Raw genomic sequence first — 57,671 nt, 5'->3', positions numbered from 1 at the left:
TTGAAACGAGGGGATCAGTACGCCGAGCGTATAGCTTTGCGCATTCAACAGCATCGCGGGTGCACGGTTGGGGATGTAATTAATCTCCTCCATAATTTGCGCGATGCGTTCACCGGTTTCCTTTGCGACCTTTTTCGGTGAACGGATGTAGCGACTCACTGTCATTTTGGTCACACCCGCCAGCGTGGCGATGTCTTGCAAAGAAATTCTGTGGTTCCTCATTTTCTCTCCTGAGCCGGGGAGCGCGGACTGATGCTCCCCGGTAATACCGTATTAATGCAGGATGGCGTTCAGCGCCAGAACCCCCAACAGACCCATAATGGAAATCAGTGTTTCCATCACCGTCCAGGTACGCAACGTTTCGCCCACGCTGAGATTAAAATAGCCTTTAAACAGCCAGAATCCCGGATCGTTAACGTGTGAGGCAATCACGCTACCCGCACCGGTTGCCAGCACCATCAGCGCCGGGTCAGCATGGGTGACGTTAATAATCGGCAGTACCACGCCTGCAGTGGTGATCGCCGCGACAGTCGCAGAACCGAGCGCGATGCGCAACAACGCGGCGACCGTCCAGCACATCAGCAACGGAGAGAGCGACGTACCGGTCATCAGGTGCGAGATATATTGCCCCACGCCGCTGTCGACCAGAACCTGCTTAAATGCACCGCCCCCGGCGATGATAAACACAATCATTGCAATCGCGCCGATAGAGTCGCCAATGATATCCATAATTTGCTCGATCGTCCGTCCGTTGCGCCGTCCAAGGGTAAAAATGGCGAGAACGATAGCGATAAACAACGCGACCGCAGGGTTACCGATAAACTCAAAGAACACCCGCACGCTGTTAGTCTTCGGTAGCGTAATCTCACACACCGCGGCGACCGCCATCAGTATGACCGGGATAACCGCCGCAAAGATACTGTTCCAGAACGACGGCATCTCTTCCTCGGTAAACAGATGCGGGTTGAATAACCCTTCCGGCGGTGCTTTCTCAAAGCGGGTCAGCAGCTTAGAAAACAGCGGCCCGGCGACAATCACCGTCGGGATCGTAATAATAAATCCGTACAGCAGGGTGGTACCGAGATTGGCCTCGAAAATGGTGGCAATCGCGGTAGGCCCCGGATGCGGCGGCAGGAAGCAGTGGGTCACGGACAGTGCGGCGACCATCGGCACGCCGACATACAGCAGCGGCAGACCGGAAGAGGCCACCACCGTAAACACCAGCGGCAGCAGCAGAACAAAACCGACTTCGAAGAACATCGCCAGACCGACAACCAGACCGGTGATCACCAGCGCCCATTGCACACGTTTCTTACCGAACGTGCCAATCAGCGTGGTGGCAATGCGCTGGGCCGCGCCGGTATCGGAAATCAGCTTACCGAGCATCGCGCCGAACCCGAGGATCATCGCCAGCCCGCCGAGCGTCCCGCCGATCCCATTTTGTATAGAGTGTAAAACGGCCTGTGCATCCATCCCTTCGGCAAAACCGACGACCGCCGCAACCAGTACCAGGGCAATAAAGCCGTTAACTTTAAAGCCAATCATCAGGACCAGAAGCAGCGCGACGCCTGCCGCAATTATTATTAATGGCATAATCTTTTCTCTTTTATCCCCGTCATCCTGCAACTCGAATGATTTAGGGGGGGTGCCAAAAATGCAGCGCCGGAGCGCTGCGCGGTGTCGCTAAACGTCAGACGGCGACCAGCATGCCGCCATCGACAAACAGCAGGTGCCCGTTAACAAAATCGGATGCTTTGGACGAGAGGAATACCGCTGCGCCAATCAGCTCCTGCGGATCGCCCCAGCGTGCAGCTGGCGTACGTTTGCACAGCCAGGAGGTGAAGGCTTCATCTTCGACCAGCGCTTTGGTCATTTCGGTTTTGAAGTAGCCCGGCGCGATACCGTTGACCTGGATATTGTGGCGTGCCAGTTCTACGCACATCCCACGGGTGAGCATTTTCACTGCGCCTTTTGAGGCGGCATACGGCGTGATGGTATCGCGGCCCAGTTCGCTCTGCATGGAGCAGATGTTGATGACCTTCCCGGCCTGACGTTCCACCATGCGACGCGTGACTGCCTGCGAGACCAGGAACACCGCCGTCTGGTTAACAGCAATTACATCGTTCCAGTCCTGTTCCGGGAACTCGGTAAACGGATGGCGGCGCTGAATACCCGCGTTATTCACCAGCACATCAATTTGGCCGATGTCTTTTTCGATATGGTCAATGGCGGCATCGATGTCTTGTTTATGCGTAACATTAAAAGGTGCAGCAACGGCACGAATCCCTTCCTGCTGCAGTTTGGCGACGGCGGCTTCAGCACGCTCTGGCGTAATATCATTGACGATAATCTGAGCGCCATATTTACCCAACCCAGTCGCCAGTAAATAACCAATACCCTGAGCCGAACCGGTGATCAGAATGTTTTTGCCGTCCAGTGAAAAAAGATCGTTCATCATGTTATTCCTTATTTTGTTTCTGCAAAAACGAGCTGGACTTTCGCCGCCTGGGTTTTATCCCCGGCGAAGATCAGCGCCTGTTCAAGCTCGGTAAACGGATATTCGGCGCTGAGTAACGGCAGCGGATCGATAACGTTATTCGCCAGCCACGACACTGCGGTGTTGAACTCGGTGGTAAAGCGGAATGAGCCTTTGAGCGCGATCTCTTTGCCGATCAGCATCATCATCGGGAAGTCCGGTACTGCGCCGCCCATGCCGACCTGCACCATCACGCCTTTCGCGCGGGTGACTTCCAGGCAGGTGGTGATTGAGGACGGATGACCGGAGACTTCGAAGCTGACGTCGAAGTAGCCTTTTTCTTTTTTCCACTCATCGAGTGAGTCCTGCTGCGGGTTAATCAGCGTATCGGCATCTGCTGGGCAAGCGACAGCGAACGCGGGCTGATATCAGCACAGACAATCTCTGCCGCACCGAGCGTTTTCACCGCGCTGACAATCAGGCAGCCGATAGGCCCAACGCCGGAGATAAACACGCGCTTGCCCTGCAGGTCGCCCGCTTCATGCGCGGCGTGGATCGCGACCGCCAGCGGTTCGGCAAAAGCCATCACTTTTTCATCGGCCTCTTGCGGGTACGGGATACACTGCGCGGTATCGACGTTTTTAAACCGGGTAAAGCCGCCGTCGACATGGGGAAAATACATGGCGCTGCCAAAAAAGCGCATTTCCGTGCACTGGTTTTCTTCGTGCTGCAAACAGTATTTACAGTGGCCACACGGCTTCGACGGATTAATCGCCACCGACTGACCTTCCTGTAATTCTTTTGAATCGCTATGCACCACTTTACCAATAACTTCATGGCCTAAAATCATCGGTGCTTTAACGGTAAAATTACCGACTTTCCCTTCCTGATAATAATGTAAATCGGAACCGCAAATTCCCCCACGGGTAATTTGTACCAGTGTTCCTTTATTATTCCATTCAATATTTTGGTCGGTAATGGCAACAGTTTTCTTACCCGCGACAACGCAGGATTGGGTTTTGACTTGCATAAATGCCTCACTGGTCAGGTAGTAACCTCGGCAGCATTTAAACGGTTTTGAGTGTTATTATTTGTGACACAGGTCACGCTGGAAAATTGTTACACTACAATGTTACGCATAACGTGATGCGCCTTGTAATTCTCATCAGCAGCGCTGAAAAAGCGTGAAGTCCTCAATGTGGAAAGCGTAGTATCGCGCCATGGAATATGAATCTGGAGTTTTTTCGATGGCCGGGGAAAGTTATATTTTGATGGGTGTTTCAGGTAGCGGTAAATCTTTAATTGGCAGTAAAATTGCCGCAGTATTATCGGCAAAATTCATTGATGGTGACGATCTCCATCCCGCTAAAAATATTGATAAAATGTCTGAAGGCATTCCATTAACTGATGAAGACCGACTGCCGTGGTTAGCACGATTAAATGACGCCTCATACAGTTTATATAAAAAGAATGAGACCGGGTTTATTGTCTGTTCGTCATTAAAAAAACAGTACCGCGATATATTGCGTCAGGGCAGTCCGAATGTGCATTTTCTGTGGCTGGACGGCGACTACGAGACCATTCTGGCGCGTATGCAGCGTCGGGCAGGGCATTTTATGCCGGTGGGCTTGTTAAAAAGTCAATTTGACGCGCTGGAGTGTCCGCAGGAGGATGAACGCGATATTGCCCGCATCGATGTGAACCACGACATCGAGCATGTGACGGAACAGTGCCGCCAGGCGGTGCTCGCGTTTCGTAACGGGCAATAGGCTCAGCCCCTTGCGGGACTGAGCCTGGCATCAGAAGTCGGCTTTCAGCACCACGCGGTAACGGGCCTTGCCGTCACGCACGTGCTGGATAGCGTCGTTAATTTGCGACATCGGGTACAGCTCGGTGGTAGGCGACACCTTGCTGCGCCCGGCAAACTTCATCAGTTTGCGCAGTTCGAACGGTGTGCCGGTCGCCGAACCGGAGATGCTGCGATCGCCGGCAATTAAGGTGAATGCCGGCACTGGCAGCGGTTTCATCACCGCGCCGACGGTATGGAAGTTACCGCCGTAGGCCAGCGCTTCAAAATAGGGTTGCCAGTCAAGATCGACATTAACCGTATTAATAATGAGATCAAACTGCCCCGCCAGCGCTTTCAGCGCATCCGGATCGCGGCTGTTGACTACCTTATCCGCTCCCATCGCCAGCACTTCCTGCTCTTTTGCCGGGTTGGAACTGAACGCGGTCACTTCGCAACCCATCGCGTGTAACAGCTTAATGGCGATATGCCCCAGGCCGCCGATGCCGATCACCCCAACGCGGCTGGTGGCGGTGATATGGTGCATCAGCAGCGGTTTGAACACCGTGATGCCGCCGCACAGCAAGGGACCGGCTGCCGCCAGATCGATGCTCTCCGGCAATGGGATCACCCACTGCCAGTCGGCCCGCAGCTTCTCGGCAAAGCCGCCGCGATTGAGAATAGTGGGAACAGACCCTTCCAGGCAGTTAATCTGATTACCGCTGATACAGGCATCGCAATGCCCGCAACTGCGTGCCGTCCAGCCAATCCCAACGCGCTGACCAACCTTCAGACCTTTATCCTGCGCCGCGCTGCCGAGCGCTGCCACGCGACCAATCACCTCATGCCCGGCAACCAGCGGATACTGAGAAAATCCCCATTCGTTGTCGATCATCGACAAATCAGAATGGCAGATACCGCAGTAATCGACCTGCACTTCGACATCTTCCGGCTTAAGCTCGCCCGCATCATATTCATAGAGTTCGAGTTCGCTGCCCGCCGCTTTTGCGGCGTAGCTTTTTATCATCGACATCGTGTTTCCCTCAGTGTGGTGTTGAACTGGAAGTGTAGAGCATGGGGAAACGGGACGCTTCGCAGAAGGGGGGGTTAAAAAGGGGGTAAACTGTGATGATGGTTACAGCTAAGAAAGGTAATGCTGAAATTTTCAACACTTAGCGAGCCAGACACACGCTGGTGCTTGCATGGTGGCGCATGACAGGTATAATCCACAACGTTTTCCGCATCCCTTCCGTGCCGGAGTGGCGAAATCGGTAGACGCAGTTGATTCAAAATCAACCGTAGAAATACGTGCCGGTTCGAGTCCGGCCTTCGGCACCATCGGAACATCAATAGACGTCAACGGACGTCTTTTTTTGTGTCTGAAATCCAGTATTTATCTACCTTTCCCGCTATATTAGCTCTCTCAAGGTCAACCGACATCAATGTACATCTACCAACACATGTTGGTACAGATGATGGTATTTCCGGTTCGATAATGCTTGTACCATCAGGGAGGGGACAAGCATGGCTCTAACAGATATCAAAGTCAGAACAGCCAAGCCAACGGATAAGCAATATAAGCTGACCGATGGCAACGGTATGCACCTTCTTGTTCATCCAAATGGCTCTAAGTACTGGCGTCTGCAGTACCGATTTGGCGGAAAGCAAAAGATGCTGGCACTTGGGGTTTATCCTGAAATCACACTGGCGGATGCCAGAGCGCGTCGTGACGAAGCGCGTAAGCTGCTAGCGAATGTCGTCGATCCGGGAGACAAAAAGAAAAATGATAAGGTTGAACAGAGTAAAGCGCGGACCTTCAAAGAGGTGGCGATCGAGTGGCATGGCACCAATCAAAAGTGGTCTGAAGATCATGCCCATCGAGTGCTAAAAAGTCTGGAAGATAATCTCTTTGCAACGCTTGGTGAACGTAATATCGCTGAGTTAAAAACTCGGGATTTATTAGCGCCCATTAAAGCCGTGGAGATGTCTGGACGTCTTGAGGTGGCTGCCCGGCTTCAACAGCGCACTACAGCCATCATGCGTTATGCGGTGCAAAGCGGGTTAATTGATTATAACCCGGCTCAGGAGATGGCAGGAGCGGTTGCTTCTGGCAATCGACAGCACCGTCCTGCGCTGGCATTAAAGCGTATCCCAGACCTGCTTCAGAAAATAGATGGCTATACCGGAAGACCATTAACCCGTTGGGCAGCCGAACTTACCCTGCTTATCTTTATTCGATCCAGTGAACTACGTTTTGCTCGTTGGTCGGAGATTGATTTTGAAACGTCAATGTGGACAATCCCGCCGGAACGAGAGCCTATTCCTGGAGTGAAACATTCTCATCGCGGTTCAAAAATGCGCACACCGCATCTGGTTCCGCTTTCTAAGCAGGCATTGGCGATCCTGAAACAGATAAAACAGTTTTGTGGGGAGCACGAGCTGATTTTCATTGGCGATCACGACCCGCGTAAACCCATGAGTGAAAACACGGTTAACAGTGCCCTACGGGTTATGGGTTACGACACTAAAGCTGAGGTTTGCGGTCACGGCTTTCGTACAATGGCCTGTAGTTCGTTAATTGAGTCAGGGCTATGGTCGAAGGATGCGGTTGAAAGGCAGATGAGCCATATGGAACGCAATTCGGTGCGGGCGGCGTATATCCATAAAGCGGAACATCTGGATGAGAGCAAGTTGATGTTGCAGTGGTGGGCTGATTTTCTGGATGCGAACCGGGAGAAAGGGATTACGCCGTTTTACTATGCGAAGATCAACCGGGGTAATGGTGACCTACCCCCAGTATTAGATACAACCTTCAGTTAGTAATGTCGGTTGATTTTTCTTCATGCTTCCCGTTTCGCCAGCCTGCTGCAAATTCAGATGGCGTCTGGTAATTCAGCGATGAATGAGGTCGACACTCGTTATAATCCTGCCGCCAGTCATTAATGATTTTCCGGGCATGAAGAACATCGCTGAACCAGTGCTCATTCAGGCATTCATCCCGAAAGCGACCGTTGAAACTCTCAATAAATCCGTTCTGAGTTGGCTTGCCCGGCTGGATTAAGCGCAACTCAACACTATGTTCAAAGGCCCATTGATCCAGCGCGCGGCAGGTAAATTCCGGGCCCTGATCGGTTCTTATCGTCTCAGGATATCCACGAAACAGCGCAATGCTGTCCAGAATACGCGCGACCTGAATACCTGAAATCCCGAAAGCGGCGGTGATCGTCAGACACTCTTTCGTGAAATCATCCACACAGGTCAGGCACTTAATCCGGCGGCCGCTGGCAAGTGCATCCATGACAAAATCCATCGACCATGTCAGGTTCGGCGCATCCGGGCGAAGAAGCGGAAGCCGTTCAGTCGCCAGACCCTTACGGCGGCGCCTGCGTTTTACACCCAGACCGTTAAGGTGATAGATGCGGTAAACGCGCTTGTGGTTGACGTGAAGGCCCTCCCGGCGCAATAACTGCCAGATGCGCCGGTAACCAAACCGGCGGCGTTCAAGTGCCAGCTTTGTGATGCGTAGAGACAGTTGTGCGTCAGCAGCCGGACGCTGAGCCGAATAACGGCAGGTTGAAAGTGACAGACCAGCCAGCCTGCAGGCACGGCGTTGCGACAGACCCGTTGTCTCACACATGACTTCCACGGCTTCCCGCTTCTGGTCTGTCGTCAAAACTTTCGGCCCAGGGCCACCTGAAGCGCCTCCTTATCCAGCATGGCTTCAGCGAGTAGCTTCTTGAGACGAGCGTTCTCCTCTTCAAGTGACTTGAGCCGCTTCACTTCGGGGACTTCCATGCCACCGAACTTCTTACGCCAGGTGTAGAAGGTGGCGTCTGAAATGGCATGCTTGCGGCAGAGTTCCCGGGCCGAAACCCCGGCTTCTGCCTCGCGGAGAATACTGATGATCTGTTCGTCGGAAAATCGCTTCTTCATGGGGATGTCCTCATGTGGCTTATGAAGACATTACTAACATCGCGGTGTATTAATCAACGGGGAGCAGGTCACAGGAGGAACATATCAAAAACAGGCAGATACACAATTTAAATTACAGTCTCTTTCATCGATTTTTGTCCATTATGATGACACTCTATATTCGTATTGAAATCACAGTAATACAGTGCATTTTTTAGTAATATTTAACCTATTGATTATTTCAAGGAATAATGACCGTTGAAATTTGCACAAGCTCTCAGCATTCTCTCAAAGTCTTCACCGTATGCGGTCAGTACCGAGAGAGAGCACTATCAAGATCACCTCGTTGGATTCAAGAGATACATATACATCACGACAGATATAGAAGCGGATTTTAAAAAAGCACTCCTATCTGCTAAGTCCAATCAAGTCATCTTCCTATGCGGAAGTAGTGGTGATGGCAAGTCTGAGATCTTGACGCAGTACAGCCAAAAGCACAAAGTGACTCATGACTTCCATTTGGATGCGACTCACAGCTTCAATCCAAGCCAGACAGCCATTCAAGCTCTTGATCAAAGATTCACTCAGTTCAAGCAAAGTCATAAACCACTTGTTGTGGGTATTAACGTTGGTATGCTCGGCAATTATGCAGAAGAAGGTTCCAAAGAGCATAGCGACATCAAAAAGGTGCTCAGAGACTTTCTCTCTCGTAAGCGATCAGCAATTCCAAAGCAGTACGTATTCTTGGATTTTGAAGACTATCCAAAATTCACCTTCAATGCTGAGGGCTGTGCATCAGACTTTGCAGAAAAATTTCTAAAAAGATTGACAGCACAAACGCTTGAGAATCCTTTCTATGCGCTTTATGACAAAGAGCTCAAATCTCTAGGTCATACTCGCCTGACGGCAAACTATGCGCTGCTGAGTCGCCCTTCAGTTCAGGAATCTCTGATCGGCTTATTACTCAAAGCCCGTCTTATCAAAGATCAGTTCCTCACGGCCCGAGCGTTACTGGATTTCATTTTCCAGTTGCTCGCGGCGGATGGCTACTTGTTCGACAACTTGTTTGCAGGCAGTGATAACGAGCTGTTATCCCGTATACAGGGTTTTGACCCAAGTAATCTGCACACGCGCACCGTCGATGAGTTTGTGCTTCAGCATGAGCTGGGCATTGAAGATGAGCGTTTCAATGCGTTTAGATCTAAAATTAACGAGCTTGGTTTTTACGAGGTAACCAAAGCAACGTCTTTTCTTCGCCTTTTCTATTTGCTTCGGGGTGACAAAGAGCTCAGCAATGAGTTTGTAACGCCTATCCAAAACGAGTTCACAAACAATCTGGTAGAAACCTATGCATCTGTCTGGATGCGACATCGTGATTTCGATGGTTCAGGAAAGATGCGCAAACTGCTTGGCAGTTTCTACAAAGAAACGCTGATCGCAGCGCTTCACCGCTATTGTAATCGTCATGCCCCAACACTCGACAAAGACGAGTATTTAGTTTCTGAGCTTAATGGCTACAAAACGGCGGTGTCTCTTGAAGTTAAGGCCGATTTTTCAGCAATACAAAACAGTACACTCGAAAAAATAGGCACCTTCAATGTGTATCTGAAAGTCGATGAACAATCGCTTAAGCCAATGCCAATTAGCGTCAAACTACTTGAGCTTTTGGTCAAGATTGGGCAGGGGTATCGCCCTAACAAGCACGACAAAAATGCTGTTTTGTTACTTGATGAAGCATTGGAACAGATGCTGACAGTAGCTAAGCAAAAAGAGACCTTTTTTATTCTCAAGGGTGATAAGCGCTACAAAATCGTGAAAGAAGAAAGTGACTATTTTGAAGTGAGTGGTATGCACTAATGACGACCGATAATTTCACATTACCGATAAAGGCCGGTTTGCCACAAACGGTAGCTGATAAGTTCCAAAATAAGAATACGTTGAGCAGTTACATTCCCATTCGTACGCAAGGCAATGATTTTGACTGGTCATCAGTCGTGGGCTTAGTCCTGCGTGGATTACTTTGTAAAAAAATAGAAAAGTACAATTACCAAGATTTTACTGCGGATTGCAAAAACAACTTACAAAACAAATTGGGTGAAGAGGAATTTTGGAGTGTACTTGAAGATATGTATTTCACTAATGAAAATATATTCTCGGTAACCCCTGAGTTTCTGTTGTTTAAGAGCCAGAAGAGTCAAGATAACAAGTACACGCGCGACATGCGAATGGCATCCTTGTTTATTAACTTACTTCAAGGACAGCAAATTGAACGATTTGAATCTAACTTGAACTTCCTCGAAGAGGAGTTTCTTAAAACGCTTTTAGACAAAACAAAGTCAGATCGTGACAAGGACTTCCAAGTGACCGAGTCACCATATTTGCCCTATATAGCAGAGGCGTTTAAACGTGACCTCGAGTTTTTAACTGGTTATCCGAAATACCTGTTGGATGAGTTCGAGCGTTTCTTGGCATTCTATGGCTTTGCTTACACGGCTCAATTAAGCCTATCGTTGTCGGATTGGAAAACAGGTGAAGCCCCAACCGCGAAACCGCTGTATTTCATCATGGATCATGAGCGCGCCAGCAGTGAACGTATCCATATCAAAAAGCACGGTTACAAGCTTTTTAGCGAATCGTCTTTCAAGCTGTTTCCCTTCCTCTCTATGCTGGAAAATCTTCAACCAAACCCAGAAAAATTAAAAAAACCTTTGTGGCAATTGGCAAAGGATATTAAGAGTTCAGAGCGGAGTGATCTAGCTGGGTATATTGAAAATTACGCAAAAATGTTTCGCCACAACAGAAAACTTGAAACAGCAATACCTGAAAAAGCAGAAACCGCAATTGATTGGTTGGAATATGCTTTGAAGCTTGCTGAAGAACAGTTCAGAGACCCTAAAACCGACCGTCCGGGGACTATCAAAAAATATATTAAAGCGGTTGAAGAAAACATGGCTACTGGCTTCGTGCAAGCTCGTGGTCGCTCTGGTCGGGTGTTAGTACTCACTCAAGACCACATTATTTTGCTTACTAACCTGGTGGTGGGTAAGGAAGAAAAGCTTCGCTTCCATGAGCTGATAATTGGCTTACAGCAAAGGGGGATTTTTGTTGATAAGCAGACAGAACAAGAGCTTATTAAGTTCTATGAGCGAATTGGCAACGTTGAACGCATGAGTGATAGTGGAGATGCAGTGTATGTGCGCAAAACAATTTGAATCGTTTCTGGTTGAGCAGTTTTTACTGCACGCGAAAGGAAACATCCGCGCAGGCTATCGCTACCAGTTTAACTCTCCTGACCATGCTAATAGTCAGCGACTTTTCGATGCGCTCTTAGCGCGAAAAGGAGGAGAGAGCGAAGCTCGCAATGGTGTAGCGCTGAGCTATTTAGACCTAGAAGACTGCAAAGTGGTGCCAGTGCTTCATAGCGAAGATGCGTGTGAAACGGGCTTTACCGAAAACTACATCTCTAATTTGCGTGACGAAATAGCAAGCCAGGAAGGTCCGTTGAAGGGCTGTGCACTGGTGGTGATTCACAATAGTCGCCTAGATACTCTCATCAACTCGGCGGAAGATCTTGGCCAGTCTGGCCAGGTGTGGAGTCCAGGGAAAATCAAATTCGCTCTTAGTGGCTTTATTGAGCAATCTGACAAATCTCGAGACGTTTCGCTTTGCCTTTTGGACGACCAATTTGACGCGATTTTGGAAGATGGTGCGACCATGTTCGGTTTCGAGTCTTTATACAAGGCAGTTGAGGATGGCGAGCTGTGTTTCAGCGAGCTAGGCATGTTTGAGGATCCTTTTGTTGCTGAGTTATCGGGCAATAAAAAACAGATCAAACAGCGCCTAGAAGAAAACCGTACGCTTTACCAAGAGTTGTCGTTTGAAGTAGAGCATTTTGGTCAGCAACTCGAAGAAAGGCTTAAAGGCTTTAGTAGTAGGTTTATCAAAGAACATTTTTCTGACGATGGTTGGAAAGATGTGGAGTTTGAAACTTATCGAGAAGAGATCAAAAGGAATAAGATTCAGAACCTTAAGCATGAAGGTGAAGACGAGACCAATAATGCGCAAGTGATTGGTCGCTACCCAAAAGAAACTAAAGCAGGATTGCGTGACCGTCACTTGATTATTGCACTGGAAGAAGGGCAAAGTGAGTTTGAACTTAAACTGAGCTTTTCTGGCATCAGCGATTTAAGAAAAGAGCAGTTTAAAGTCTCGCCAGCGAATGCACTTGGCAAACAAGAAGTCATCAGCACGCGCCTAACTAGTAAAGGGGCAAACGCTACTCTAGCAGCTAGTTATGCCAATGAGCCTTTGTTTTTCACGCTAGCATTGAAGCGTGACAATACCTCTGAACACCATAACTTCCGTTGCTTGGTTGTCAGAAAAGGCGAGTTTCACCTCGAGGCATTCAAAAACATTTTCGCCGTTGAGCCTTCAAAAAAACGCCTTACCTTGAAAACGGTAGACAACAGCTTGGTTATTAACCCGGCGCTAACTGCAAACCGAAGCCTAGATGATGTCGGTGAAGTGGTTGACCGCGCAGAATTTGGTGTTGTCGATTTTGAATCTTTGGCCAACGAGTCAGAAGAAATCAGCTTTGTGGTGAAATCAGGTGATAATTCCCTGACATTTTATATTGAGGGTGAACAGGTAGAAAGCAGCCTGTCCTTCCCATTGCTGCTTAACCAATCTCGCTTCCACAAATTGTTTGACGATCACGTGTTTGGCGAGCTTTATCCGAGTAAAGACGTTGTCGCGATCGATCATAGTGAATTTCGCGTCATGGAGCCGCGCATTAGCCTACTTCGTTGGGAAGAGTGTTTCGTTCAGCAAAAGCAAGTCTACCTAGCGGAATCCAACAGCATGGCGTTGGAACAGTTAAGGTCTATTGATGACGGTCTTCACTCAGCATACCAAGCACTGTTTGACTATCTAGCGAGCCGACGAACAACTATTTCGTTGGTTTCGTGGGGGCCTATATTTACGGCACTCGTGAAAGCGACCGTGGATGCATTCCTTGATTATTTCAACGCGATCCCAACTGGTGGCATGCTTACCAAAGAGCAAAAGCTTGTGATGCAAATCGGTTTGGTTCGCGAGAATGGTGAAGAATATTACTCGCCATTCCACCCAATGGTGTTGGCTTACTACTTAAATCTTTGTAATGAAATGCAAAAAGATGACAGCTTTGCTGACTTGCCAACTGTCACGTTCAATCGCTTGGGGCCAAGTGGACTGCTTCCGTATGTCTATCATCCCAAGCATGGGTTTGCCTACAACCAGCAAGTAACAGAAAACGGGTTTTGGGTTAAAAGTGTCCCTCACCAGAAAAGTTGTCTGAAGTTCGTTCGCAAGCTGGTTAAAGAAAAGATCAACGAGTTCCAAAAAGCGTTTCGCCACTTGTTTACCGGCTCAGAGAAGAGTGTGTTGGTGAATGCCGTGAATCAAGATCGTGCAGAAGAGTTATTCCTCGGTTTGGTTGACTATGTAAAAGATAACCTCGATAAAGCGGCATCAATTCATGTCAACCTCTACGATGATGAGCTGGTTTTCAATGCATTTGACCAGTTTGCAGAAACGTTCAATTACGAAGAATTAAAGTCTTGGTTGGAATTGGACCGAGAGAAAGTGCGAGAAAATGCCGACACCATTATCGATATTCTGCGAACCCGGCTAACTTACAGCAAGTTTACCAATGCTCAAAGTGAACGCGAAGGGCAAGCCTACTCGCACCTGTCTTTTTTCAGAAACAACGACAACGTGAAGTTAACGACCTTGAGCATTGACGACATGCCTAGTGGTATTGCGTGTGATGGTCTGCTGACGGGCGACGCTTCTAAAAGTGATGAAGGCTCATACTTCACTGCATTTGGTTTGCAAAACGTTCAATATAGTAACCAACCACACTTGGAAATAGCGAAGTATGTTGGCTCGTTAATAGAACCAGCATTTAAGCCCAGCACACAATACACGGGGGCCAATGCTCCTGCTCTTGCGGTTAGTGAAGATTTTAAATCTCTGCTAGCGCGCTCTTATGACAGCTCGATTTGGACCACCATCATCGACCCGAAAGTGACGCTAGACTTCTTCCACGCCAATCAATGTATCGTGCTTATTCATTATTCTGATCAGTACACCAGCTCAGCCAGCTACGATGCGATAACCGTGACGGCACAGCGTGGTTTGTTCGAAAGGGTGGTTGCACAAAGTGGCGGCAAGCAGATTAACGAGTTCAATGCCTTCAATGGTGATTGGCTACTGAAGATGTTGACTTGCAACGACACCATTCGCAAAGAGCGAACTGGCATTATCGGCGCCTATAAATTTGCGACGTGTCTGGTGCACCAATCTGATATCACCTGGGTTCCGCTCTCAGTTGGTGAAATGATCCGCGTGTCGGGTAACATCGGCCTGAAAATGACCGACAGTGACTTCTCACGCAATGTGCAGAGATATAAAAAAGGCGCGATTTCAGATGATATACTGCTGGTGGGCTTTAAAGAGGGTAACCTTTATTTGCTTCCTGTCGAAGTGAAAGCAGGCTCCACGCCAGACTACAAAAAAGCAGTACAGCAAGCGAATGAGCTTCGCCGCTATCTAACAGAGCTTTTGAGCGACGAGACACTGGCGTCGAAGCTATACCGAGGCTTGTTTATCCGCCAAGTGTTGATGCAAATCGACAAATACCGTCTGTACAACGTATTCAGCAATGACTATTTCGAAGCCCTGCTGGCAGAGAAAGAAGAGTGGCTACGCGGTAACTACGCGATTGCGGAGCTTGAGAACTATCCAGCAGGTCTAGTGGTTAGCCACCTTGAAAGCGGAAGCTGTTTCGAACCTGGCTATAACATGCAGGATGGCGTGTTGAAGGTTGACCTTCCTATGTCTTTGCTGCCTTCACTGGTGCAACACCCGCTTCAAGTATTAATGAACGAAAAGGACATCGCACAGATCTGCCATGTGCCGGCGGAGTATATGTTGGTGGGGCAGACAGCTTTGAAAAAAAGAGAGTCGCTCGTTCCATTAGACGTTGTGGTCGATAAGCCAGAGGATTTAAAACCGAACCTCCAAACAGAGGAGCCGTCAAAGTTAGCTGCAGAGCCAACCCCAGATTATGCGAGTGAATGCCGAGTTGAAATTGGTCAGAATACGCTTACCGGCGAAAAAGTTTTCTGGGAGTACGGGCACAAGGATTTAGCAAACCGTCACCTGATCATTTTTGGTAGCTCAGGGCAGGGTAAGACCTACTGTATACAAGGTTTGTTGATGAGCTTGGCCGATGCTCAAATTCGGTCGCTGGTGATTGATTATACAAACGGATTCTTGCCGAATCACCTTGAGCCGGAGTTTATTGAACGAACAAATCCTAAATCCAATATTCTTTGTAATGAGCCATTTGGTATGTCGCCATTTAGAGCTCAAAAGCAAGATTTTGGCGGGATTTTTCTCGAAGAGAAGCCTCATATGGTGGCTGGAAGGGTAGCCTCTGTTTTTAACAAGGTATATTCGACAATTGGCGAGCGCCAGATCGCAGTGCTCAATGAAGTGATTGAATCTGGTGTCCAACGATATGGTAGTGCTTATAGCTTACAGAATATGTTGGATGACCTAAACGAGGAAGAAACTGCAGGACCAGCACTTGCAAGCAAGCTGGCTCCTCTTGTTAAGTCTAACTTGTTTTCATCTGACAGTGATAAAAGTTGGAATGATGTGTTTGAGAGTGAACATCACCGCTCAACAATTATGCAACTTGCGTCGCTTAACCACGATATTTCAATGCTTTGTACTGAGTTTTTACTTTGGGATCTATACTCCTACGCATGTAGTTACGGTAGTAAGGAAAAACCGATTCCTATTGTATTGGATGAAGTGCAGAACCTCGATCATCGCCTGGAGAGCCCATTGGGCAAAATGTTAACGGAAGGACGCAAGTTTGGGGTATCCCTAATTCTGGCGACTCAAACGCTAAGTATGCTGCGTAAAGATGAGCAAGATCGTTTATTCCAGGCGTGTCACAAGCTGATTTTTGCACCAGCAAAAACAGAGACAAAGACGTACGCGAAAATTCTTGAACTGAGCATGCCAGGTACAAAGCAGGCTGAGTGGGAAAAGCAACTAGGAGACCTATCCAAAGGACAGTGTTTATCAGTTGGCTACCATTTGGATAACGGTCAGTTGAAGATGAGTGTTAAGAAAGTGAAGGTTTCCTCCATGTTATCCCGCCTGAACAATTCTAAGGGTTGAGCCTGGTAGGTCTATGGATCTTAGCTTTCTGAAAAATTTAGTTAATTTCGTGCTGGCGGCGAGGGGACTAAAGGGCCCCTCATAATCCTTTGATGTTGTTATATGCACTGGTAATCCCCCCTGCATTCAGGTTAGGAGAAAATTCTACTTATGCCTGCATCGATTTTTCGGGGGGATTACCATATGTCAGATCAAGTCGCGACTAATACAGATTACCGTTGTTAGTGTGCCATTTTCATGCTTTGTTAGCAAAGATGGGGTGAATATCGACTTATTATTTTCCATTATTTGTATACTCCATATACAAAATCTTTTACCGAGCGATAGTTTCTTAACCCCGCAATCCCATCCTCAACATGTGCTGCCCAGGCTTTAATCATATCCTTCTGCGTCATCTGTGGATAAAGCATCTTCAACACCAATTCTGTAGTCTGTAATGTCTCCCCCAGCCACGTAATTTTATCCAGTACCAGCGAGCCATCCAGCTTCTTGGTATCCCGCTCAGGCGAATAACGGAACTCGCTCTCTACCGAACGGAAAAATGCCAGTCGAGCAGCGACATTGGGCGTAATCCCTGTATATCCTTTCAATTTTTTAAGCTGCTCTTCAGTCTGACGACTAAGCACCATTCGATTCGGGAGCATCAGATCGCCTCCTTAGTTAATTCCCAGAAATAGCCAGGTTTCAGTGCAGACGATTTGGTATGTGCATTAAACACAATCTCATAAGCATGAGAGATATCATCACGCAATTGATCAACAAAATAACGCTCATCCACTTCCGTATCAGTAGATAGCAGCACTACCTGATGGCTGGCAAACGGGAAATAGTGGTTAATCAGTTTATCCCGATGCTGAGAATCCAGACGTCCTAATGGCGTATCGATAATCACCGGTAAATCACGTCCTGAGGTTTTTGCTAAAGCCTCAAGAATAGCAATTGCATAAATTTGCTTTTCACCGGCAGAAAGCAGCTTACGTTTTATGACGGATCCTTGTTCATCAATCAGCTCTACGTCAAACGTCTCTGGGTTAATGTGCGCACTAAGTTGTAAATCTTCTTTACGGGCCAGTTTGCGATAGGCTATTTCGAAATTCGCTGACAGTGTTTTCACTCTTGCCTGCGTTAATACATCACTGTATCGATCGAGTAAATTAATCGTTTCTTGAGCGTTTTTAAAGGCGCTACTCAAGCCATGCTGACTTCGGGCAACATCATGCATTTTTTGTACCTGACGAACGCAATCCAGTTGCTGTTGCTTAATTCGTTTAGCATCTTCCAGCAATGAAAGATATTTTTGCCGCTGTTTTTCACGTTGCTTATCCAGTTCGCGTAGCTTCTCAAAGAGCTCCATTAACTGGTCGTCTTCCGGGGCGCGGGCAATATTTGCAGCAGCCTGCTCTAACTGCTGTTCAGTCTCTGATAACTGGGTACGGTAAAGATCGAAGCGTTGCCATGCCTTTTTGCTGTCTTGTTCAATCGACTGTTGGAGCATACCGGCTTCACGTTCAGAGATATCAAACAGCAAATCGCCTTTAGGCTTAGTTGCCATATACTCTTTTAGATTATCGGTAATCGCTTCAGCTGCTATTTTGCCAGTTCCCTCAGAACGAAATGCAATATCATTTCTGAGTTGCGTTAAAAACTGGCTCAGCTCTTTTTCAAAGCTTTTTGCCTGTTTAATCTGCGTTTCATCAGTAATTTGTTGCAGTAAACGAGACAAAATAGTGGGCGCAAGCGCATAAGGTAGCGGCCCATCACATTCCTGACGCAGTGCTTTTTCCAGACGTTCCTTATCTTTCAATAACGCATCAACTTTCTGCTTTTCCTGCGCTTTTGTCTGGGCAAAAGCCCCCCCCTGAGCATTTAGCAAACCTTCATAACGGATGATATCTTTAGAAATAAACTCAATCCGCGATTTGGCAAAATCGGCTCTTTCCAGTATCTCTTCAGTCTGGCAGGCCAATTCTTTACTTTGTTTTTCAAGCTCTGCAATCTGCTGTTGTTGAGAACCCACCAACTGGCTGGATTGCTGGCGCTTAACAAAAATCATTAAGTCATTACGCAGTTTGGATATCAGATCCAGACCTAATAAACGGCGCACTGCGGTACGCAAAATATTGCCGGATTCATCTTCCGCCAGCTCCGCAATTTTCTCGCCATCAAAAAAGAACAGATCGGCAATGCCATGCGGGATTAATTCATTAAGAAACCCCTGGCACTGATCGTAATCCAGCTCACTGAGTGGCTGTCCATCCTGTTGCAGAGATAGGCGATCTTTCTTACCTTTTTTCCAGGTTCGCGTAACGGTAAATTCCGCTTCATGGCCGCCCTTATTATAGGTAAAGGTCAATTCGACAGCGGCTTCCTCAGGTTGTTCAATATCGTACGCACCGTTGTGAATTAACGAACTAAGTTGCTCGACATATTCCTGTTGTTGAGTGGCAAGGCCAAACGCCAGCCGACCATATAGTGCTAGACGGATCGCTGATAGGATCGACGTTTTCCCTGCACCGTTTAAACCACCAAACAGTACAATAGGTCGTGGATTCAAATCGTGTGGGCGCTTTCTGGGGGCCAGATCAATGGCATGAGTACCGTTAAATACCCGAAAATTATGTAACACTAGTTGTTTAATGAGCACGTTCGTTTTCCTCCTCGACTAAAACAGAGGATTCACTGGCATCGACAATTCTTCGCTGTAGAACCTGAAGTTCAGCTTCCAGCCTGGTGACTTCTTCCTGGTGAATATCCCGGTCGTTACGTTTTTGTAGTGCTGCTTGTTGCTGCTGGATCTCTTCGAGACTACCCCAGTCCTGTTTTAGAATGGTACCGAGTTTGTCAAAAATCCCCTGACGACGGCTTAGCCCTTCCATTGACACTTCCAGTTCAATCAGCTTCATGACCATCTCGGGTGCAACGTCAAATCCCTGAGCTATCTGTATCAACAAATCTGCATCGCTGGCGTCGAAACGTGATTGATCGTCTATAACCCAGTCCAGATCCTTGCCATAAACCTCGCGATAAATGCCCGGTAATGTGTCGTACCAGTCAGGCTCGTTGGGATCTTTTAGCCATTGCTGGCGTATGGCATGAAGCTCAGGTTCTGTGATTAATGTAATGGTATGGCCCTGAGCGTTCATATCACGCTCAATCGTCAGCAATTCCTTCAACCATTCCTGGCGATACTTAAGCCAGTAAGGACCTGGTACATGTTTACGCTCAGCTGTAAGTTCCTCGCCATCTTTTGCATACTGGTAGCTCACTTTACCTGTGCGCCGTTTATAGTTGCGGTAGGTATCTTTGTTTACTGGATCGGTTGTGAAAGCCAGCAGGTCGCGGTATTTCAAAAGTGGCGACATCCACTCTTCACCGTTCTGGATTAAGCTTTCCATCGCTTTATCTTTTGTGACGACAGTACATGTCCAGCAACCAAAGCGTGAGTTACCGCAGGAAGGCGTGCTGTCATCAATAACTAGCGGACATTCACCCTGAGCTGAGGAATCCATATAAAGAGTCCAAAGCGGGCGGTTATTGCCACCCCAAGGGCTTTCCCATTCGTCGATATCTTCAGGAGCATAGCGGAACGCGCCGCGCAGCAGCTTCCAGACGTCTTCTACATCCCAGGTATCAATAGGCGTATAGATAAACGCATTTGCCAGCGTGGTATGTCGGGCCAGGCGTGAGCCATCAATTTTGTGTTTTGCGATGACCTGCGCACGGGAAGCACTCTCGCTACTACGTGAGCCGAGGACAACAATCACTTCATCAAACTGGCTAACCTTATCTTTAATAAAGTCGCTCACCGGATTGATTTTCATACGCTCGGTACACCAGCGGAAACTGCGGGTTGGGGCCGGATAGCCTTTCCCCAGCAAATTCACCCAGAACGTTTCGTTGGTTTTAGGCGTCACAGCGTGCTGAGTGATCGGCAGGCCATTACGCTTTGCACCTGCCTCAATCTGCAGCATCGTTTTCTTAATTAAATCTACTACCACTGGTGTTTCCACCAGCGTATCGGATGACACTACAAAAACATCTTTGCTGCGCATTTCTGGGGGCAGGCCAAGCAGGGCCAGATACACCAGCGTGATCACGGCGGAAGAATCTTTCCCGCCGCTATAGCCAATTACCCACGGACGCCTATCCGCACAATAAATTCTTTGAACCTCAGCAACATATTCGGCCAGAGGGCGTCCAGCGAACTGCTCCTGATTAATAAAATCTTCGTATTCGGCCAAATCGTAGGCCTGAACTAATTTACTCATGAGACAACCATTTGAGCTTCAAGCTCCTGTTCTTCAGGAGTGAGGGGAATAGATAGCGCGAGTTTAAGTGCATTGCATGTGAGCTGAATAGCAGTTCCCGTCTTACTCAGCTTGCCATGCTGCATTGCGCGTTTAACCATTTCGGGATTGCTTTTACGCCAGTCGAAGGATTTGAGTTTCAGTATCTTCTGTTGCCACTGTTCTGGCTCTTCAGCGAGAAGTGAACGTCCCAACAACCCCAGTGCTTGCAGGCCGATACCGTGCGCATGCACATAGTCCTGACGCAGCTGAGCAGGGGAAACTTCTTTCCGTGCAGCAAGCTGCCAATCAGGCATTACTTTGTAAATAGCTTGCCAATATTGTGTGGCAATAGCCGTGTTGTCTTCAATACTGCCAACTTTCGGATCTTTACCCAAAAGCGCTCGAGTTGCCTGTTTAATGCTACTCAGCGTAAATAACTTATTGGAAAGCATACTGATGCTGGACTTTTCAAGTTCGGTAAGGCCGATAAATGGCTCTATTGTCATTGCCAGATAACGTGCCAGATTTGAACTTACATCACGGTGATCGTAAAGCGCTGAAAGCGATGGACTAGGGCGAATCGCGTATTTGTTCAAATCAGCAAACATCTGCTGGCTACGTTTTAACCCTTCGTCAACGAAAAACAGCACTGGAATGTTGTCCTGGCCGAGTTCCGGACGCTCGGCTAAAGCGTCCTCAATCGCTTTACGACGATGTTGACCATCATTAATGAGGATCTGGGCATCCATCGGAACTTTAAGTGTTCCTAGATTGTTTGAGTTTTCGTACTCATTAAACTGAACATCAACGGCAATAGAGGCTGTCAATGCAGAGAATACATAATCTTTCGGATTCTCAAGCAGATACCTGACCATCTCAGGTATTCTGGATTTGTTCAGAATGCGTTGAGCACGCAGCTCTGGTGGAACATCGGTTTCATCAAAGCTAAAAATTTTGGGTATGATGCGCATAGGGCAGGTTGCAATATAAAATGGCCTGCCTGCTTGTACTCCGCGTACAGCGGGGAAAGAATAGCAGTAATCAGCGTCGAAGTTCGCCATGGCGGATTCCCTGTTGTTCGGTTAGCGCTCTTACGTGTTATTTTACGTAAAAGCATTCTATTTATAAATGCTTTCTCTTCTTAAAGCATAATCTGACAAAGTGTCTGAACATTTCTTTGAGTTGTATTACGTCTTTTTTTACGTAACTACATCTGTGTACGGAACTTACGTATCAACTCACCGCGATTTATAAACTCTCCTCCCTTGTAGTATCTTTCTGGCCAGATAACCTCTGGTGGGATGCCAATTGCCTTAGCAATGATGATTTCACCTTTAGGCCATGGTCTCTCCAGAGCATTGCCCAGTGTGGACGAACTCAATCCTGCCTCTCTGGACAGTGCTGCCAGTGACATTCCTTTTTTATGCAATGTCGCAATGATGTCGGCCTTGTGCCAATTTGTGTTCATTTCACTTTCATCTCTGTTTAAGTAACATTACGTATGCTACGTAATTCGTAGTATTTTTCGAGTGATAAAATTACGTTTTTCGTAGTTTTGGAAAGAGGATCTAACTTTGATGAAATTGGTATGTAAAATATAACGTAATTTTATGCTACGTATTTCGTAGTATCTGAAAAGCTCAATAGCTACGATTATCGTAGTTATGAATGATTCTACAATGTACAATCGAACCTTCAGTAAGCGTCTTAAAGAAGCACGGCTTGCTAAGGGTTTGTCACAAAAACAGCTTGGTATTCTTGCCGGGATCGATGAATTTGTCGCAAGTCCACGTATCAATAGGTATGAGAAAGGGGTTCATCAGGCAAATATTGAAATAGTTCAACAGCTTGCTGATGTGTTGGAGTTACCTTTAGCCTATTTTTATGCCGATGATGATGATTTGGCCTCAATGATAAGAAATTGGTATAGCGCTGATGCTGTGAGGAGGAAAGGCGCACTTAATCTTCTTCTTTCCACTTCTATTGAATGATTGTGGAAGCATTGTTGCGACAGTGCTGTAGTTTTTTTGGGGTGATTTATTTAAATGGCAACGTATAAAGAGATTACTGCTGATATTCGAGAAAGAACTGGAAAAACAATACATCATCCTTGTTGGATTGCCCATGTAAAGGATATGCATGGACTTACTAAACGACAGCCCCATAATCGTAAAGATCCTAATCAGCGTGTTAAGCCGTGCCCTGAACACTGGATTACAGAGATTGAAATATCATTGATAAAGTTTGGTATGATTCAATCAATTGATAAGAAAAACTAAATACAGAGTAGATACCCATTTGGATAATACTGTGCTTTCTCGGGATTAATCGTCACTCCCAATAAAGGCGCCCGCAGGCGCCTCAATGACAATCACACGCTCACCCCTTCGACCCTTTCCCCGCAATCACCGCGATAAACTCCAGCACCTGCTTTTGTTTGCGTGCGGAGAGCTTTTCTACTTTGCGCAGGGATTTCATCAGTTCTGACTCTTCGGGTTCAGGTGCGCGAGCGGTTAACACGATGCAGCCTTGCATTACGCGTACATCGACGCGGGTGCCGGTGTCGAATCCGGCAGCTTTCAGCCACATCCCCTTCATCACAATGGACGGAAACTGGACGTATTTCACCGGAATACGGCTGTAATCAGGATAACGGCTCGCATAACCCACTTTTAGGCGGCGGTTATCTGCGGCGTGCACTTCTGGAGCAAACGAAACTGCAATACAATGCGTATCAGTCATGGTGACTATTCTCCGATAATAGTTACTGCGATTAGCGATGCGCAGGTGTTGGTGCACCTTCGCATCGCACTAATAAAACTCCTGTAAATAACCCCAGTGAACTGGGGGAAGTCCAGATGTAAATACAATGAAATAAGCGCGAATAGCACGCTTTCGGAATAAATAGAAAACGCCCTCATCCCAATAAATCCGGTATTATTCACCGTATAAATTCATTCCCTTTTGCACGCCTCAATATCGCTACGCTCCAGAAAACAACACCGGTTGGCATCAGACCAAAAATGCGATCTAACTCACTGAAGCAAATAGCAAATTCTGAAACAACACCGTTTTGTACACTTTGCTTTACACTTTTAGTGATGTAAATCACAAATATAACCTCATGAAGTGATCCGACTCTCACAAAATGGGGTGTACTCATTCACCAATACATAATAAGAACAGCCTGGAAAGTTAAGTTTTCAGTATTTCCCCTCTCCAGTGACATGCAACGGTGAAGGGCAAATCAAAACGCAAAAAAAAACTTGTTGAATATGAACGGGTAAAAAAATGACGTGTGATTTGCATCACTCACATTTACAGCTTTTTAAATTATCGCCAATGATTAATGTTGACCGTGCTATTTCCATAATCAATCAAATCTTGCATAGTGCCTGCACATTATTTCTCCCCCTGGTTCAGGAGGTGAATAGTTATATTTCATCAAGGCTTACTGATGAACCCGATATGCTTTACTTCACATTAATACGTACATGACCACTGTTACTGGAGAAACAAAATGAATTATCCGGCAGAACCCTTCCGTATTAAAAGCGTTGAAACTGTATCTATGATCCCGCGTGATGAGCGCCTTAAGAAAATGCAGGAAGCGGGTTACAATACTTTCCTGTTAAACTCGAAAGATATTTATATTGACCTGCTGACCGACAGTGGCACCAACGCGATGAGCGATAAGCAGTGGGCCGGAATGATGATGGGTGATGAAGCCTACGCGGGCAGCGAAAACTTCTATCATCTGGAAAGAACCGTACAGGAACTGTTTGGCTTTAAACATATTGTTCCGACTCACCAGGGCCGCGGTGCAGAAAACCTGTTATCGCAGCTGGCAATTAAACCAGGGCAATATGTTGCCGGGAATATGTATTTCACCACCACCCGTTATCATCAGGAAAAAAATGGTGCGGTATTTGTCGATATCGTTCGTGACGAAGCGCACGATGCCGGTCTGAATATTGCGTTTAAAGGTGATATCGATCTTAAAAAATTACAAAAGCTGATTGATGAAAAAGGCGCTGAGAATATTGCCTATATCTGCCTGGCGGTGACGGTGAACCTCGCGGGCGGACAGCCGGTCTCGATGGCGAACATGCGCGCGGTGCGTGAACTGACGGCAGCACACGGCATTAAAGTGTTCTACGATGCTACCCGCTGCGTGGAAAACGCCTACTTCATCAAAGAGCAAGAGCAGGGCTTTGAGAACAAGAGCATCGCAGAGATCGTCCATGAGATGTTCAGCTATGCCGACGGTTGTACCATGAGTGGTAAAAAAGACTGTCTGGTGAACATCGGCGGTTTCCTGTGCATGAACGATGACGAAATGTTCTCTTCTGCCAAAGAGTTAGTCGTGGTCTACGAAGGGATGCCATCTTACGGCGGCCTGGCTGGACGTGACATGGAAGCCATGGCGATTGGCCTACGCGAAGCTATGCAGTACGAATATATTGAGCATCGTGTGAAGCAGGTTCGCTACCTGGGCGACAAGCTGAAAGCCGCAGGCGTACCGATTGTTGAACCGGTTGGCGGTCACGCGGTATTCCTCGATGCGCGTCGCTTCTGTGAGCATCTGACGCAGGACGAGTTCCCTGCGCAAAGCCTGGCTGCCAGCATCTATGTGGAAACTGGCGTACGCAGTATGGAGCGCGGAATTATCTCTGCGGGTCGTAATAATGTGACCGGCGAACATCACAGACCGAAACTGGAAACCGTGCGTCTGACTATTCCACGCCGCGTTTATACCTACGCGCATATGGATGTGGTGGCTGACGGCATCATTAAACTTTACCAGCATAAAGAAGATATTCGCGGGCTGAAGTTTATTTACGAGCCGAAGCAGCTACGCTTCTTTACTGCACGCTTTGATTATATCTAAATTATTTTTATGGCCCCATCACTGATGGGGCTTTTTTGTTTTCTTTTTCCATGAACAGGAAGCCTTTGCGGTGCCCGTTACCGTGACATAACTAAAAGAAGCAAACCCTGACTCCGACATTTTTATTATCCGCATGATGTACAAATGACAGCTGTAATTATAACGAATAGTCTACAGGAACATTTATCATGGATATTAATGCCATTGAGCGACAGAGTAGTACCCCCGGACTGATTAGCGGAACCATGTTGGTTATTGCAACCGTTGTGGGTGGCGGGATGTTTTCCCTGCCGATTGCGATGGCCGGCGTATGGTTCCCCGGTGCGTCTGTTATTCTTCTGTTTATCGCCATCATGATGTTATTAACCGGTCTGATGCTGGTTGAAGTCAACCTGCATTATGGCGCCGGTGCCAGTTTTAATACCTTTACTCAGGATTTATTAGGCCGTAAATGGAATATCGTTGTCGGTATCGCTTTCGGCTTTGTGCTGTATATTCTGACCTATGCTTATATTTCTGGTTCGTCAGCGGTGATGGCGCAAACCGTGTTCAAATACAGCGGTGTGCGCTTTCCGGCGAATATCTCGGTGGTGATCGTCAGTATGCTGGTCGGGGCAATTGCCTGGTACAGCTCACTGCTGGTTGGGCGCATCACTACCGTGTTGATTATCGGTAAATTTATCGCGTTCTTTGCCACCTTCTCCGGGCTGGTGGGTCATATTGAGGTGGCGAAACTTGTCGACAGCGTGGCGGTAGCGCTGCCGAATTCGCAGTACCTGCCGTATATTCTGATGACGCTGCCGTTCTGCATTATCTCGTTTGGTTTCCATGGTAACGTGCCGAGCCTGGTCAAACTGTATGGCAAGGGGGGTGTCTCACATATTACGCGTTCGATTATCATCGGTACGCTGTTTGCCCTGCTGCTGTATATCTTCTGGCTGGGCGTCACGATGGGCAACATCAGCCGTTCCTCATTCCCGCCGATTATCGCTAAAGGCGGCAATATTGACGTGTTTGTCGAGGCGATCAGTGAACTGTTCACCAGCCGCTATATGGACCTGATCCTGACCTTCTTCGGCAACTTTGCGGTAGCCAGTTCCCTGCTGGCGGCGACACTTGGCCTGTTCGATTACATAGCCGACCTGTTTCATTTCCCGGATAACGGCGTGGGCCGCCTGAAAACCGCGCTGGTGACCTACTTCCCGCCAGCCGCCGTGTGCTTCTTCTTCCCGAATGGTTTTGTGCACGCGATTGGTTACGCCGGTCTGGCCTTTACTATCTGGAGCGTGATCCTGCCGCCGTTCCTGGTGAAAGCCGCGCGAAAGCGTTTTCCGACCGCCAGCTATACCGCGCCGTGTAATAACACCGTGCTCAATCTGGTGATTGTCTGTGGGGCGGTTGTTTATCTGACGGTTGTTCTGGACGTATTTGGTCTGCTGCCAACGTTTCGTTAGACGGAGTCAAAATGAAAAACGTGTTGTCTGTTCAGTCGTCAGTCGTTTATGGCTATGCCGGGAATAAGGCCGCGGTGTTGCCGATGCAGCTCTCGGGTATTGATGTCTGGCCGTTTTACACCGTACAGTTTTCCAACCATACCCAGTACGGGATGTGGCAGGGGATGGCGATGCCGCACGGTGAGTTGAGTGCGATCATCAGCGGGCTGGACGATCTGCAAAAGCTCGCCCAGTGCGATGCCGTGTTGTCGGGTTATCTCGGTGATAAACGTCACTGCGAAGAGGTAAAGCACGCGGTTACCACCATTCGTCAGCGTAACCCACAGGCGCTCTACTTTTGCGATCCGGTGATGGGTGATCCGCAAAAAGGCTGCATTGTCGCGCAGGGTGTGGAGGCCTTTTTTGTCGATGACGCCATTCAACTGGCCGACATAATGGGGCCAAATCTCTATGAACTGGGTGTGCTGACGGGCAGACAACTGCGTAGTTTTGACGAAGTAGTGGAAGCGGCGCAGCAACTGGTGGCGTGGGGCGTGAAGAAGGTGCTGGTGAAACATCTCGGCGACTGCTCGCGTGATAAGCAGGCGTTTGAAATGCTGCTGGTGACACCGGAACAGACGTTACACATTGCCCGGCCGCTGTATACCTTTGCCAAAATGCCGGTGGGTGTTGGGGATCTGATTTGCAGTGTGATGTTGGCTTCGTTGCTGAATGGCTTTGAGGATAAACTGGCGCTGGAGCGAACGACAAGTGTTGTCGATGCGGTAATGCGGCTGACGAAAGAGCGCGATTCGTATGAACTGCGGCTGATAGACGCGCGTCATCAGATTATGGACCCACAGGTTCGCTATCAGGCAACGGTGATCTGACGCCGCAAGGGGGCTCTGTGTTTCTGACATTGCTGCGGCTTCAGCATCCGTTGGTCTACCGTTTTGCGTGGCTTCGTCTGTGGGTGGCGGTGTTAAGAGCATGCGGTCTGCGTAAGAGGAAGGGGTGAGCATTTTACGCTGCTGTCGCTGCCGGATGCGGCTCGCGCCTTATCCGGCCTACAAATGAGCGTGAAACGCAGGCCTACAAATGAGTGTGAAATGTAGGCCTGATAAGCGAAGCGCCATCAGGCATAAGTGCCAGGTATTACACGCGGAAGTAGCGTGGTGGAATCAACGCGGAAAAGGCGTCGAACTTCTTCACCATCTTTTTCCAGAACAACATAACAATAATCCTCGATTTGAAACATCGGCGCTATTTTAGTCAGCGCCGACAAATCGTAAAGTCTGTTGCCTCGTTCCGTTCCCGGGGCGGTGTAAACCTTTTTGGTCACTGTGTCGTCAAATACGATTGCCGCGAATTTGACGGGGTTGACAATGGTTTACGCCATAAACCAGTAATAAAACAGACCGACTTTCAGGCCGAGGATCACAATGTAGGCGCAGCAGTATTTCATGGTGCCAGACATAATCTGGTTGGCCTGACCGTCCATTTTGGTGGCAGAAACCGCGATGGCGATGCTTTGCGGCGAAATCATTTTCCCCCCCGTAGCGCCAGAGGTATTGGCCGCCGCCAGCCAGTTAGGATCGATATGTAACTTGCTGGCGGCAATGGTTTGCAGCTTGCCGAACAGAATGTTCGAGTTGGTATCGCTGCCGGTCACAAACGTGCCCAGCGCGCCGATGACCGGGGCGAGGAATACGTACGAGCTGCCGGTCAGATCGACAATCGACTGGGCCAGCGTGGAGATAATCCCGCTGAGATCCATCACCGTGGCCAGCGCGACGATCGCCATAATTGCGACGATAGAGTTTTTAAGCTGGAAAATCGTTTTGATAAATACTTCCAGCATCCCACGTGCGGACGCTCCCTGAATAAAACCGCCGATAATGGTCGCAAAGATGATCAGCATCCCCGGCGTGGTCACCCATTCCACTTTCAGCGCCATCGTTTTGCCGTCAGCGAGCGTGAAATGCAGCACCGAAGCCAGTTGGGACGCTGCGCCTTTTATTGTCGGGAACAGCGGCGAGCACAGCAGGATAAACACAAAAATAAACAGATAAATAGAGCCAACCCGGAACAACACTTTTGCCGAGCGCGGCGTGGTTTCGCGGGTATGGCTGACCTCAATGCGCCACTCGGGATCGGTTTTCCCTTTGCGCAGGCGACTGACCATCGCCACGGCAAACAGGCTGACCAGGCTACCGGCAAAGGCGGGTAATTCCGCGCCAAGATGGATGGCGACAAAATATTGCGGAACCAGCGTGGTGATGCCGCAAATCAACGTGATCAGAAATACGCCGCGAATGGCTCTCAGGCCGCCGCCAATAATGCAGACAATCACAAACGGCAGCAGGATATTAAACAGCGCGAGCTGCAAAATAATGGTTCCGCCTAAGGTATAAACCGGCAAATTAACCTGTTCTGCCAGAATAGAAACCGGGATCCCGACCGCGCCAAATGCGGTGGGAACGGTATTTGCTACCAGAGAAGCAATCGCCGCCTTCAGCGGGTTGAATCCCAGCGCAATGAGGATGCCGATCGGAATGGCGACCGCCGTGCCATAGCCCGCCGCGGCTTCAAGAAATCCACCAAAACACCATGAAATCAGCAGCACCTGAATACGCTTATCTTCGCTAATGCTGGCGAGAATATCGCGCAGAATATCCAGCGCTTTGGTTGCCTGCATGACGTTATAACTAAAGATAGCGCCGAGGATCACAATCACAATCGGCCATAATCCCTTCAGTGCGCCATAGCCTATTGCGGCTTGCAGATTCTGTACCGGCATCGCCCAGAATATCGCTGATAGCGCGGCGGTGAATACTAAAGAGATCAACACGGAATAATGGATGGGCATTTTCAATTTCAATATTAAAAATACCATCAGTAGTAACGGAGAGAGTGCCAGGGCAAACATAAAATATTCGTTCATTGCAATTCCTGATTGGTTTATTAAACCTGATTTATATTTATGGTGGAAAGGCTACATTGATGCATAAATAAAATATGTAAACTGAATCGCTTCAGTGAATAAAGTAATTATGATTAATAGTTTTGTAACTATTGTAATCTTTTAATTAAAAGCTTCCGCCAGGTAAATATACTTAAGAGTAAGCCTAATACCTATAAGTAGTTATTTAATAACCTTTTTAATAATGGTAGTGACGAGATTAGTAATCACATGAAACTGTTTTTTAGGTTTTAATAACGCGGTGGTTTTCAATATAAAAATGTGAGCAAGGCCGAAAGAAATAAACCAGGGTGTTGCATGTGCGAGTCGATTAGAGGATTATTTAATTTTGTCATACAAATGAAAATACAGACATTTGCGATTGTCCTGATATAAGAAGCGGAGCGTCGCCAGCAACGGGAAACGATCCGAACATCACCATGAATCCAGGCATGAGTAAAACCAAAAAAACGAAAAACTGGGCGTGATATACGGCTGAACCTTTGCTTGATATCGCGATATCAAGCGCAATAAACAGAAATGAAGCAATGGAGTAGTTATTGTGAATGTAAATTTCTTTGTCACCTGTATTGGTGATGCACTGAAATCACGGATGGCACGAGACTCCGTATTGCTGCTGGAAAAACTGGGCTGCCGCGTGAATTTCCCTGAAAAACAGGGGTGCTGTGGTCAGCCAGCCATCAACAGCGGCTATATCAAAGAAGCGATCCCAGGGATGAAAAACCTGATCGCCGCCCTGGAAGACAACGACGACCCGATTATCTCCCCGGCAGGCTCCTGTACCTACGCAGTAAAAAGCTACCCGACCTATCTGGCCGATGAACCGGACTGGGCGCTGCGTGCCGAGAAAGTTGCCGCGCGTATGCAGGATCTCACCTCTTTTATCGTGAACAAACTGGGCGTGGTGGATGTCGGCGCTAGCCTGCAGGGACGGGCGGTGTATCACCCTTCCTGTAGCCTGACCCGCAAGCTGGGTGTAAAGGAAGAGCCGCTCACGCTGCTGAAAAACGTGCGTGGACTGGAGCTGCTGACGTTTGCCGATCAGGACACCTGCTGCGGCTTTGGCGGGACGTTCTCGGTCAAGATGGCCGAGATATCCGGCGAGATGGTGAAAGAGAAAGTTTTACATCTGATGGATGCGAAGCCGGAGTATTTGATTGGCGCGGACGTCAGTTGCCTGCTGAATATTGGCGGTCGACTGCAACGGGAAGGCCAGCCGGTCAAAGTGATGCATATTGCTGAAGTGCTGATGAGCCGCTGAGGGGAATGAGATGTCAATAAAAACCAGCGATGTAGAGTTTAAACTGCGCATCCGTCAGCAGATAGAAGATCCGATCATGCGCAAAGCTGTGGCCAATGCGCAGGAGCGTATCGGCGCGAATCGCCAGAAAATGGTCGATGAATTAGGCCACTGGGAAGACTGGCGCGATCGTGCCAGCCAGATCCGCGATCACGTTCTGAGCAATCTCGACGCTTACCTGTATCAACTCTCCGAGAAAGTGACGGAAAACGGCGGTCACGTCTATTTCGCCAAAACCAAAGAAGAGGCTACCCGCTACATTTTGCAGATCGCGCAGAGTAAAAACGCGAAGAAGGTGGTGAAGTCCAAGTCGATGGTGACCGAAGAGATCGGCGTCAACCATGTGCTGCAGGATGCCGGAATTCAGGTGATCGAAACCGATCTCGGCGAGTACATCCTGCAACTGGATCAGGACCCGCCTTCGCACGTCGTGGTTCCGGCTATTCATAAAGATCGCTATCAGATCCGCCGCGTGCTGAACGAGCGCCTGGGGTACGATGGTCCGGAAACGCCAGAAGCGATGACCTTATTCATTCGCCAGAAGATCCGCGAGGATTTCCTCAGTGCTGAAATTGGCATTACCGGTTGTAACTTTGCCGTCGCGGAAACCGGTTCTGTTTGCCTGGTGACCAACGAAGGCAATGCGCGCATGTGCACCACGCTGCCGAAAACGCACATTGCGGTGATGGGGATGGAGCGTATCGCACCGACCTTTGCTGACGTGGATGTGCTGATCACCATGCTGGCGCGCAGTGCTGTAGGGGCTCGTCTGACAGGCTATAACACCTGGCTGACCGGCCCGCGTGAGGCGGATAACGTTGATGGACCGGAAGAGTTCCACCTGGTGATTGTCGATAACGGCCGTTCGCAGGTGCTCGGTTCTGAGTTTCGCGATGTGCTGCGCTGCATCCGCTGCGGAGCCTGTATGAACACCTGTCCGGCCTACCGCCACATTGGTGGACACGGGTATGGCTCAATCTATCCAGGTCCTATCGGCGCGGTGATTTCTCCGCTGCTCGGCGGCTATAAAGATTTCAAAGATCTGCCGTATGCCTGTTCGCTCTGCACGGCCTGCGACAGCGTTTGTCCGGTACGTATTCCGTTATCAAAACTGATCCTGCGTCATCGTCGCGTTATGGCTGAAGAGGGCATTACCCCGAAAGCCGAGCGCCGGGCGATAAAAATGTTCGCGTATGCCAATAGTCATCCTGGGCTGTGGAAAGTGGGGATGATGGCAGGCGCGCATGCGGCGAGCTGGTTCATCAATGGCGGTAAAACGCCGCTCAAGGTTGGCGCGATTGGTGACTGGATGGAGGCGCGCGATCTGCCTGATGCTGACGGCGAGAGCTTCCGCAGCTGGTTTAAGAAACATCAGGCGCAGGAGAAAAAGAATGGATAACCGTACCGCGTTTTTAAACACCATCGCCCAGGCGCTGGGCCGCCCGTTGCGATTCGAACCGCAAGCGGATGCCGCGCCGGTGAACAACTATGCCAACGAGCGCCTGACCGAACTTAGCCCCGAGCTGCGCTGTGATGCGTTTATCCAGTTTGCCAGCGAAGTGATGCTGGCCCGCTGTGAGTTGACTCGCGAGGACCAGGCCGCAGACACGGCGCTTCGTCTGTGCGAAGAATTGGGTCATCAACCGGTGGTGCTGAGCGGCGACAGCCGATTGGTGGAACTGGGGATAACCGAACGCCTGCAGCAGGAATGCAATGCCGTGGTCTGGGATCCGGCTCGCGGTAGCGAAAATATTACCCAGGCCGAGCAGGCGAAAGTCGGCGTAGTGTATGCCGAGTACGGCTTAACGGAGTCCGGCGGCGTGGTGCTGTTTTCCGCACCCGAGCGAGGGCGTTCCCTGAGCCTGTTGCCGGAGTCCTCGATTTTCGTGCTGCGTAAAAGCACCATTCTGCCGCGGGTGGCGCAGCTGGCAGAAATTCTGCATCAGAAGGCGCAGGCCGGTGAGCGGATGCCGTCGTGTATTAATATCATTAGCGGACCCAGTTCAACGGCGGATATTGAGCTTATCAAGGTGGTTGGGGTGCATGGCCCGGTGAAAGCGGTGTATCTGATTATTGAAGATTGTTGAGGCAGGATGGAAAACCGCTCTGGCGCTATAGGCCAGAGCGGTATCGACGTTATGCAATCATGCTGATGATCAACACGATTATCAGGCCAACCACGGAGTTTACCAGCTCCAGAAGACCCCAGGTTTTCAACGTATCCTTCACTGACAGGTCAAAGTAACCTTTGAACAGCCAGAAGGAGGCATCGTTGATATGCGTCAGGGTGTTAGAACCTGCCGCCGTTGCCAGCACCAGTAACGCCGGATCGACCCCCACCAGTTGACCGGTTGCCGGGTCGAGGATCGCTGCGCTAATAATCCCCGCCGCCGTCATGGCGGAGACCACGCCCTGGCCGGTTGCCAGACGAATCAGCACGGTGATCAGCCACGCCATGATATACGGAGAAATATTGCCGTGTGACATCAGCATGCCGATGGTATCGCCGATGCCGGTATCGATAATGGTTTGTTTCAGAACGCCGCCCGCGCCGATGATCAGGATCACCATGGCGATGCTTTTCACTGCGTTTTCAAAGGCGTTCATCACCCACTGCATGTCATGGCCGCGTGCGGTACCAAACAGCACGAAGGCAACAACCATGGCAATGAACATTGCGATTGGGGAAGAGCCTAAGAAGTTGACCACTTCCCACGCCTGCGTCCCTTTCACCAGCCAGATGTTAGCGATGGTGGTGGAAATCATGATGATCGCCGGGATCAGCGGTACCAGAATCGACACACCGAATGACGGCAGGTTGTTCTGGTCAACCGGTACATCGGCTTTCATAAATGAAGGCGTTGGGCGTTCAAGGTTACCGAGGAATTTCGGCAGGATCAGACCCGCGCAGATAACGCTCGGAATAGTGACCAGAATACCGTAGATATAGACCATACCCATGTCGGCACCATAGGCGTTTACCAGTGCCACCGGGCCCGGCTGTGGCGGGAACAGTGAGTGTGCGGTGGTCGCTGCGGCAACGGCCGGAATGGCCAGTTTCAGGAACGGGATCTTCGCTTCTGCGGCAATGACGATCACCAGCGGTGCCAGCATAATAAAGGCCACTTCGTAGAACATCGCCAGGCCGAAGATCAGGCCGATAATGATCACCGACAGCTGCACATAGCGCAGGCCGAGTCGCGCCAGCAGCGTATGAGCAATCTGATGCGCCGCCCCGGAATCGACCATCAGTTTACCGATGACCGCACCGAACACCACGATAATTGCCAGTTCACCCAACGTACCGCCGAAGCCGGATTTCATGGTGTGCAGCAGCTCCATTAAATCCATCCCCGCCAACATGCCGACGGAGAGTGCTGCCAGCAGCAGGGCGACCATTGAGTTTATTTTGAAACGCAAATTGAGCACCAGCATGAGGCCGATGCCGAATACAACCCACAGAATATTGAGAACGTGCATAAAACGTCTACCTTGTTTTGGTTGAACCATTATGATTTTGGTTGAGATGTTACACGTATTGGTTAACCATTGATGCGATAAATGTCACAATCCATATTCAATGTTGACATTGATAACAGACCGTTCCCTTTCAGGCCGCGCCCTGCAGGCCATTTCCTCTTAACTTCATCACGTTACCTCACTATTCATGTCAGACCACTGATACAGTTTTTGTGATTTGGTTAACCAATTTTGTTGTTTAGGTTGACATGTGGAGGCGAAAGGTAGAATTTATGCGCCATGTCGTCCGGTTTGCTGGCGTAATGCGTTGAGCACACCGGCAGTTGAGTAAGTCGTGGCTCGCGGCGTTTGCGCCGGGGGCCAACAATGTGAAGAGGTTAAAAGCATGGAACAGACATGGCGCTGGTACGGTCCTAACGATCCGGTTTCTTTAGCTGATGTGCGTCAGGCAGGCGCTACCGGTGTTGTTACCGCCTTGCACCATATCCCGAACGGGGAAGTGTGGTCAGTTGAGGAAATCGAAAAACGCAAAGCTATCGTTGAACAGGCGGAGCTGGTCTGGTCGGTTGTCGAAAGCGTACCGATCCACGAAGACATTAAAACCCGTTCCGGTAACTATCTGCAGTGGATTGCCAACTACCAACAGAGTCTGCGCAACCTGGCGCAGTGCGGTATTCGCACCGTGTGCTACAACTTCATGCCAGTACTCGACTGGACGCGTACCGATCTGGAATATGTCCTGCCGGACGGCTCCAAAGCATTGCGCTTTGACCAGATTGAATTCGCCGCCTTTGAGATTCATATCCTCAAACGTCCCGGAGCAGAGGCAGACTACACCGCTGAAGAGGTCGCTCAGGCACAGGAACGCTTCACCACCATGACCGAAGAAGATAAAGCGCGTCTGACCCGCAATATCATCGCCGGTCTGCCGGGGGCGGAAGAAGGTTATACCCTTGACCAGTTCCGTCAGCACCTTGAGCGCTACAAAGATATCGATAAAGCCGCGCTGCGCGAAAACTTTGCCGTCTTCCTGAAGGCGATTATTCCGGTTGCTGAAGAAGTCGGTGTGCGCATGGCGGTACACCCGGACGATCCGCCGCGCCCGATCCTCGGCCTGCCACGTATTGTTTCCACCGTGGAAGATATGCAGTGGATGGTGGATACGGTCAACAGTATGGCGAACGGTTTCACCATGTGCACCGGCTCTTACGGTGTTCGTGCGGACAACGATCTGGTTGATATGATCAAACAGTTTGGCCCACGCATTTACTTCACCCACCTGCGTTCCACGCTGCGTGAAGATAACCCGAAAACCTTCCATGAAGCGGCGCATCTCAATGGTGACGTGGATATGTATGAAGTGGTGAAAGCGATTGTTGAAGAAGAGCATCGCCGTAAAGCCGAAGGTAAAGAAGATTTAATTCCGATACGCCCGGATCACGGTCACCAGATGCTGGACGACCTGAAAAAGAAAACGAATCCAGGCTACTCCGCGATTGGTCGCCTGAAAGGGCTGGCGGAAGTGCGCGGCGTTGAGATGGCTATCCAGCGCGCTTTCTTTAGCCGCTAAATCAGACCGGCCGGCAACCTGTCGGGCCGGCTTTTTTCTTTTCTCTTCCCGTCGGCATTTCCGACGGGTTCTGGAGTTCACGATGACAACGACAATTGCCAATAGCAACCTGCCGGTTGCGCGCCCTGCATGGGATAACTCTCGCCTGCAATCCCGTATTGTTCACCTGGGATGCGGTGCTTTTCACCGTGCGCATCAGGCTCTGTACACTCATCACCTGCTGGAAACTACGGACAGCGACTGGGGTATCTGTGAAGTTAACCTGATGCCGGGGAACGACTGTGTACTGATTGAAAATCTGCAAAAGCAACAGCTGCTGTATACCGTGGCAGAAAAAGGTGCGGACAACACCGTACTGAAAGTGATTGGCTCGATGAAAGAAGCCATGCACCCGGATCTTGACGGCTGCGACGGTATTTTGCGTGCGATGGCGCGTCCGCAGACGGCAATTGTCTCGTTGACGGTAACCGAAAAAGGTTACTGTACGGATGCCGCCAGCGGTCAGTTAGATCTCAATAACCCGTTGATTAAACACGATCTGGCGAATCCGACTGCGCCGAAATCAGCAATTGGCTATATCGTGCAGGCGCTGCATCTGCGTCGTGAGCAGGGGCTGCCGGCCTTTACCGTGATGTCCTGCGACAACGTGCGTGAAAATGGCCACGTGGCGAAAGTTGCGGTACTGGGGCTGGCACAGGCACGCGACCCGCAGCTGGCGCAGTGGATTGAAGCAAACGCCACTTTCCCATGCACCATGGTGGATCGCATTGTTCCGGCGGCGACGCCAGAGACGTTGCAGGAGATTGCCGATCAACTGGGTGTTTACGATCCGTGCGCCATCGCCTGTGAACCGTTCCGTCAGTGGGTGATTGAAGACAACTTCGTGAACGGTCGCCCTGACTGGGATAAAGTCGGTGCACAGTTCGTTGCCGATGTTGTGCCGTTTGAAATGATGAAACTGCGCATGCTTAATGGCAGCCACTCTTTCCTTGCGTATCTGGGCTACCTCGGTGGTTATGAAACGATTGCCGATACTATGACCAACCCGGCGTACCGCAAAGCCGCGTTTGCATTGATGATGCAGGAGCAGGCTCCCACACTGTCGATGCCGGAAGGCACCGATCTCAATGCGTATGCGACCCTGCTGATCGAGCGTTTCAGCAATCCATCCCTGCGTCATCGTACCTGGCAGATTGCCATGGATGGCAGCCAGAAACTGCCGCAGCGCCTGTTGGACCCTGTTCGTCTGCACCTACAAAACGGCAGCGACTGGCGGCACCTGGCGCTGGGTGTGGCGGGCTGGATGCGTTATACCCACGGCGTGGATGAGCAGGGGCAGACCATTGACGTTGTCGACCCGATGCTGGCGGAATTCCAGCGCATCAATCAGCAGTATCAGGGCAGTGAACGCGTTATGGCCCTGTTGGGATTAAGCGGGATCTTTGGCCATGATTTAGCGGAAAACGCGGATTTTGTGGAAGCAATTATCGTGGCTTATCAGCAACTGTGCGAGAAGGGCGCGCGCGAGTGTGTCGCAACACTGCACGCTGACGCATAACGCCCGAACTATGACGGGTCAATCAAAATATCTGTTTGGTTGACCCGTTTTCTGTTTTTGGCTTGCCGCAAATGCTATAGTTCAGGCGACATAAAGGTTATTTGTAGGCCTGATAAGGTGCGTCCTGCCATCCGACCTACGGATCTGAATAAACGCATCTGACGGATAGAACATAATGAAATCGAACACTTCTCAGCAAAGACCCTACCAGGAAGTGGGTGCCATGATCCGCGATCTCATTGTCCAGACGCCATACCAACCCGGCGAGCGCCTGCCCCCGGAGCGTGAAATAGCCGAGATGCTCAATGTTACCCGCACGGTGGTGCGCGAAGCGTTAATCATGCTGGAAATTAAAGGGCTGGTGGACGTGCGGCGTGGTGCCGGGATCTACGTTCTCGACAACGCTAACGCGCAGACAATCGACAGCACGGATATTAATCATTGCAATGATGCGGGGCCTTTTGAGCTGTTACAGGCACGCCAGCTATTAGAGAGCAATATCGCCGAGTTTGCCGCATTGCAAGCCACGCGCGAGGATATCGTCAAAATGCGCCAGGCATTGCTACTGGAAGAACGTGAGCTGGCCTCCAGCGAACCAAACGGCTCGGAAAGCGGCGACATGCAGTTTCACCTTGCCATTGCCGAGGCCACGCACAACAGTATGCTGGTCGAGTTATTTCGTCAGTCATGGCAGTGGCGTGAGAACAACCCGATGTGGATCCAACTGCACAGCCACCTTGACGATACCCATTACCGTAAAGAATGGATGGGCGACCACAAGCAGATCCTGGCGGCACTCATTAAAAAAGATGCCCGCGCGGCCAAACTGGCAATGTGGCAGCATCTGGAAAACGTTAAACAGCGACTGCTGGAGTTTTCAAACGTTGATGATATCGACTTTGATGGTTATCTGTTTGACTCCTGGCCGTTGGATACGGTTAACGCCTGATTTTTCTTCCCTTTTACAACGTGGGCCATCCCGGCCCACGTATCACTTCCCACTGATTTCCTCTGACTATTTTCCCCGTCCGGACGCGACGTAAAATAATGTTTCCATCAATGCAGATGGCGTTTTTTGCAGCGTTATCGCGGGGCGAAAATTGACATATATCAATTAAAAACAACTTATTTTCGCGTGCAAAAAAATGCATCATTTACCTTATTTTTACCTTTTCGTGCTTATTTTTCGACAAAACAGGTCAATGCGAAGTGAGAATCACATTGATTTTCCCAACGGTTAGTGCCGTTAATGTGTACTTAAAGGCGTATAAAAACAGAGGATTTGGATAAAAGTAGACATTAATCACGCTCCGTAACCTATTGGTCAGAATGATGTTTTGATTGCGCAGGTTGATGACTCGTCCAGCCGCTCCCATTTTAATCAAATGAGTAAGAAAAAATATTCGTAAAGTAAAAATTACACATTATTCTACAATCAAGTTATCTTTCATTTGAAATATCGTTCCACTTTTTTTGGGTTTATTAACAGTTTCATTACTATTGTGATTTTTTTTTGCCGTTGACATGTTTTTACACTGACTGCATATTTCATCGCCATAAGCGTGTTATTGCGTTCAGGAGTTAAAAATGCCTTCTCGAGATTATCCCGATATCCGAAAAGCCAGAGGGACCCGATCTAAAGATATGGTCCTTTTAAGTGCCCGTGTTGATACTTCTCTTTGGGAATATGTTCGAACACTGGCATTTGAAACGCGTAAAAGTAAACAAGACATTATTGCGGAAGCGTTAATGTTACATCGCTCTATTAATGAGAGCGAAAGCGAAAGTTCAAAGTAGTATCTCTCTGTTCGGGTTTTATTTAAAACCCAAAATGAAATATGTCTTGCCACTTCATTATTGCCTTTATCGGTATGTTTTTTGGTGTGTTATTGGTGTTTCCCCTTAATCCATAGGGGACTTTTTTATGCAGGCATTTTGTCTTCATAACAAAGTTGATAGCAAAATTCACAATTAAAAGTGAGTAACAACATGAAAAAGTCAGTAGTGGCATTAGCTGTAATGGCATTAGGGGTAACCTCCGTTCATGCAGCGGAAATTTATAATAAAGATGGCAACAAATTGGATCTGTACGGCAAAGTAAAAGCGGTACATTCCTGGACTGACGGTAAAGATGCTGATGGTACTTACGCGCGTCTGGGTTTTCGCGGTGAGACTCAAATTAACGATCAACTGACCGGTTACGGCCAGTTTGAAAGTCAGTTTGATGCTTCTAAGGCAGAAGGGTCACAGAATGGCGTTAATACACGTCTGGCGTTTGCTGGTCTGGATTACGGCCATGACGTTAGCTTTGACTACGGTCGTAACTACGGTATCGCTTACGATGTGGGAGCTTACACTGACACTCTTTCAGAGTTCGGTGGCGACTCCTTTGAGGATACTGACCGTTTCCTTACTACACGCACTTCTGGCGTTGCAACACTCCGCACCAAAAATCTGTTTGGTGCCGTTGATGGTCTGAACGTTGGCGCGCAGTATCAGGGCCAGGATGACTCTAACGCTAACCCGGCAAAACAGCACGGTAATGGCTACGGCTTCTCGCTGGGTTATGACAATATTGCGGATTCCGGCGTTTCTGCCATTGCGACCTATACCATTAACTCCGTGACTGCTGAGCAGAAACGTAGCGGCTGGGAAGGTGACAACGCTGAGTTCTGGGGCGCTGGCCTGAAATATGACGCGAATGCTATCTACGTTGCAACCATGTACGGCGAGTCCCACAACCTGATTCAGGATGCGGACAAAGCACAGCATTTTGAAGCGATGGCTGCCTATGTGTTTGATTTTGGCCTGCGTCCGAACGTGGCATACGTTCATGCGCGTGACAATGACAACACTGACCTGACCGAATACGTTGCGCTGGGTACTGATTACTACTTCAACAAAAACATGGTGGCCGATGTAGGTTATAAAATTAACCTGCTTGATGGCAAAAACGACGACAACCAGGTTGTTGCTGGCCTGACTTACCAGTTCTAAGTTTTTGTGATGATTGCAAAAGGCGTCTTTAGTAAGACGCCTTTTTTACATGCATTTGAGGCTCACATCGGTTGGTTTTGTTCCGACTGCAGATCGCTAAATAGCCATTTCCAGATATCCACTTTTACCCATGCAACGGCACAGAGAATGAGGTAAAAAAGAGGATTATGCGTAATGGAGATACGCATGACTTCCATCAGGTCTACATGCAAGTTTCCGGCTATTGCCATGTTGATAACAAAAATAGAAGCAATAGCACTGGCCAGTAAAATAATAATAGCCTGTATTTTGGCTACCTCCGGAAACTTTCCGGAAGCCCACTGCCACAAGAAAACAGTTGTTAGCAGGAATATAATAAACAATCCTGCCGCACCAAATAGACCATAGTTTTTATAATCGCCTACCGTGCTAATTAAACCAGCCAGAATAATCAACCCAAGTATGAGTTTTTTTAACCTCGACATGTACTCTTCCCGGAAGTGTTGTTGTAATTTAATTAATATGTCCATTTTTACGCATGTGCTATCAGCAAAGGTATATACGTAAAAGTGAATTATAAAGTTTTTAGAGGGATGTTTGACTGTTATTTACAGGTTATTAAATGCTGACATTTAATTGCAGAGCAATCTGATGAAGATATATTTATGGCGTTAGCGGAGTGGTGGTCTATACCGACTATACGCTGTTGTTTATCCCCTGGATAATCCGAATATATATCAGCTTTTCACGCTAATCCGGCATGTTCAGGAGGCGGGGAACGCGGCTATACAGCGCCAGTCTCCGTTTTCCTGGCGGTAGATAGATTCGGTATGCCCTGGAATCACCCATTCTTCCTCCCTGCCAGCAACACAGTCGATGTAGATACAGAGTCCGCAGCCACCGCGAAGCTCGCGGGGAATATCCGCCACCCGAAAGCGGACCCCTGCGGCCTGTAGCGTCTTGCGCATTTTGATGACACCGACGGTGGAATGAAACAAGAACAGCGTTTCCTTCACTGACGCTTCTCCTGACGCTGACCTATCAACGCAGCCCCGATTGCACCGGCAAACTGTGCGTCGGGATGCGTGTGTACGGGGATGCCGACATGACCTTCGAGCATACGGGCAAAGGCGTGACAGTGGCTGACTCCGCCGGTAAATAGCAGCGGTGCCTGGGCTGAAAGCCGCCCGATGAAGTTTGCGCTGCGTCTGGCCATCGCGTTGATCACGCCAGCCAGAATCGCCTCCGGCGCGATGCCCGCAGAGCGCAGGCTAATGACTTCTGACTCGGCAAATACTGTACACATGCTGGTAATAGCATGTGGTTCGACGCCAGCAGTAATCGTATCCAACTGCTCTACGCTGGCGCCGAGGGTGCGTGAGATGACGTCCAGAAATCGCCCGGTTCCGGCAGCGCACTTGTCATTCATTAAGAAATCGCTGAGATTACCATCGTCATCCAACTGGATAACTTTACTGTCCTGACCACCGATATCAATGACTGTGCGGGTGCCGGGAGCCAGCAATCGCGCCCCCAGTCCGTGGCAGGAAATTTCAGTGACCTGTTTGTCGGCATAATCGACGAGTTGCCGTCCGTACCCGGTGAGGGTCAAAAATGGCCTGTTCTCCAGCCCAGCCTGCAACGTTTCCCATGCCTGCGCGATCGCGTCTGCGGGGCGAAAAGGCGTTGTGCAAAGGAAGCGACGCCTGATGACGTTACCTTCCAGCAAAATGCCTTTCGTTGCCGTGGAACCGGAATCAATCCCTATTGAGTATGTCATCCGCCTTCCTCACAACATTTCAATGAATGCGGCGACGCGGGTACTGAGCTGGCCGATATCTGCGCTGGAGTAGTCGGTTTCAATCGCGATATAGGGAATGTTGTGCTGTTGGCGTACGTGGCGCTTAATCGCGAGCGATTCAACGGCGTAGGTGTGGCAAGCCTGCAAAATGACATCGACGACGCCGTCAGCCTGGTACTCGTCAACCATTTGACTGAGCATCTTAAGACGTTGATCGTTTGGAGAAATACAGGAGCAGCCGATGGCGAGGTATTTATCAGTCAGCGCGTCGTAGACATCGCCGGTTTCCGCCACGCATTGTTCGGTGGCCTTTGCGCCGGTGCAGTTTTCATAACCCACGACCCAACCGCCGTTTTCTTCAATGGCACGAACCACTTTTTCTGCCGCGCCGCCGATGGGGCAGCCGGTTATCAGGATGCGCGGACGTGACACCAGACGTTTCCCGGCCTGCCATTCCAGATGTACGCGCTCGGCCATGCTATTGAGCTCGTCGATCAACGCGTCTTTATCAAAGCGGAAGGTGGCGCCGTAGACGACTTTCAGAATGTCACTGCCGCTAAGTGCAGGTGGGTTAAGTTGACCAACGCGATAGAAATTCGCCAGCGCCCGACGTTCCTTGTTTTTGAGAATAATGGCTTCACGCAGCGCAGTTTCGGTAATGGCTGTGCCAAAACGGGCTTCGACGGCCTGTTGCAGACGCAGGATCTCGGCTTTCCATAGCGCACGGGACGCCGCATCGCTGGCGCTGTTGGGCAGTTGCATCACATGTACCGCTTTAAATTCGGCCATGTATTCGTACATTTTCTTTTTACCATCGCAGGTGGTTTCGCCCACCACCAGGTCAGAGAAATAGAAGTAGGGGCATTTGTCGGTTTTGCCAAAACCGTAGCTGCTTTTGATCAGCGGACACAGGTTCCGCGGCAGATCTTTTTCGGCTTCTTCAATGGTTTCATCAGAGGTCGAGCATAGGGAAACGACAACCGCGCCCACCGCCATCGCAATCTCCTGCGGCATAAAGGTGCAATAGGTCCCAACGAGCGGAATACCTTGCTCTTTAAGATCCATTACGGTGAGAAAACCTTTCTGACGGGCGTCGGAGAATTGATTGAAAATGGCGGGTAAATCGGTGATGAGCGACATGATTTTCCTTCCCCGTAACACGGGAGACAGTAAAAAGACGCCGCATTATAACCCTGTAATATGTCAGGTTTTATTGATGTGCAACAATTGCGCGTTTACAGATTACGACTGTAGACCCGTGAGACTTCCCCCCACGGATGATAGCCCGGTCCGTCAAAGTAAAATCCTGCTTTCTCGTATAAACCTTCCAGGTCGGTACACAAATGGAGCTGCATAAACCCCAACTGTCTGGCCTGCTGCGCAATATGTTCAATCAGGCGAAATGCCAGACCGTGCCCGCGATAGCGAGGATCGATATAGAGCGCACATAGCCACGGCCACAGTTCGCCGCGACTGATAAAATCATTGGTGATCAATCCGGCGCAGCCAACAATGCTGTCGCCATCCTGCAACCAATACCACTGCGGTAGTGGGTTCTTTGCGCCAATGCAACGATGCAGCGCATCCTCGTAAACCTTCATGGAGTCTTCTGAGGCCCATTGTTGTTGAAAGTAAGCGGTGACCTCGTGCCGCTTTTCCGGCGTCTCGCGCAGGGAAAAAATGCGGATGTTCATCGTCATTGAATTTTATTCCTTAAAAGTTCGCCAGCGTTAGCAGGGAAGGAATTTGCGACAACAGGTATAACACCAGTCCGATAGAGCCGCCAACCAGCGTGCCGTTGACGCGAATGAACTGCAAATCTTTGCCGATGTTTAGCTCAATTTGCTGTGACATATCGCGGGCATCCCAGCTTTTCACCGTGTCGCTAATATGGCGCGTCAGGAAGCTGGCGAACTCTGGCGCGACCTTGCGTGCGGCTTGCTCCAGATGTTCATTCAGTGAAGTGCGCAGGGCGCCGTCGGCAACCAGCGTTTCGCCAAACCATTGTCCGGCGCTGGCGATGCGCTGCTTCACGCGGGAATCGTCGGCGTTAATGTCAGTTTTCACCCACTTGCGCAGGTCAGCCCACAGTTCGCCGAGATAACGGTTAAAGGCTTCGTCTTCTTTCAGATAGCTTTTGAGGCTCTCTGCCCGGACGGCCATTTCCGGATCGTGTTTGAGCTTCTCGATAAGCCTTAATGTGGCGCGATCGAAGGCGTGGCGGATCTGATGTGCCCGATCGTGGCTGATATCATCCAGCAGAGAGTTGACGGCATCAGTGACCAACTCGGCGCTGTGTTCACCTAACCATTCGGTTGGCAGGATCTTCGCTTTAAGCGGGTGTTCGGTCTCCAGCCAGCGTACGATCTGCTGGGCGATAAACGCCCGCGAACTGTCGCGCTGAAGCAGGGCGATCAGTTGAGCGATCAGCGTATCGAGCAACGCCTGGTGACGATTGTTTTTGGTCATGCTTTCCAGCATCAGCGCGCTGGTGCTGGAAAGATCAACTTTGTCGATCGCCTTATGCACCGCCCGTTTAATGAGCCGCTGAATACGCGAATCATCGGTGAGTTCGAGAAATCCGCTCATGATTTGCAGTAAATACTGGCCAATACGCTGGGCGTTTTCCGGTTGACTGAACCAGTGACCAATCAACAGTGCCGGCTCATGGCGACGAATAAGGGCGACCAGAGACTGCGTATCGAGGAATTTCTCCTGAACAAACTGCCCAAGATTTTCCCCAATTCTGTCCTTATTGCGCGGGATGATCGCCGTATGTTGCGAGATAAATGGGATTGGCACCCGGCGAAAAAGCGCTACTACGGCGAACCAGTCCGCCAGTGCGCCCACCATTGCCGCTTCGGCAATCGCTTTGATCCCGAGCACCCAGAAGTTAGGTGGCAGAAAAAGCGTAATGACGAAGGTGGCGGCGGCGGCCAGCAGCAGAGAGAGCGCCAGTCGTTTGGCGCGTTTGAGTTCAGCAATTTTATTCATAGGCTTAAGGATAGAGCCAGACGGCGGGATCGTGCAAAATTTGTGGTGTGCCTCCCATTTTAGAGGGGAAACGCTTATCCTGGGATCCAGTTATCCCAGGCCGGTAGCGGGCCAAGTTCTGCGACCAGAAAATCAATAAACGAGCGCACCTTCGGATTGCTGTACTTGCTGGGAAAATAGAGCGCATACAGGGCGTGGGTTTCGCAGGTGATGGTGCCGTCGAGCATTAGCGGCGTAACCTCTTCTTTTTGAATATGATCGCCAATCAGATAGGTGGGTAAATACGCCACGCCCTGATCTTCCAGCACTGACTTCAGCAATACCAGACTGCTGTTAGCCTGGATAGGCATATGCAGTTTCAACTGATGCAGACGATCCTGTTCATCCGCCACCTTCAGTACCGGTGTGAGGCCTGGATAAACCAGACAATCATGATCCACCAGATCGCTTCGGCGCTGGGGCATGCCTTTTTTGGCAAGGTATCCGGGTGACGCGCAGTACGCCCAGCGGATAGGCACCAGCTTGCGCATGGCATAGTTCTGCGGTGGTGCGGTGGAGATGCGCAGGGCGATGTCGAAATCTGTTTCATTCAGATTAACGAAGTTATCGTTGAGATCGATATACAGGTTCACATCGGGGAACTGTGAGCGGTATTTATCCACCAGATTTACCAACCGCGAATAACCAAAAGCAATGGAACAGGTTATGCGTAATTCCCCCTGCGGGCTGTGATAATAACCAGAGGTGGTATTCAGCGTTTCATCAAATTCTGTCAGTAACTTATTGGCGCGGTTAAATAAATATTGCCCGGCATCGGTTAAGGTAATACTGCGGGTGGTGCGCTTAATTAATGTTGTCCCCAATGTATCTTCCATCGCCGTCAGGCTTTTGCTGACCGCCGACGGCGACACATTAAGCTGAGCGGCGGCCTCCGATAAACCTCCACAGTCGACGATTTTGACGAAAAACTCCAGATGCTTGAGTGAAATCGGCGTACTCATAGTTTCCTTTTATTCACAAGTGATTTGCAAAAACGGTACGAATAGGCCGTTACATTCGCCTTTTAAACATGCAACTATTGAATCACAGGAAACAACCTGCTGGCAAAATGAAAAAATAACAACTTAGGTGAGTTACGTCACAAAATAAAAGGAGGCGAAACGGAAACTCATCACATTGTGAATTTAATCTCATTAATTATTATTCTAAAGGTACCGATTATGTGGTCACGACTCGAACCCTACAGATCGTCGATTATTTTATTAGTTGCTCTGGTGATTGGCGGCTTATTAGGTATTTATGCCCCGACGTTTGCCAGCAAACTCCAGCCGATAGGTCAGATATTCCTGAACCTGTTATTTATGATTATTGTGCCGCTGGTGGGGATCAGCGTCATGTCGTCTATCGCCAGTATGACCGACCTGAAAAGGTTGGGACGTATTATGGCGATCATCTTTATTGTTTCGATCGCGATGGCCTTTATTCCGGCGGCCGGGATCGTAGCGCTGGCGCTATGGTATAACCCGGCGCAGGGCGTCACCATCGATCTCTCGCAGTCCGTGCAGGCGGGCAGCGGCAAGATGGATTTTGTCAGCATGATTACCACCAGCGACTTTATCGGGCTGTTTTCTAAGTCCAATATTCTGGCGCTGATCGTAATGGCGATCATTGCCGGGGTCGCAATTGGTCAATCGGATCAGGCGGGTAAACGTATTGCGTCGCTGCTGGAAGATGCAAATACCGTGATCATGAAGATCGTCTCGATCATTATGAAGGTCGCACCGGTGGGTCTGGGCTGCTATTTCGCTGCCACCATGGCCAGCCAGGACTCTGCGCTGCTGTTAACCTTTGCCCGCGCCATTGGCCTGTTTATGGTCGCCACGCTGGTCTACTTCGTTTTTGGCTCTATTCTCTATTCATATATAGGGGGGGGCATCCCGGCGGTTAAAGCCTTCTGGCGCAATGCGATTGAACCCTCGGCTACCGCGCTGGGGACCTGTTCTTCGCTGGGAACGCTGCCGGTGACGCTGCGTGCCGGTAAGGCGATGGGGATCAACCCGGAAATCGTTGATGTCTCTATTCCGCTGCTGGTTAACCTGAATAAAGGCGGCGTAGCGATGATTGCCGCACTGAAAATTGTCTTTATCTATTCCGTGCTGGGCATGGAGTTCACTACTGAGACCTTCTTCCTGACCATGCTGATTGCGGTGCTCTCCGCCATTATCGTCGGCGGTGTGCCGGGCGGGGCATTCCTCGGTGAAATTTTTATCGTCACCACGCTGGGCCTGCCAATGGAAGCGATCCCGATGTTGGTGGTACTGGGCACCATTACCGATGCGCCGGCCACACTGATTAACGTTATCCATGATTTGAATGCGGCGCAGATTGTTGAACGGTTCGCTGGAAAAAAGCAGACCAATACTGAAATCAACTCTACTGCTGCGGTGGTATAGGTTTTCACACGGATTAAGAACAGGAGAAGTTATGAAAGACGCAATGAAGCTTGAAACACATCTGGTCGTGGCTGGACGCGATAAACGCTACACCCAGGGCGCGGTGAATCCGGTGATCCAACGTGCCTCTTCGCTGGTGTTTGATACCGTGAAGGACAAAAAATTTGCCACCGCGAACCGTGCGAACGGCGAACTGTTTTACGGTCGTCGCGGAACCTACACCCACTTTGCTTTCCAGAAAGCAATGAGTGAGCTGGAAGGCGGCGTAGGCTGCGCGCTGTACCCGTGCGGCGCTGCGGCGGTCACCAATGCGATTCTGGCGTTTGTCCAAAGTGGCGATCATATTCTGATGACCGGTGCTGCCTACGAGCCAACCCAGGATTTCTGCAATAAGATCCTGAGTAAATTCAACGTGGAAACCACGTATTACGATCCGCTGATTGGCGCGGGTATCGTCGATCTTCTGCGTCCGGAAACAAAGGTGGTGTTCCTCGAGTCCCCGAGTTCAATCACGATGGAAGTTCAGGACGTGCCGGGAATGGTGAAGGCTATACGCGCGGTGAATCCGGAGATTGTCATTATGATCGACAACACCTGGGCGGCGGGCGTGCTGTTCAAAGCGCTGGATTATGGCGTGGATATTTCCATTCAGGCAGGGACGAAGTACACCATCGGTCACTCGGACGGCATGCTGGGCACGGCGGTGTCGAACGCCCGCTGTTGGGATCGTCTGCGTGAAAATTCTTACCTGATGGGGCAAACGCTGGATGCCGATACGGCCTACAACGGTAGCCGCGGACTGCGTACCCTGGCGGTACGTCTTAAGCAGCATCAGGAGAGCAGCATCCATATTGCTCGCTGGCTGTCGGCAAGACCGGAGGTGGCACGTGTGAACCATCCGGCATTACCGGAATGTCCGGGGCATGAGTATTTCCAGCGCGACTTTGCGGGAAGCTCGGGACTGTTCTCATTTGTGCTGAAAAAGAGGCTGACCGACGAACAGATGGCGAATTTCCTCGATAACTTTTCGCTGTTCCATATGGCCTATTCGTGGGGCGGATTTGAGTCACTCATCCTCGCTAACCAGCCGGAAGAACTGAACAGCATCCGCCCGGCCGGGGATGTGGATTTCAGCGGAACGCTGGTCAGGGTACATATTGGCCTGGAAGATGTTGATGACCTGATTGCCGATCTGGACGCAGGATTTGCCCGCATTGCGTAAGGTGATGTGATCTTAGCCGGATGCGGCGCAGGCGCCTTATCCGGCCTACTACTATGTCATTGTGACAGGCCGGATAAGCATCTGACAGGCTAGTTTTCAGTGGCTAACGTAGCTGCTTCATGCTGGCGTACCCGTTTTAATAAACCCGCCAGCGTAAATACCACAATGATCCCGGCGGCCACCGCCAACAGATGAAACGACAGTCTGCCGCCGTTAAACCACAGCCAGCGCCCGACTTCGACAGAAACGGCCATCACCGTCAGGATCACCATGTTCAGTGATGCGGAGACCGTACCTTTCGGCAAGTTGTTGGAAAACAGCGTAAAACGAAACAGCGTTGGGAAGATCATCCCAATACCAAACGCATACAGGCTGGTTCCCAGCACCGACCACAGCCAGACGTGCGGCCACAGTAAGTTACCGACAATCAGCACTGCCAGCCCGCTCAGTTGAACAGGTGCCGCCCGCCAGATAAAGCGCGGTCGGGTCGGATTTTTCACAAACCGTACGACGACCATGTTGGCCACGATCACGGCGCCAAATACCGGAGCCTGTGCCCAGGCAAACTGCGATGTGGTCATACCGCCCGCGTCAATCAGGATCACCGGCGAGACCGCCACCCAGCTCATCATCGGGATATAGCTTAACGACAGCGTGGCTGCACCAAACAGGAACACCTGGTTGCGGAAAACGTCGCGGAAATCACGCAGTACGCTGCACGCGCTGAACGGCACAGCACCGCGCTGGACGGTCTCCGGCATCGCCAGGACTAACCCAACCAGGGCGATAAGCCCCATGACGGCAATGATGGCAAACAGGATCTTCCAGTGGACAAAGTGCATCAGCGCCGCCCCGGAAAGCGGGCCGATAACCGGTGCCACCAGTACAATGGAAGTGATAACGGCCATCAGCTTAATGGCCTTTGTTTGCCCAAATGCCTCTTGTACCGTGACATAACCGACTGTGGCGATAAAGCAGATGCTGGTGCCCTGCACGAAACGCGCAACCAGAAATTGCGTCATCGAGGTGGTGAAGAGCGTCGCCGTGCAGGCCAGCGTAAAGATTAACGCCCCGGCAATGAGTACCGGTCGGCGGCCAATCCTGTCGGAAAGCGGCCCCAACAGCCACTGCAGCGCCATCCCACCCGCCAGATACAGACTGACTGCAGCAGGAGCCAGGCTGACATCGGCGTTGAAATCTCGCACTACATTGATGATGCCGGGCTGGATCAGGTCCGTCGACAGATAGGCCGCGAAGTCATACAAAATCAGCGCGATAGGGAAAAATAGCGTTGTGGCGCGTTGAGCGAAAAACGCGAGAATCCGTTGCATAAAACAGCTCCTTGTCGGGAGAAAACCCTCAACGGGAATAGCGAAATTCAATACCGTCTTAGAGACGCCTGGCTGGTGACAGAAAAACAGACTGCAGATGTACTGAATTTCATGTAATCAAAAACGCTGCCTGCGTGAAACGCAAACAGGAAATACGCCTCTCTGACTCAGGTCAGAAAACGTAACGATTACAAGTGACAATCAGCACATTACACCTCGGGAAGAGAACGTTGAACGGAAAATAACCTCCCGCAGTGTAATGCGGATTGGATGATAATTAAACGAGTTTATCGGGTTAATGCGTAGGAATTAAAGGGGCTTAACGCGGGAATGTGCATTGAGATAGCGATTCTGCGTGACGTGTTCCAGACAAATGCAGACGTTACAAAGGGACGTTTTTATCTCTGATAACGTCTCGCAAAGAGAGAAAGTCGCAGGTGAGGGAGCAGTTTTCTGACGCTAAAGTCATGGCATCTTATTTCCAGGTGACGGACCGCCATGAATACAGCACCGACTTCCACACCGCATGATGCGGTTTTTAAAACGTTTTTGCGCCACCCAGAGACAGCTCGGGATTTTCTACAAATACATCTTCCCGCTTCGCTGCGCGAACTTTGCGATTTTCAGACGCTGAAACTCGAGTCAGATAGTTTTATTGAAGAGGATTTACGTGCGTATTACTCCGATGTGTTGTGGTCGGTGAAAACGACGGAAGGGGATGGATATATTTATGTGGTAATTGAACACCAAAGCACCCCGGATGCGCATATGGCATTCAGACTGATGCGCTACGCGGTAGCGGCCATGCAGAAACATTTAGATGCCGGGCATCAGCAACTGCCGCTGGTGGTGCCGATGCTGTTTTATCACGGCGCTAAAAGCCCGTACCCTTATTCTCTATGCTGGCTGGACGAGTTTGCCAACCCGAAACTGGCTCGTCAGCTGTATGCTGCGGCGTTTCCGCTGGTGGATATTACCGTTATTCCAGATGACGAAATTGTGCAGCATCGACGCATGGCGCTGCTGGAGTTGATCCAAAAACATATCCGTCAGCGCGATCTTATGGGGCTGGTCGAGCAACTTGTTTCCCTGTTAGTTAACGGCTCGACTAATGACAGTCAGCTAAAGACGCTGTTTAATTATATTTTGCGAACCGGCGATGCACCTCGCTTCAATACGTTTATCAGTGCAATTGCCGAACGTTCACCGCAGCATAAGGAGCATTTGATGACGATCGCGGACAGATTGCATGAGGCAGGTTTTCAAAAAGGATGGCTCAAAGGTCAGCAGGAAGGAAAGCACGAAGGTAAACAAGAAGGTAAACAGGAAGGGTTAATAGAGGGGCGACGTGATGAGGCGCTACGTATTGCCCGCACCATGCTGGCAGATGGCATCGATATCAGCACGGTACAAAAAATTACCCGGCTTTCCGCTGAAGATATCCAGGGGTTAAGCCACTGGATAAAAGCGTAGCCGGGTGTACCGATTTACTCTATCGCCACCTTTACGGCCTCGCCGAGCTTTTGCATCACTTCCTGATGCTTCTCGTTTGGCGGTAACGCACAGTTGATACGCACGCAGTTGCGATACTTTCCGGATGCGGAGAACAGCGAACCCGGTGCGACCTGGATTTTCAGGCGACACAGCTGTTTGGCAACACAGACCATATCGACCTGCTGTGGCAATTCCACCCACAGCATAAAGCCGCCTTTTGGTCGGGTGACGCAGATGCCGCAGGGGAAGTACTCCCGCACCCAGCAGGTGTAGATCTCCATATTGCGCTGATAAATCTGGCGCATGCGTCGGATATGACGATGGTAATGACCTTCGCGCACAAAGGTGGCTGCCGCCAGTTGCGTGGCAGGAACGTTGGTGCCAATGACGGCGTATTTCATGTGCAGCAGCTTGTCGTAATAGCGACCGGGGATGACCCAACCGACGCGCAGACCTGGTGCTACGGATTTGGTAAACGAACTGCACAACAGAACCCGACCGTCGCTGTCCCAGGAGTGAATGGTGCGTGGGCGCGGGTACTCCGTTGCCAGCTCGCCATACACATCATCTTCAAAAATCACAATATCGTGGCGTTGGGCGAGGGCGAGCACCGCTCGCTTACGCGCATCCGGCATAATAAATCCGAGCGGGTTATTGCAGTTGGGAACCAGTAGCACTCCTTTGATTGGCCACTGATCCAGCGCCAGTTCCAGCGCTTCAATGCTGATCCCGGTATCTGGATCGGTCGGGATCTCAATGACTTTGATCCCCAAACCGCGCAGCAGCTGCATTGTGCCGTAATAGGCCGGAGATTCAACGGCAACAATGTCTCCAGGCTGGCAGACCGTCAGCAGCGCCAGCGACAGGCCGCTCTGGCTGCCGCTGGTGATGACAATATCATCCGCATTGACGACTGAACCGCTGTCCAGCATCAGGCGCGCAATCTGACTGCGCAGTTCACGACAGCCGGAGATTTCATCGTAGCCCAAAATCGCTTTCAGATTGTGCTGCGCCACGCGGCTTAGCTCGCGCCACAGCGGCTTCAGGCTGGGTTGATTAATATCGGGCACGCCACTGCTAAAAGGCGTGATGGATTTGTCCGCGTTGCCTTTCAGCATATCCAGCACCTGATCCCACTGGGTTATTTCGACCGGACGCTGCACCGGCCGTGACATTGGCGGTACGGGGGGCTGTGCTTTTTGTGGGGCGACAAAGTAGCCAGAGCGCGGCTGCGGCGTGATCAGCTGGCGCTGTTCCAGCGTCTGATAAGCCTGCTGTACAGTGCTGATGCTGACACCATGCTCCTGACTCAGACTGCGCACCGAGGGCAGCTTTTCGCCATGACGGTACAGCCCTTGCTCAATACGTTCGGCCAGCAGGTTGGCCAGATGTTGGTAACGGGTCATGCTGTATCCTTCATGGGTACCGTACAGATTAAAAAACCAGTACAGATTGGCGTAATTAATGCGATGCAGAATCCTTTTTAACCAATCTGTATGTTAAAGAAAAGTACTTTGTGAGTCTGTATTGTCCCTGGCCAAATCCGGGAAGATAAAGCCTCTGGCAAGACGGGGAGGTAAGGTATGGAATTTCACGAGAATAAAGCAAAGCAGCCGTTTATTGGATTGGTGCAGATCTGGCAGGCAATAAAACGGTGGCGACTACGGGCGCAAACGCGACGTGTATTGCATCATATGAGCGATGAACGGCTGCGGGACGTCGGGCTGCGACGCGATCAGGTGGAGTGATTTTTCTTCCACCAACAAAGGCCGGGGCTACCGTAGCCCGGCTACTTTTATATTCACCACATTTATCAATTCATGCTTCTGGTTAGTATGTTTCTTGATACTTACCCTGATAAGTATTATTTTCTTCATCCGCGATGAGGGGAAAGAAACATGACTGAAGATGAACTGTTTGCCCGCCGCCCAATGGGGATGCGCATGGCAATGGTGGTACGCCAGTGGCGGGCCATTATTGATGCTGCCATCACCGATACAGGCCTGACGCAGTCCAGCTGGACGGTACTGATGCAACTGTATCAACTGGGAGACAACGTCTCGGTCAGTGAACTGGCACAAATACAGGGCATTGAACTGCCGCCGCTGATGCGCACCCTCTCGCAGCTGGAAAAGCAGGGCTATCTGCTGCGTTCCACATCGCCTTATGACAAACGCATCCGCCTGCTAACGCTGACCGCGCAAGGCCGCTTAAGGCTTGAAGAACTTAACCGGGTGATTGAGACATACCAACATCGCGTCACCTGCACCATTCCTGAAGCGGAACTCGCTTCCTTCAGCGCTACGCTCAATCAAATCGCCTGCAATTTGCGGACAATCCGCGAAGAAGATAACAAGATCTAAAAAACTATGATGACCCCAGAACAAAAATTTGCCCGTTGGGTAAGGGTGAGTATTGCCGCTTTCCTGGTAATATTCGCCTGGTTTATCGTTGCCGATATCTGGATCCCGCTGACGCCGGACTCCACGGTGATGCGCGTGGTAACGCCTGTTTCCTCGCGTGTTTCCGGCTACGTCTCGCAGGTTTATGTGCATAACAATAGCCAGGTGAAGAAGGGTGACTTGCTGTACGAGCTGGATCCGACACCGTTTATCAATAAGGTCGAAGCCGCGCAAATCGCCCTTGAGCAGGCGAAGCTGAGCAATCAGCAACTGGACGCGCAGATTGCCTCTGCCCGCGCCAATCTGCGTACCGCACAATTCACTGCCCGCAACGATAAGACCACCTTTGACCGCTACCAGCGCTTGAGTACGATGCAGAACGTCTCGCAGTCCGATCTCGATAAGGTGCGTACCACCTGGCAGACCAGTGAACAGTCGGTCGCCGCGCTGAGTGCCAGTATTCAGAACCTGCTGATCCAGCGCGGCGAGCGCGATGATGGCCGCAATGTCACGCTGCAAAAATATCGCAATGCGCTGGACGAGGCGCAGCTGAATCTCGGCTGGACGAAGGTGCATGCAGAAACCGATGGCACGGTGAGTAACCTCCAGCTCAACCCCGGACTGTATGCCACGGCAGCTACGCCGCTGCTGGCGCTGGTCAGCCACCAGACGGATATTGTGGCTGACTTTCGCGAGAAAAGCCTGCGCCACACTCGGGTAAATACCAATGCCGCCGTGGTGTTCGATGCCATGCCGGGCAAGGTCTTCTCTGCCCGCGTTACCAGTAGTGATGCCGGTATTCTGGCGGGTCAGGAGCAGGTTAACGGCCAGCTGTCGCAACCGGAACAGTCAACCCGCTGGGTGCGCGATGCCCAGCGTATGCGCATTCATGTGGCGCTGAACGAACCGCTCGACACGCCGCTACCGACCGGGGCACGCGCCACGGTACAGCTGTATAACAGCGAAGGAATGTTCTCACGCACCTTCGCCGGGGCGCAGATCCATCTCGTTAGCTGGCTGCACTATGTCTATTAACACCCTGGCCCATGTTTTTACCCCGCACGGGAACATTGTCTACACCGCCAATGATTTTCGCCAGACCCTGCGTATTTCCGTCGCCGGGACAATCGCACTGAGTATTTCGACCTTTTACAACGTGCAGTACGGCGTGTTCTTTGTGGTTTATCCGCTGATGCTGCTGTCGTTGGTGCCGGTATTTAACCGCCATGTGGCAACCCAGTTCGTGTTCAGCGCGGCGGTGAACTGCGTTGAAATGGTGCTGATTGTCGGTTATCTGTCGCAGTGGCCGCTGATCATGACGCTGGTGGTGTTTGGCCTGTATGTGATGCGTTTTCGTTTTATGAGTAAAGGGCCGCTGTTTCTGCTCGGTTCGATGGGGGTGGTGTGCCAGAGCACGATGCTCAACTTTATGAGCTATCCCACCACCAACTGGCATACGCTGATGTTCTCCAATATGGAAGCCTGCGTCATGGCGGTGGCGCTGAGCGCGCTGCTGCATTATCTGATCCCGGACGTGGAGCCGCGCCAGCCGCCGCCGCGCATTGAGAAAGATGCCGCCCGGGTGCGCCATGAGTCGCTGCTTTCCGGCACGGTGGCGACGATGATTTTTGTGGTCTTCCAGATCTGTGATTTGAGTGATTCGCTGTCGGCGCTGATGGCGGGGATTTTGATCCTGTTCCCGATGCACTATCGAGGCGCGGTGATTAGCTCGATTTGGCGCGTGGTCGGCGTGGTGCTGGCCTGCCTGTATATTCTGCTGGTGCAGCTGTTTATCTATGATTTCAGTAACCATATGCTGCTGATGATGCCGCTGATTGGCCTCGGGCTGGCGTTTAGCGCCCGCCTGCACGTGATGGAAAAAGTCGGCGCGGGCGTGGGTTTTGCCAGTATCACCACCATCGGCATTATGTTTGGCCAGAACCTGCACCCGGATCAGGACCTGGTATTCAGCGATCTGTACCGCATCACCTCCGTCACCGTCGCGCTGGTGGCAACGCTCACCATGGTGTTTCTGGTGCATCGGGTGCTCAACTGCTTTGCCGCGACGCGGTTTGTGATTACCGAGTGAGTGGGGGGCCAGTGCCGGATGGCGGCTGCGCCTTATCCGGCCTACGGGAAAGTGCCATTTGTAGGCCCGGTAAGCGTAGCGCCACCGGGCATTTTTCGGATTGCCTGCTCCTTCACCTTTATCTAATTATTCAGAATATGGTTTATTTGTTCGAGAAATAAAAATATATAGATTATAAATATTCTGAATTTTAATAATTGTGACCTTATGAACAAATTTAATTTTACGATTAAATATGATAAGTGTGATTGTTATATTTTAAAGGGTGTAAAATCACATGACATGGGAATATAAAGTATCGGCAGGTATACTGAGTCATAACGGTGAGTTAATTGCTTATTGCTACAGTGGTGCCGGTGAATCAAAGGATAAACCGAACTGTGAACACATACGTAACAAGGGACCCATTCCTCGAGGTGTTTATTTTATTGCAGGATGGAATAATCACAAAAGCCCCTCCGCTATTATCCTTGAACCTATTGCAGGGACCAATACTTTTGGCAGAGATCATTTCGAAATTCATGGTGATAAAAAAGGGCAGCCACCGGGAACGGCATCTGCAGGGTGTATCATTATGAATGGACAAGATAAGCGCCAAACCATTTACGATTCGGGTGATACAATTTTGGTGGTAAGATAATGAAATTTATTATTATCTTCTTTCTATTTATGCTTTCGGGTGTTTCCTGCGCTGCAGAGCATACTGTACCTCAGCTTCTGCAGATGATAAATGAAAAAGGAGCAAACACCGTTGTACACGAACTTTATAATGACGATGAATCAGAATGGTGGAACCATATTATTCCTGAAATTAGCAAAGGTAATAATGACTGGTTAACGGTGGCAAGTGCTTTGGAACCCGGAGTTGATGCCAGTACTGCGGAAGATTTGCAGGGGGCGGTATCTGAAGCCAGGTAATGACTCCAACTTATTGATAGTGTTTTATGTTCAGATAATGCCCGATGACTTTGTCATGCAGCTCCACCGATT

Annotated in this window: 50 protein-coding genes, 1 tRNA gene and 1 pseudogene (1 of these 52 running past the window's edge); 28 read left to right on the top strand and 24 right to left on the bottom strand. The window is 50.0% G+C overall.

Translation table 11 applies throughout. The features are described from left to right. The 4 genes and pseudogenes from idnR to idnD form a co-directional block, all read right to left on the bottom strand. Positions 1 to 222, bottom strand: partial view of a DNA-binding transcriptional regulator IdnR gene (gene idnR / locus QMN38_RS16430; RefSeq protein ID WP_271449188.1) — the 5' end (the start) only. It extends 777 nt beyond the left edge of the window; 222 of the gene's 999 nt are visible here — the first part of the coding sequence; its start codon is at positions 220 to 222; its stop codon lies off the left edge, out of view. Between the two features lie 51 nt (positions 223 to 273). Further along, positions 274 to 1,593: a gnt-II system L-idonate transporter gene (idnT, locus tag QMN38_RS16425; RefSeq protein ID WP_016155581.1), complete on the bottom strand. Its 1,320-nt coding sequence runs from the start codon at positions 1,591 to 1,593 to the stop codon at positions 274 to 276. 97 nt (positions 1,594 to 1,690) lie between these two features. Beyond that, entirely contained in the window at positions 1,691 to 2,455 is a 765-nt protein-coding gene (idnO, locus tag QMN38_RS16420; protein ID WP_048212822.1) for a gluconate 5-dehydrogenase, read from the bottom strand. An 11-nt stretch (positions 2,456 to 2,466) separates the two neighbouring features. Next, positions 2,467 to 3,506: pseudogene (gene idnD / locus QMN38_RS16415) on the bottom strand (L-idonate 5-dehydrogenase). Between the two features lie 217 nt (positions 3,507 to 3,723). Between idnD and idnK the strand changes: the two are divergent. Then, positions 3,724 to 4,245 (top strand): gluconokinase, encoded by a 522-nt coding sequence (gene idnK, locus QMN38_RS16410; protein WP_047358547.1) that lies wholly within the window; start codon positions 3,724 to 3,726, stop codon positions 4,243 to 4,245. Between the two features lie 30 nt (positions 4,246 to 4,275). Here the strand turns inward: idnK and ahr are convergent, their stop codons facing one another. Next, positions 4,276 to 5,295, bottom strand: coding sequence for an NADPH-dependent aldehyde reductase Ahr (ahr, locus tag QMN38_RS16405; RefSeq protein ID WP_103768575.1), 1,020 nt, complete (start codon positions 5,293 to 5,295; stop codon positions 4,276 to 4,278). Between the two features lie 220 nt (positions 5,296 to 5,515). On the opposite strand from ahr, the gene QMN38_RS16400 reads away from it, so the two are divergent. Together QMN38_RS16400 and QMN38_RS16395 are read left to right on the top strand one after the other, a co-directional pair. Then, a tRNA-Leu gene (locus tag QMN38_RS16400) sits at positions 5,516 to 5,600 on the top strand. 186 nt (positions 5,601 to 5,786) lie between these two features. Then, entirely contained in the window at positions 5,787 to 7,082 is a 1,296-nt protein-coding gene (locus QMN38_RS16395) for a tyrosine-type recombinase/integrase (protein ID WP_323605384.1), read from the top strand. On the opposite strand, the gene QMN38_RS16390 is transcribed toward QMN38_RS16395, so the two are convergent. Next, positions 7,075 to 8,195, bottom strand: a protein-coding gene (locus QMN38_RS16390; RefSeq protein ID WP_323605383.1) for an IS3 family transposase whose coding sequence is annotated in 2 segments (ribosomal slippage) — positions 7,075 to 7,937 and positions 7,937 to 8,195 — 1,122 coding nt in all. Because the reading frame shifts where the segments join, the coding sequence is not laid out codon by codon here. The two genes, QMN38_RS16395 and QMN38_RS16390, sit on opposite strands and share 8 nt — an antisense overlap. Positions 8,196 to 8,432: 237 nt before the next feature. On the opposite strand from QMN38_RS16390, the gene dptF reads away from it, so the two are divergent. Genes dptF through dptH form a run of 3 tightly spaced genes read left to right on the top strand, consistent with a single transcriptional unit; the run spans position 8,433 to position 16,415 of the window. Beyond that, the gene (gene dptF, locus QMN38_RS16385; protein WP_058675763.1) at positions 8,433 to 10,031 is read left to right on the top strand and encodes a DNA phosphorothioation-dependent restriction protein DptF; all 1,599 of its coding nucleotides are present in this window, start codon (positions 8,433 to 8,435) and stop codon (positions 10,029 to 10,031) included. Beyond that, positions 10,031 to 11,386: a DNA phosphorothioation-dependent restriction protein DptG gene (gene dptG / locus QMN38_RS16380; protein WP_160832649.1), complete on the top strand. Its 1,356-nt coding sequence runs from the start codon at positions 10,031 to 10,033 to the stop codon at positions 11,384 to 11,386. The genes dptF and dptG overlap by 1 nt, the downstream gene beginning before the upstream one ends. Continuing rightward, positions 11,367 to 16,415, top strand: coding sequence for a DNA phosphorothioation-dependent restriction protein DptH (dptH, locus tag QMN38_RS16375; protein ID WP_323605382.1), 5,049 nt, complete (start codon positions 11,367 to 11,369; stop codon positions 16,413 to 16,415). Before dptG ends, dptH begins: the two co-directional genes overlap by 20 nt. 284 nt (positions 16,416 to 16,699) lie before the next feature. On the opposite strand, the gene dndE is transcribed toward dptH, so the two are convergent. The 5 genes from dndE to QMN38_RS16350 form a co-directional block, all read right to left on the bottom strand. After that, positions 16,700 to 17,059: a DNA sulfur modification protein DndE gene (gene dndE / locus QMN38_RS16370; RefSeq protein ID WP_058675766.1), complete on the bottom strand. Its 360-nt coding sequence runs from the start codon at positions 17,057 to 17,059 to the stop codon at positions 16,700 to 16,702. After that, on the bottom strand, positions 17,059 to 19,059 hold the full coding sequence (dndD, locus tag QMN38_RS16365; protein WP_323605381.1) for a DNA sulfur modification protein DndD: 2,001 nt from the start codon (positions 19,057 to 19,059) through the stop codon (positions 17,059 to 17,061). The genes dndE and dndD overlap by 1 nt, the downstream gene beginning before the upstream one ends. Beyond that, a complete protein-coding gene (gene dndC / locus QMN38_RS16360; protein ID WP_323605380.1) occupies positions 19,049 to 20,683 on the bottom strand; it encodes a DNA phosphorothioation system sulfurtransferase DndC in 1,635 nt (544 codons plus the stop codon). Before dndC ends, dndD begins: the two co-directional genes overlap by 11 nt. Then, entirely contained in the window at positions 20,680 to 21,765 is a 1,086-nt protein-coding gene (gene dndB / locus QMN38_RS16355) for a DNA sulfur modification protein DndB (RefSeq protein ID WP_323605379.1), read from the bottom strand. The genes dndC and dndB overlap by 4 nt, the downstream gene beginning before the upstream one ends. 146 nt (positions 21,766 to 21,911) lie before the next feature. Then, on the bottom strand, positions 21,912 to 22,172 hold the full coding sequence (locus tag QMN38_RS16350; RefSeq protein WP_323605378.1) for a helix-turn-helix domain-containing protein: 261 nt from the start codon (positions 22,170 to 22,172) through the stop codon (positions 21,912 to 21,914). A 196-nt stretch (positions 22,173 to 22,368) separates the two neighbouring features. On the opposite strand from QMN38_RS16350, the gene QMN38_RS16345 reads away from it, so the two are divergent. Then, positions 22,369 to 22,695: a helix-turn-helix domain-containing protein gene (locus QMN38_RS16345; RefSeq protein ID WP_271457520.1), complete on the top strand. Its 327-nt coding sequence runs from the start codon at positions 22,369 to 22,371 to the stop codon at positions 22,693 to 22,695. A gap of 54 nt (positions 22,696 to 22,749) precedes the next feature. Continuing rightward, positions 22,750 to 22,983, top strand: a complete 234-nt coding sequence (locus QMN38_RS16340; RefSeq protein WP_323605377.1) for a hypothetical protein — start codon at positions 22,750 to 22,752, stop codon at positions 22,981 to 22,983. 100 nt (positions 22,984 to 23,083) lie between these two features. Here the strand turns inward: QMN38_RS16340 and symE are convergent, their stop codons facing one another. Continuing rightward, positions 23,084 to 23,446 carry an endoribonuclease SymE gene (symE, locus tag QMN38_RS16335; protein WP_323605376.1) on the bottom strand — a complete coding sequence of 121 codons (363 nt, stop codon included), beginning with the start codon at positions 23,444 to 23,446 and terminating at the stop codon, positions 23,084 to 23,086. A 778-nt stretch (positions 23,447 to 24,224) separates the two neighbouring features. On the opposite strand from symE, the gene QMN38_RS16330 reads away from it, so the two are divergent. The 3 genes from QMN38_RS16330 to pdxY all read left to right on the top strand — a co-directional run bounded on the left by QMN38_RS16330 (position 24,225) and on the right by pdxY (position 27,918). After that, entirely contained in the window at positions 24,225 to 25,595 is a 1,371-nt protein-coding gene (locus QMN38_RS16330; RefSeq protein ID WP_016155590.1) for a tyrosine phenol-lyase, read from the top strand. A gap of 188 nt (positions 25,596 to 25,783) precedes the next feature. After that, positions 25,784 to 27,049, top strand: coding sequence for an aromatic amino acid transporter (locus QMN38_RS16325; protein ID WP_323605375.1), 1,266 nt, complete (start codon positions 25,784 to 25,786; stop codon positions 27,047 to 27,049). Between the two features lie 11 nt (positions 27,050 to 27,060). After that, positions 27,061 to 27,918, top strand: a complete 858-nt coding sequence (gene pdxY, locus QMN38_RS16320) for a pyridoxal kinase PdxY (protein WP_323605374.1) — start codon at positions 27,061 to 27,063, stop codon at positions 27,916 to 27,918. Between the two features lie 500 nt (positions 27,919 to 28,418). Here the strand turns inward: pdxY and QMN38_RS16315 are convergent, their stop codons facing one another. After that, positions 28,419 to 29,972: an L-lactate permease gene (locus tag QMN38_RS16315; RefSeq protein ID WP_271442142.1), complete on the bottom strand. Its 1,554-nt coding sequence runs from the start codon at positions 29,970 to 29,972 to the stop codon at positions 28,419 to 28,421. A 580-nt stretch (positions 29,973 to 30,552) separates the two neighbouring features. On the opposite strand from QMN38_RS16315, the gene QMN38_RS16310 reads away from it, so the two are divergent. From QMN38_RS16310 to QMN38_RS16300, 3 genes are read left to right on the top strand one after another with little or no spacing between them, the layout of a single operon-like run. Further along, on the top strand, positions 30,553 to 31,272 hold the full coding sequence (locus QMN38_RS16310; RefSeq protein WP_271442268.1) for a (Fe-S)-binding protein: 720 nt from the start codon (positions 30,553 to 30,555) through the stop codon (positions 31,270 to 31,272). 10 nt (positions 31,273 to 31,282) lie between these two features. Then, complete coding sequence (locus QMN38_RS16305; RefSeq protein WP_323605373.1) at positions 31,283 to 32,710, top strand: LutB/LldF family L-lactate oxidation iron-sulfur protein; 1,428 nt, start codon at positions 31,283 to 31,285, stop codon at positions 32,708 to 32,710. After that, on the top strand, positions 32,703 to 33,398 hold the full coding sequence (locus tag QMN38_RS16300) for a LutC/YkgG family protein (protein WP_323605372.1): 696 nt from the start codon (positions 32,703 to 32,705) through the stop codon (positions 33,396 to 33,398). The genes QMN38_RS16305 and QMN38_RS16300 overlap by 8 nt, the downstream gene beginning before the upstream one ends. Before the next feature lie 49 nt (positions 33,399 to 33,447). Here QMN38_RS16300 and gntP read toward each other — a convergent pair whose 3' ends face one another. Further along, positions 33,448 to 34,791 carry a gluconate permease GntP gene (gene gntP, locus QMN38_RS16295; protein WP_137383854.1) on the bottom strand — a complete coding sequence of 448 codons (1,344 nt, stop codon included), beginning with the start codon at positions 34,789 to 34,791 and terminating at the stop codon, positions 33,448 to 33,450. A gap of 385 nt (positions 34,792 to 35,176) precedes the next feature. Between gntP and uxuA the strand changes: the two genes are divergently transcribed. From uxuA to QMN38_RS16270, 5 genes are all read left to right on the top strand, one after another. Beyond that, entirely contained in the window at positions 35,177 to 36,361 is a 1,185-nt protein-coding gene (gene uxuA / locus QMN38_RS16290) for a mannonate dehydratase (protein WP_323605371.1), read from the top strand. 82 nt (positions 36,362 to 36,443) lie between these two features. Then, positions 36,444 to 37,919, top strand: a complete 1,476-nt coding sequence (locus tag QMN38_RS16285) for a fructuronate reductase (protein ID WP_323605370.1) — start codon at positions 36,444 to 36,446, stop codon at positions 37,917 to 37,919. Between the two features lie 175 nt (positions 37,920 to 38,094). Continuing rightward, on the top strand, positions 38,095 to 38,868 hold the full coding sequence (gene uxuR, locus QMN38_RS16280) for a Uxu operon transcriptional regulator (RefSeq protein ID WP_271442262.1): 774 nt from the start codon (positions 38,095 to 38,097) through the stop codon (positions 38,866 to 38,868). A gap of 638 nt (positions 38,869 to 39,506) precedes the next feature. Further along, positions 39,507 to 39,716 (top strand): hypothetical protein, encoded by a 210-nt coding sequence (locus QMN38_RS16275; RefSeq protein WP_137345740.1) that lies wholly within the window; start codon positions 39,507 to 39,509, stop codon positions 39,714 to 39,716. Positions 39,717 to 39,908: 192 nt separating this feature from the next. Then, positions 39,909 to 40,916, top strand: a complete 1,008-nt coding sequence (locus QMN38_RS16270; protein WP_323605369.1) for a porin — start codon at positions 39,909 to 39,911, stop codon at positions 40,914 to 40,916. 62 nt (positions 40,917 to 40,978) lie between these two features. On the opposite strand, the gene QMN38_RS16265 is transcribed toward QMN38_RS16270, so the two are convergent. The 7 genes from QMN38_RS16265 to QMN38_RS16235 all read right to left on the bottom strand — a co-directional run bounded on the left by QMN38_RS16265 (position 40,979) and on the right by QMN38_RS16235 (position 46,691). Further along, positions 40,979 to 41,380: a hypothetical protein gene (locus tag QMN38_RS16265; protein ID WP_323605368.1), complete on the bottom strand. Its 402-nt coding sequence runs from the start codon at positions 41,378 to 41,380 to the stop codon at positions 40,979 to 40,981. 279 nt (positions 41,381 to 41,659) lie between these two features. Continuing rightward, on the bottom strand, positions 41,660 to 41,911 hold the full coding sequence (locus QMN38_RS16260) for a putative Se/S carrier protein (RefSeq protein ID WP_323605367.1): 252 nt from the start codon (positions 41,909 to 41,911) through the stop codon (positions 41,660 to 41,662). Next, positions 41,908 to 42,675: a putative 2-hydroxyacyl-CoA dehydratase activator YjiL gene (gene yjiL, locus QMN38_RS16255; protein WP_323605366.1), complete on the bottom strand. Its 768-nt coding sequence runs from the start codon at positions 42,673 to 42,675 to the stop codon at positions 41,908 to 41,910. The genes QMN38_RS16260 and yjiL overlap by 4 nt, the downstream gene beginning before the upstream one ends. Positions 42,676 to 42,684: 9 nt before the next feature. Next, positions 42,685 to 43,836, bottom strand: a complete 1,152-nt coding sequence (locus QMN38_RS16250; protein WP_323605365.1) for a double-cubane-cluster-containing anaerobic reductase — start codon at positions 43,834 to 43,836, stop codon at positions 42,685 to 42,687. Positions 43,837 to 43,931: 95 nt separating this feature from the next. Further along, on the bottom strand, positions 43,932 to 44,396 hold the full coding sequence (locus QMN38_RS16245; RefSeq protein ID WP_271442256.1) for a GNAT family N-acetyltransferase: 465 nt from the start codon (positions 44,394 to 44,396) through the stop codon (positions 43,932 to 43,934). A 13-nt stretch (positions 44,397 to 44,409) separates the two neighbouring features. Beyond that, positions 44,410 to 45,690, bottom strand: a complete 1,281-nt coding sequence (locus tag QMN38_RS16240; protein WP_323605364.1) for a DUF445 domain-containing protein — start codon at positions 45,688 to 45,690, stop codon at positions 44,410 to 44,412. A gap of 74 nt (positions 45,691 to 45,764) precedes the next feature. Continuing rightward, positions 45,765 to 46,691: a LysR family transcriptional regulator gene (locus tag QMN38_RS16235; RefSeq protein WP_271442254.1), complete on the bottom strand. Its 927-nt coding sequence runs from the start codon at positions 46,689 to 46,691 to the stop codon at positions 45,765 to 45,767. Positions 46,692 to 46,910: 219 nt separating this feature from the next. On the opposite strand from QMN38_RS16235, the gene QMN38_RS16230 reads away from it, so the two are divergent. Together QMN38_RS16230 and metC are read left to right on the top strand one after the other, a co-directional pair. Then, positions 46,911 to 48,143 (top strand): dicarboxylate/amino acid:cation symporter, encoded by a 1,233-nt coding sequence (locus QMN38_RS16230; RefSeq protein ID WP_271442253.1) that lies wholly within the window; start codon positions 46,911 to 46,913, stop codon positions 48,141 to 48,143. 31 nt (positions 48,144 to 48,174) lie between these two features. Then, positions 48,175 to 49,365: a cystathionine beta-lyase gene (gene metC, locus QMN38_RS16225; protein WP_271449410.1), complete on the top strand. Its 1,191-nt coding sequence runs from the start codon at positions 48,175 to 48,177 to the stop codon at positions 49,363 to 49,365. An 89-nt stretch (positions 49,366 to 49,454) separates the two neighbouring features. Here metC and mdtM read toward each other — a convergent pair whose 3' ends face one another. Then, a complete protein-coding gene (mdtM, locus tag QMN38_RS16220; RefSeq protein ID WP_323605363.1) occupies positions 49,455 to 50,696 on the bottom strand; it encodes a multidrug efflux MFS transporter MdtM in 1,242 nt (413 codons plus the stop codon). Positions 50,697 to 51,194: 498 nt separating this feature from the next. Between mdtM and QMN38_RS16215 the strand changes: the two genes are divergently transcribed. Then, positions 51,195 to 52,169, top strand: a complete 975-nt coding sequence (locus QMN38_RS16215) for an Rpn family recombination-promoting nuclease/putative transposase (RefSeq protein WP_271442250.1) — start codon at positions 51,195 to 51,197, stop codon at positions 52,167 to 52,169. A gap of 14 nt (positions 52,170 to 52,183) precedes the next feature. Here the strand turns inward: QMN38_RS16215 and QMN38_RS16210 are convergent, their stop codons facing one another. Then, positions 52,184 to 53,596 carry an aminotransferase-like domain-containing protein gene (locus QMN38_RS16210; protein ID WP_271442249.1) on the bottom strand — a complete coding sequence of 471 codons (1,413 nt, stop codon included), beginning with the start codon at positions 53,594 to 53,596 and terminating at the stop codon, positions 52,184 to 52,186. A gap of 177 nt (positions 53,597 to 53,773) precedes the next feature. On the opposite strand from QMN38_RS16210, the gene QMN38_RS16205 reads away from it, so the two are divergent. The 6 genes from QMN38_RS16205 to QMN38_RS16180 all read left to right on the top strand — a co-directional run bounded on the left by QMN38_RS16205 (position 53,774) and on the right by QMN38_RS16180 (position 57,599). Then, the gene (locus tag QMN38_RS16205; RefSeq protein WP_267448186.1) at positions 53,774 to 53,938 is read left to right on the top strand and encodes a DUF1127 domain-containing protein; all 165 of its coding nucleotides are present in this window, start codon (positions 53,774 to 53,776) and stop codon (positions 53,936 to 53,938) included. 150 nt (positions 53,939 to 54,088) lie between these two features. Beyond that, positions 54,089 to 54,553, top strand: a complete 465-nt coding sequence (locus tag QMN38_RS16200; RefSeq protein ID WP_323605362.1) for a MarR family winged helix-turn-helix transcriptional regulator — start codon at positions 54,089 to 54,091, stop codon at positions 54,551 to 54,553. Positions 54,554 to 54,559: 6 nt separating this feature from the next. Further along, the gene (locus QMN38_RS16195; RefSeq protein ID WP_323605361.1) at positions 54,560 to 55,627 is read left to right on the top strand and encodes an HlyD family secretion protein; all 1,068 of its coding nucleotides are present in this window, start codon (positions 54,560 to 54,562) and stop codon (positions 55,625 to 55,627) included. Further along, positions 55,617 to 56,681, top strand: coding sequence for a DUF2955 domain-containing protein (locus tag QMN38_RS16190; RefSeq protein WP_323605360.1), 1,065 nt, complete (start codon positions 55,617 to 55,619; stop codon positions 56,679 to 56,681). Before QMN38_RS16195 ends, QMN38_RS16190 begins: the two co-directional genes overlap by 11 nt. A gap of 277 nt (positions 56,682 to 56,958) precedes the next feature. Next, positions 56,959 to 57,321, top strand: coding sequence for a tlde1 domain-containing protein (locus QMN38_RS16185; RefSeq protein ID WP_323605359.1), 363 nt, complete (start codon positions 56,959 to 56,961; stop codon positions 57,319 to 57,321). Beyond that, positions 57,321 to 57,599 carry a hypothetical protein gene (locus tag QMN38_RS16180; protein ID WP_323605358.1) on the top strand — a complete coding sequence of 93 codons (279 nt, stop codon included), beginning with the start codon at positions 57,321 to 57,323 and terminating at the stop codon, positions 57,597 to 57,599. Before QMN38_RS16185 ends, QMN38_RS16180 begins: the two co-directional genes overlap by 1 nt. A gap of 10 nt (positions 57,600 to 57,609) precedes the next feature. Here the strand turns inward: QMN38_RS16180 and QMN38_RS27015 are convergent. After that, the coding region (locus QMN38_RS27015) for an IS1 family transposase (RefSeq protein ID WP_071528444.1) at positions 57,610 to 57,671 on the bottom strand (62 nt) is incomplete at its 5' end.

Origin of the sequence: Citrobacter sp. R-1.5.2 (genome assembly GCF_035064245.1) — a bacterium.
Lineage (GTDB): Bacteria > Pseudomonadota > Gammaproteobacteria > Enterobacterales > Enterobacteriaceae > Citrobacter.
This window is presented reverse-complemented; position numbering and strand designations above follow the sequence as displayed.

Coding starts and splice junctions, on each gene's coding strand:
- QMN38_RS16240 (WP_323605364.1), bottom strand. CDS start 45,690: ATGAATAAAATTGCTGAACTCAAACGCGCCAAACGACTGGCGCTCTCT.
- QMN38_RS16195 (WP_323605361.1), top strand. CDS start 54,560: ATGATGACCCCAGAACAAAAATTTGCCCGTTGGGTAAGGGTGAGTATT.
- mdtM (WP_323605363.1), bottom strand. CDS start 50,696: ATGCAACGGATTCTCGCGTTTTTCGCTCAACGCGCCACAACGCTATTT.
- QMN38_RS16275 (WP_137345740.1), top strand. CDS start 39,507: ATGCCTTCTCGAGATTATCCCGATATCCGAAAAGCCAGAGGGACCCGA.
- QMN38_RS16305 (WP_323605373.1), top strand. CDS start 31,283: ATGTCAATAAAAACCAGCGATGTAGAGTTTAAACTGCGCATCCGTCAG.
- QMN38_RS16180 (WP_323605358.1), top strand. CDS start 57,321: ATGAAATTTATTATTATCTTCTTTCTATTTATGCTTTCGGGTGTTTCC.
- QMN38_RS16315 (WP_271442142.1), bottom strand. CDS start 29,972: ATGAACGAATATTTTATGTTTGCCCTGGCACTCTCTCCGTTACTACTG.
- ahr (WP_103768575.1), bottom strand. CDS start 5,295: ATGTCGATGATAAAAAGCTACGCCGCAAAAGCGGCGGGCAGCGAACTC.
- QMN38_RS16205 (WP_267448186.1), top strand. CDS start 53,774: ATGGAATTTCACGAGAATAAAGCAAAGCAGCCGTTTATTGGATTGGTG.
- QMN38_RS16300 (WP_323605372.1), top strand. CDS start 32,703: ATGGATAACCGTACCGCGTTTTTAAACACCATCGCCCAGGCGCTGGGC.
- QMN38_RS16190 (WP_323605360.1), top strand. CDS start 55,617: ATGTCTATTAACACCCTGGCCCATGTTTTTACCCCGCACGGGAACATT.
- dptG (WP_160832649.1), top strand. CDS start 10,031: ATGACGACCGATAATTTCACATTACCGATAAAGGCCGGTTTGCCACAA.
- QMN38_RS16330 (WP_016155590.1), top strand. CDS start 24,225: ATGAATTATCCGGCAGAACCCTTCCGTATTAAAAGCGTTGAAACTGTA.
- idnT (WP_016155581.1), bottom strand. CDS start 1,593: ATGCCATTAATAATAATTGCGGCAGGCGTCGCGCTGCTTCTGGTCCTG.
- dptH (WP_323605382.1), top strand. CDS start 11,367: ATGTGCGCAAAACAATTTGAATCGTTTCTGGTTGAGCAGTTTTTACTG.
- symE (WP_323605376.1), bottom strand. CDS start 23,446: ATGACTGATACGCATTGTATTGCAGTTTCGTTTGCTCCAGAAGTGCAC.
- QMN38_RS16250 (WP_323605365.1), bottom strand. CDS start 43,836: ATGTCGCTCATCACCGATTTACCCGCCATTTTCAATCAATTCTCCGAC.
- idnK (WP_047358547.1), top strand. CDS start 3,724: ATGGCCGGGGAAAGTTATATTTTGATGGGTGTTTCAGGTAGCGGTAAA.
- QMN38_RS16285 (WP_323605370.1), top strand. CDS start 36,444: ATGACAACGACAATTGCCAATAGCAACCTGCCGGTTGCGCGCCCTGCA.
- QMN38_RS16345 (WP_271457520.1), top strand. CDS start 22,369: ATGAATGATTCTACAATGTACAATCGAACCTTCAGTAAGCGTCTTAAA.
- metC (WP_271449410.1), top strand. CDS start 48,175: ATGAAAGACGCAATGAAGCTTGAAACACATCTGGTCGTGGCTGGACGC.
- uxuR (WP_271442262.1), top strand. CDS start 38,095: ATGAAATCGAACACTTCTCAGCAAAGACCCTACCAGGAAGTGGGTGCC.
- QMN38_RS16265 (WP_323605368.1), bottom strand. CDS start 41,380: ATGTCGAGGTTAAAAAAACTCATACTTGGGTTGATTATTCTGGCTGGT.
- QMN38_RS16245 (WP_271442256.1), bottom strand. CDS start 44,396: ATGACGATGAACATCCGCATTTTTTCCCTGCGCGAGACGCCGGAAAAG.
- QMN38_RS16185 (WP_323605359.1), top strand. CDS start 56,959: ATGACATGGGAATATAAAGTATCGGCAGGTATACTGAGTCATAACGGT.
- pdxY (WP_323605374.1), top strand. CDS start 27,061: ATGAAAAACGTGTTGTCTGTTCAGTCGTCAGTCGTTTATGGCTATGCC.
- uxuA (WP_323605371.1), top strand. CDS start 35,177: ATGGAACAGACATGGCGCTGGTACGGTCCTAACGATCCGGTTTCTTTA.
- QMN38_RS16200 (WP_323605362.1), top strand. CDS start 54,089: ATGACTGAAGATGAACTGTTTGCCCGCCGCCCAATGGGGATGCGCATG.
- QMN38_RS16215 (WP_271442250.1), top strand. CDS start 51,195: ATGAATACAGCACCGACTTCCACACCGCATGATGCGGTTTTTAAAACG.
- yjiL (WP_323605366.1), bottom strand. CDS start 42,675: ATGACATACTCAATAGGGATTGATTCCGGTTCCACGGCAACGAAAGGC.
- QMN38_RS16395 (WP_323605384.1), top strand. CDS start 5,787: ATGGCTCTAACAGATATCAAAGTCAGAACAGCCAAGCCAACGGATAAG.
- idnO (WP_048212822.1), bottom strand. CDS start 2,455: ATGAACGATCTTTTTTCACTGGACGGCAAAAACATTCTGATCACCGGT.
- QMN38_RS16210 (WP_271442249.1), bottom strand. CDS start 53,596: ATGACCCGTTACCAACATCTGGCCAACCTGCTGGCCGAACGTATTGAG.
- dndE (WP_058675766.1), bottom strand. CDS start 17,059: ATGCTCCCGAATCGAATGGTGCTTAGTCGTCAGACTGAAGAGCAGCTT.
- QMN38_RS16350 (WP_323605378.1), bottom strand. CDS start 22,172: ATGAACACAAATTGGCACAAGGCCGACATCATTGCGACATTGCATAAA.
- QMN38_RS16235 (WP_271442254.1), bottom strand. CDS start 46,691: ATGAGTACGCCGATTTCACTCAAGCATCTGGAGTTTTTCGTCAAAATC.
- QMN38_RS16230 (WP_271442253.1), top strand. CDS start 46,911: ATGTGGTCACGACTCGAACCCTACAGATCGTCGATTATTTTATTAGTT.
- dndC (WP_323605380.1), bottom strand. CDS start 20,683: ATGAGTAAATTAGTTCAGGCCTACGATTTGGCCGAATACGAAGATTTT.
- QMN38_RS16340 (WP_323605377.1), top strand. CDS start 22,750: ATGGCAACGTATAAAGAGATTACTGCTGATATTCGAGAAAGAACTGGA.
- QMN38_RS16270 (WP_323605369.1), top strand. CDS start 39,909: ATGAAAAAGTCAGTAGTGGCATTAGCTGTAATGGCATTAGGGGTAACC.
- dndB (WP_323605379.1), bottom strand. CDS start 21,765: ATGGCGAACTTCGACGCTGATTACTGCTATTCTTTCCCCGCTGTACGC.
- QMN38_RS16325 (WP_323605375.1), top strand. CDS start 25,784: ATGGATATTAATGCCATTGAGCGACAGAGTAGTACCCCCGGACTGATT.
- gntP (WP_137383854.1), bottom strand. CDS start 34,791: ATGCACGTTCTCAATATTCTGTGGGTTGTATTCGGCATCGGCCTCATG.